Origin of the sequence: Spirillospora sp. NPDC052269, assembly GCF_040679435.1 — a bacterium.
Taxonomy (GTDB): Bacteria; Actinomycetota; Actinomycetes; order Streptosporangiales; family Streptosporangiaceae; genus Spirillospora.
In genome coordinates, this window is the sequence record NZ_JBFAUU010000021.1 from 57672 (window position 1) to 115342 (window position 57671).

The following is a 57671-nucleotide window of genomic DNA, read 5'->3' on the forward strand; positions in this document are numbered from 1 at the left end:
ACCGGGCCCGCGAGGTCGGGGGCCGGGAGGGCGGCGCGGTCGAGCTTGCCGTTCACCGTGACCGGCAGCGCGTCGAGCGCGACCACCGCCGACGGGACCATGTACTCGGGCAGCCGGTCCGCCGCGAAGCTCCGCAGTTCCTCGGGGTCCCCTTCCATCACCGCGTAGGCGACCAGGCGTTTGTCACCCGGACGGTCCTCCCGGGCGACCACCGCGACCTGCCCCACCGCGTCATGACCGGTGAGCACCGCCTCGATCTCCCCGGGCTCCACCCGGAACCCACGGATCTTCACCTGCTCGTCCGCGCGGCCCGCGAAGAGCAGGTGCCCGTCCGGGGACCAGCGCGCGAGGTCGCCCGTCCGGTACATCCGCCCGCCACCGAACGGGCACGCCACGAACCGCTCGGCGGTCATGCCGGGCCGGTTCAGGTAGCCGCGCGCCAGTCCCACTCCCGCCACGTACAGCTCGCCGACGGCGCCGGGCGGGACGGGCCGGAGGAACTCGTCCAGGACGAAGACACGGGTGTCCGCCAGGGGACGGCCGATGGGCAGGACCCCGCCGGGTTCGTCGCCCGGTGCGAGCAGGTGGCCGGTCGCGCACAACGTGATCTCGGTCGGCCCGTACAGGTGCTGGATCGTGGCGACCGGGTTCGCCTCACGCACCCGCGTCACCGCGGACGGCGGGACGACGTCGCCGCCGGTCAGCAGCCGCCGCACGCCTGTGAAGGAGCCGGGGTCCTCGTCGGCGAGCACCCGGAACGCGCCCGCCGTGATGTGCACGGCCGTCAGGTGATGCCCGGTGGCCAGGTCGCGCAGGACGGTCCCGTCCAGCTCGGTGCCCGGGGGCGCGATGACGACTCGTCCGCCGCAGGCCAGCGGCACCCACAACTCGAACACCGACGCGTCGAACGCGAACGGCGCATGCATCAGGACCCGCGACGACTCGTCCACACCCCACCACGGATCCGACACCAACGACCCCACACCCGCATGCGTGACCGCAACCCCCTTCGGGACACCGGTCGAACCCGACGTGAACATCACGTACGCCAGGTCGTCGCCCGTGACCGGAAGGCCGGGTGCGGCGGGCGCGGGCCCTTCGGACGCCGTCCAGTCGCGCGCGTCAGCCGAAGTGACGATGGCCGCGGCCCGGACCTGGTCGAGCACGGCCGCGCGCCGCGCGCCGGGCCACGACGGGTCCAGCGGGACATAGGCGGCACCGGCCCGCCAGACGCCGAGGAGAACCGCGACCAGTTCGGCCGACCGTTCCATCTCCACGGCCACGCGGTCGCCGCGCCGCACCCCGGACGCGATCAGCCGCGCGGCGATCCGGCGGGACGCCGCGTCCAGGTCGCCGCGGCTCCACCGGGACCGTCCGGCCACGACCGCCGTCGCCAGCGGGTTCCGGGCGGCCCAGCGGTCCACGAGCACGGGGACCGGGGGCGCCTCGCCGGGCCGGGCGGTGTCGTTCCACTCCTCGATGACCTGGTCGCGTTCCCGAGCGGTGAGCACCTCCACCCCGCTCGGCCGCAGTCCGGGGTCGGCGGCGAGCGCGTCCAGCACGCGGACGAACCGGTCGGCGAGAAGCCGGACGGTGCCGGGGTCGAACAGTTCGGCCGCATAGGCGACGTACCCGCGCATCCCCGCGGCGGCGCCCTCGTCGTCGCGTCCGGTGGTCAGGCTGAACGACAGGTCGAACTTCACCGCGTCCGTGCCGACCCGGAGCCGCTCGACCCGCGCGCCCGCCAGCGTCCACGCCTCGGGCGCCAGGTCCTGGACGCCGAGGGAGACCTGGAACAGCGGGTGCCGGGCCAGGGAGCGCTCGGGGGCCAGCTCGTCCACCAGGCGCTCGAACGGGACGTCCTGTCCGGTGTAGGCGGCGAGGTCGGTCTCCCGGACGCGCGCGACCAGGTCCGCGAAGGCCGGGTCGCCGCTCAGGTCCGCGCGCAGCACCAGGGTGTTGACGAAGAAGCCCGCGAGGCCGTCCAGGGCGGCGTCGCCACGTCCGGACACCGCCGTCCCGACCGGCACGTCGTCGCCCGCGCCGAGCCGCGACAGCAGCACCGCCAGCGCCGACTGGACCACCATGAACAGCGTCGCCCGGCCACGCCGCGCCACCTCCACCAGGCGCGCGTGCGTCTCGGGCCCGACCTCGAACGCGATCCGCCCGCCACGATGGCTCGCCACCGCCGGACGCGGACGGTCGTAGGGCAGCGCGAGTTCTGCCGGAAGGTCCGCCAGCGCCGTCCGCCACCGGCCGAGCTGGGCGCTGAGGACGCTGTCGGCATCGTCCTCGCTGCCGATCGTCTCGCGCTGCCAGAGGGCGTAGTCGGCGTACTGCACCGGCAGCGCCGGCCAGGCGGGGGCCCGGCCCTCGCGGCGGCACGCGTAGGCGGCCGACAGATCCCGCGCGAGCACGTCCATCGACCAGCCGTCGGCCGCGACGTGGTGCACGACGACCACCAGGACCTGGTCTCCCGGTGCGAGTCGCAGCAGTTCCGCGCGCCACGGTGTCTCGGCGGCGAGATCGAAGCCGCGCCCGGCCATCGCGGCCACGTGGGCTTCGACGCCGTCCTCGTCCAGGTCGCGGACGGCGAGGCGCGGGCGGGCCTCCGGTCCGTCCAGCACACGCTGGTGAGGGTCTCCCCCGATGTCGGGAAAGATCGTCCGCAGGGTCTCATGCCGGTCGGCGACGTCGCCCAGCGCCGCCTCCAGCGCGGTGACGTCCAGGTCGCCCCGGATGCGCAGGGCCAGCGGGACGTTGTAGGTGCCGCCCGCGTCCTCCAGCCGGTTGAGGAACCACATCCGCAGCTGGGCGAACGACAGCGGCACCTGTTCCGGACGTGGCCGGGGCGACAGGGCCGGACGCCGGGCCGCGCCCCGTCGCGCCAGCGCCGCCACGCCCGCCGGGGTCGGTTGCCCGAACAACTCGCGGATCGTGATCTCCGCGTCCAGGACGGCACGGACCCGCGCGACCAGCCGCATCGCGAGCAGTGAGTCGCCGCCCAGGTCGAAGAACCCGTCCTCGGGGCCGACCCGTTCCATCCCCAGGACCTCGGCGAACAGGCCGCACACGATCTCCTCGACCGCCGTGCGCGGCTCACGCGTGGACGCCGTCCCGGCGACGGCCGGAACCGGGAGGGCGGCCCGGTCGAGTTTGCCGTTGGCGGTGACCGGCAGGGCGTCGAGCGTGACGACCGCCGACGGGACCATGTACTCCGGCAGCCGCTCGGCGACATGGCGCCGCAGCGCCCCCTCCTCCAGCGGGGCGCCGGACACCACGAAGGCGACCAGGCGTTTGTCGCCCGGACGGTCCTCCCGGGCGATGACCGCGACCTGACCCACGGCGTCGTGTCCCGCGAGGACGGCCTCGACCTCGCCCGGCTCCACCCGGAACCCGCGGATCTTCAGCTGCTCGTCCGCTCGGCCCGCGAAGACCAGTTCGCCGTCCCTCGTCCAGCGCGCGAGGTCCCCGGTCCGGTACATCCGGCCGTCGCCGAACGGGCACGCGACGAAGCGTTCCGCCGTGAGGGCGGCCTGGCCGAGGTAGCCTCGCGCCAGCCCGGCACCGGCGACGAAGAGCTCGCCCACCACCCCCGGCGGCACCGGACGCAGGAACCGGTCCAACACGTACACCCGCGTGTCGGCCAGGGGGCCGCCGATCGGCAGGAGACCGTCGTCCCGCGGGACGGCCGTGTGGCCCGTCGCGCACAACGTGATCTCGGTCGGCCCGTACAAATGCCGGACGGCGACGTCGGGGCACGCCTTCCGCAACCCCGCCACCGCCGCCGGCGGCACGACGTCGCCGCCGGTCAACACCTCGCGCAGCGACGCGAAGGCCCGAGGATCCTCGTCCGCGAGCACCCGGAACATCCCGGCCGTCACATGCGCATGGGTCAGCCCGTGCCGCGCCGCCGCCTCACGCAGGACCGCGCCGTCCACCTCGCCGGGCGGCGCGATGACGACTCGTCCGCCGCAGGCCAGCGGCACCCACAACTCGAACACCGACGCGTCGAACGCGAACGGCGCATGCATCAGAACCCGCGACGACTCGTCCACACCCCACCACGGATCCGACACCAACGACCCCACACCCGCATGCGTGACCGCAACCCCCTTCGGGACACCGGTCGAACCCGACGTGAACATCACGTACGCCAGGTCGTCTCCGCCGACGGGCACCGGTGGACGGGGACACCCCGTGGGCGATGTGGTGATGTCGATCAGCCGGGCGGGAGCCGCGTCCGGCAGAGCCCTCAAGGTTCGTGCCGTGCCTAGCACCACGGACGGGGACGCGTCGGCGAGCAGCCGGGCGACGCGCTCGGCCGGATGGTCAGGGTCGATCGGCACGTAGGCCGCACCTGCCCGCCACACGCCCAGCAGCACCGCGACCAGCTCCGCCGAACGCCCGAGCGCCACTCCCACCCGGTCGCCACGCCGGACGCCGTGCTCGGCCAGCAGGGTCGCGATCCGCCCGGCCTCGGCCGCGAGGTCGGCGTAGGTCCAGCGGGCGGCGTCCGTCGTCACCGCCAAAGCGTCCGGGGTCCGGCCGGCCCACCGGTCGACGAGCTCGGGCACGGCGGGGGCGGGAGCGGGACGGTCGGTCGCGTTCCAGTCGCGGACGACACGCCGCCGCTCGTCGCCGATGAGCACGTCGAGCGCGCCGAGGCGGGTCGCCGGGGCGTCCGCGACCTGTTCCAGGACGTGCACCAGCCTGTCGGTCAGGAGCCGCGCGGTGGACGCGTCGAACAGGTCGGCCGCATAGGCGAGTGAGCCCCGTGTCCCGGACAGTGTGAAGGTCAGGTCGAACTTCACCGCGCCCGTCTCCACGGGGACCTCGACGGCGGTCGTCCCGGCGAGGTCCCAGTCGGCCTTCGGGAGGTCCTGGACTCCCAGCGACACCTGGAACAGCGGGTGATGCGCCAGGGAACGGGCCGGGGCGAGTTCCTCCACCAGCCGTTCGAACGGAACGTCCTGATGGGCGTAGGCGGCCAGATCGGTCTCGCGGACCCGTTCCAGCAGCTCGGCGAACGTCGGGTCGCCACTCACGTCGGTGCGCAGCACCAGGGTGTTCACGAAGAACCCGACGAGCCCGTCCAGCGCGGCCTCACCACGCCCGGCCACGGCCGTGCCCACCGGGATGTCGTCGCCCGCGCCCAGCCGCGACAGCAGCGCCGCCAGCCCGGCCTGGACGACCATGAACAGGGTGGTCCGGCTGCGTCGGGCCAGCCCGGTGAGCGCCGTGAGCGTCTCCGGAGCGAGGTCGAACCCGATCTGCCCGCCCCGGTGGGTGGCGACGGCCGGGCGGGGGCGGTCGGAGGGCAGCGCGAGCTGCTCGGGCGCTCCCGCGAGCGCGGTGCGCCAGTGGGCGAGCTGCGCGGCGACCAGGCTGCCCGGATCGTCCTCGTCGCCCACGACCTCGCGCTGCCAGAGCGCGTAGTCGGCGTACTGCACGGGCAGCGGTTCCCACTCCGGCGCCGCACCCCCGCGACGCGCCTCGTACGCCGTGGACAGGTCCCGGGCGAGGACGCCCATCGACCATCCGTCGGCCGCGATGTGGTGCACGACCGGCATCAGGACGTGCTCGGCCGGGCCGAGCCGCCACAGCTCCACCCGCCAGGGCGGCTCGGCGGCGAGGTCGAAGCCGCGCCCGGCCGCCGCCCGAAGCATCCCGGGCAGCTCCTGCTCGATGATCTCGCGCGGGACGAGGGCCGGGTACGCCTCGTCCCCGGTCAGGACCCGCTGAAAGGGCTCACCGTCGAGGTCGGGGAACACGGTGCGGAGCGCCTCGTGCCGGTCGGCCACGTCCCGGACCGCCGCCTCGAGCGCCGTGACGTCCAGCTCGCCCAGCAGCCGCAGGGCCAGGGGAACGTTGTAGAGGCCGCCCGCGTCCTCGAGCCGGTCCAGGAACCACATCCGGGCCTGGGCGAAGGACGGCGGCGTCGGCTCCGGTCGCGGGCGGGGTGCGAGGGCGGGGCCGGACGCGGCGCGCCCGCCGAGGCCCGCCAGGGCGACGAGCCCGGCGGGGGTCGGGGCCTCGAACACGTCCGTGACGCTCAGCTCGACGCCGAGGACCGCGCGGGCGCGCGCCACCAGCCGCATCGCCAGCAGGGAGTCGCCGCCGAGGTCGAAGAACCCGTCGTCCACGCCCACGCGGTCCAGCCCGAGGACCTCGGCGAGCAGCCCGCACGTGATCTCCTCCACGGCGGTGCGCGGCTCACGGCCCGCCGTCGCGGCGTGCTCGGGTGCGGGCAGTGCGGCCCGGTCGAGCTTGCCGTTCGCCGTCACGGGCAGCTCCGGCACGCCGACCACCGCCGACGGGACCATGTACTCCGGCAGCCGCCCGGCCACGAATCGGCGCAGCGCCGCCGCGTCCGCGGCTCCGGCGGCGGCCGGGACGACGTAGGCGACCAGCCTGCGGTCCCCGGGCCGGTCCTCGCGGGCGATCACGGCGACGTCGGCGACCGCCTCGTGCGCGGCGAGGACGGCCTCGACCTCGCCGGGCTCGATCCGGAACCCGCGGATCTTCACCTGGTCGTCGCCGCGCCCGGCGAACATCAGCGCGCCGTCCGCCGTCCAGCGGGCCAGGTCGCCGGTGCGGTACATGCGCCCGGCGGCGAACGGGCAGGCCACGAAGCGTTCGGCGGTCAGGGCGGCGCGGTCCAGGTAGCCGCGCGCCAGGCCGGCGCCGGCGACGTACAGCTCACCGACCACGCCGGGCGGCACCGGACGCAGCCGGGAATCGAGCACGAACACCCGCATGCCGTTCAGCGGCCGGCCGATCGGCAGCGACGCGGCGTCGGCCGACGTCACGACATGGCCGGTCGCGCACAGGGTGACCTCGGTCGGGCCGTACAGGTGCCGGACGACCGTGTCCGGGCAGGCCGCCCGGACGGCCGCGACCGAGGCCGCCGGGACGACGTCGCCGCCGGTCAGCACCTCGTCCAGCGCGGCGAAGCAGCCGGGCGCCTCGTCGGCGAGCACCCGGAACATCCCCGCCGTGACGTGCACGTGGGTGAGCCCGGCGCCGGTGACCAGGGCGCGCAGCGCGTGGGCGTCCAGGTCTCCCGGCGGCGCGAGCACGACCTGCCCGCCCGCCGCCAGCGGCACCCACAGCTCCAGCACGGACGCGTCGAACCCGTACGGCGCGTGGGCGAGGATCCGGGACGACTCGCCCAGGCCCCACCAGGGGTCCGCGACCAGCGCGGCGAGCCCCTCGTGGGTCACCGCGACGCCCTTGGGCTCGCCGGTGGAACCCGAGGTGTACATGACATAGGCCAGGTCGTCCGGTGCGAGCGGGACACGCCCGGGCCGGGCCTCCCCTGTCCAGACCCACTCCCCGAGGGCCAGGGCCCGCGGTCCCGCGGGGACGTGTTCCTCAAGGTCAGGGGCCACCAGGACGGCCGTGGCCCCGGTTCCCGCGAGCACGGTCGCCCGGCGCGGCGCGGGCCAGGCGGCGTCCACCGGGACGTAGGCGGCGCCCGCCTTCCACACGCCGAGCAGCGCCGCGACCAGCTCGGCCGAACGCTCCGCCATGACACCGACGCGGTCCCCGCGGCGGACACCGGCTTCGACGAGCCGGGCGGCGATCCGGGCGGCGGCGGCGTCCAGCTCACCGTGGCTCCAGCGGCGTTCCCCGGCCTTCAGTGCCGTCGCCGCGGGCGCGGCCGCCGCCCGCGCCTCGATCAGGTCGCGGACCGTCGCTCCCGCCGCGGGGGACGGCGGTTCCTCTCCCCCGGCGACGACGAGCCGCCGCTCGGCTGCGGTCAGCACGTCCACCTCGCCGACCGGACGCGCCGGATCGGCCGTCACCTGCCGCAGCGTCCTGACGAACCGGTCGGCGATCCGCCGCGCGGTGCCGCGGTCGAACAGGTCGGCGGCGAAGAGCAGCGTGCCGCGCAGCCCCGCCGCCGCGTCCCGGTCCACCGCCGCGAAGGCGAACGACAGGTCGAACTTGACGATCCCGGTCTCGACGGGAAGCCGCTCGACACCGAGCCCGGCCAGCTCCCAGTCCACCTCCCGGACGTCCCGCATGCCGAGCGACACCTGGAACAGCGGATGCCGGGCGAGCGAGCGGGCCGGGGCCAGCTCCTCCACCAGCCGCTCGAACGGCACGTCCTGGTGGGCGTAGGCGGCCAGGTCGCTCTCGCGGACCCGCTCCACCAGTTCGCCGAACGCCGGGTCGCCGCTCAGATCGGCCCGCAGCACGAGCGTGTTGCTGAAGAAGCCGACGAGGTCGTCCAGCCGGGCGTCGTCCCGGCCGGTGACGATGGTGCCGACGGGGATGTCCTCGCCCGCGCCGAGCCGTGACAGCAGCACCGCCAGCGCCGCCTGCACGACCATGAACGGCGTGGCGCGGTGCCGGCGCGCGACGTCCAGCAGCGCGGCGTGCGTGGCGGCGTCGATGTCGAAGGCGACCTGGCCGCCCCGCCGCCCGGGGGCGGCCGGGCGCGGCCGGTCATAGGGCAGCGCCAGCTCGTCGGGGAGTCCCGCGAGCGCCGTCCGCCAGTGCCCGATCCGGGTTCCGAGCACGCTGCCCGGATCGTTCTCGTCACCGAGGGCGGCGCGCTGCCAGAGCGCGTGGTCGGCGACCTGGACCGGCAGCTCGCCCCAGCCGGGTGCGCCGCCGCCGCGGCGCGCGGCGTAGGCGGCGGCCAGGTCGCGGGCCAGCACGCGCACCGACCATTCGTCCGCGGCGATGTGGTGGACGACGAGGACGAGCACGTGGTCGTCCGGGGCGACGCGCAGCAGGTCCGCCCTCCACGCCGGTGCGGCGGACACGTCGAACCCCCGGCCGGTCAGCTCCGCGACGTGCGCCTCGACCTGGTCGGCGGCCACCTCGCGCACCTGCAGGACGGGCCGTCCCCCGGCGGGCGGGAGAACCCTCTGCCGGGGGACGCCGTCCGACTCGGGGAAGACGGTGCGGAGCACCTCGTGGCGCTCGGCCACGTCGGCGAGTGCCGCTTCCAGCGCGGGCACGTCCAGCGCGCCCGTCAGGCGCAGCGGGAGCCGGACGTTGTAGGCCGCCTCCTGATCCGCGAGCCGGTTGAGGAACCACATGCGCCGTTGCGCGTGGGACAGCGGGACGGTCTCCGGCCGGGGCCCGGACGTGAGCGGCCGCGCGGGGCCGCCCGCGCTCCGTTCTCCCGCGAGCGCCGCGATGGCCGCCGCGGTCGGGTTCGCGAACAGCTCGCGGATCCCGATGCCCGGGCCCAGCACGTCCTTCAGGCGCGTGGTGAGGCGCATGGCCAGAAGGGAGTCGCCGCCCAGCTCGAAGAACCCGTCGTCCGGACCGACCCGGTCCAGGCCGAGGACCTCGGCGAACGCTCCGCACACGATCCCTTCCAGCGCCGTGCGCGGTGCGCGCTGCGTGGTCCGGCCGGCGAAGTCGGGGACGGGGAGCGCGGCCCGGTCGAGCTTGCCGTTCACCGTCATCGGGATTTGCGGCAGAGCCACGACCGCCGCCGGAACCATGTACGCGGGCAGGCGGTCGGCCGCGAGCCGGAGCAGTTCCCGCTCGTCCAGGCCGCCGTCCGGCACGACGTAGGCCACGAGCCGTCCGTCCTGGGCCGACACCGCGACCTGCCCGACGCCGCCGTGCTCGGCCAGCACCGCTTCGATCTCGCCGGGCTCGACGCGGAAGCCGCGGATCTTCACCTGGTCGTCGGCGCGGCCATCGAACACCAGCCGCCCGTCGCGGGTCCAGTGCGCCAGGTCGCCGCTCCGGTACATCCGCTGCCCCGGACTGCCGAAGGGGCACGCGACGAACCGCTCGGCGGTCAGGGCGACACGACCGAGATATCCCTGTGCCAGGCCGTGCCCGGCGACGTACATCTCCCCCGTGACGCCCGGCGCGACCGGCTGCAACGACTCGTCCAGGACCAGCACACGGGTGTTCGGCAGCGGCCCGCCGATCACGCTTCCCAGCCCTGAGGCCGCGGACTCCTCGTCCAGGCGGAGCTCGGTGACATGGACCGTGGTCTCGGTGATGCCGTACATGTTCACCAGCACCGGTGCGTCCTCGCCGAGGCGCGCGTACCAGGGCGCCAGGCGGCCCGGCTCCAGCGCTTCGCCGCCGAACACGACGTACCGCAGCATCGAGTCGGCCGCGGTGACCGGCATCAGTTGATAGAACGCCGACGGCGTCTGGCTCAGCACCGTCACGTGTTCGTCGACCAGCAGGGAAGCGAACCGCACCGGGGATCGGCTCGTCTCGTGGTCGACGACGATCAGGCGCCCGCCCGACAGCAGCGGTCCCCACAACTCCCACACCGAGAAGTCGAACGCGTAGGAGTGGAACAGCGTCCAGACGTCGTCCGGTCCGAACCCGAATTCTCCGGTCGCTGCGGAAATCAACGCCACGACGTTCGATTGCGGAACGACGACGCCCTTCGGGCGGCCCGTCGACCCCGACGTGTAGATCACATAGGCCGCTGCGCCGCCGGGCATGCGAACAGCGGGCGAGGTGTGGACGGCATCATCGCGCTCGTCGTCCAGGCAGACCTGGGCAACCGGAACATCCGCGGGGAGACCCGCGAGGGTCGCGCTCGTTCCGAGCACGGTGGCGGGACGGGCGTCGGCGAGCACAAAGGCGATCCGCTCCGCCGGAGAGTCGACGTCCACCGGCACATACGCCGCGCCCGCCTTCACCACCCCGACGACCGCCGCGACCGTCCACGCCGAACGCGGCAACAGCAGCGCCACCATGTCGCCCGGCCGGGTCCCGCTCTCGGCCAGCAGGTGCGCCACACGGTTGGCTTCGGCGTCCAGCTCCGCATATGTCCACCGCATCTCGCCGCTCACCACGGCGACGGCGTCCGGGGACCCGGCGACACGCGCCTCGAACAACTCCACCAGCGACACGTCCGGCACCGGCACCGCCGTGTCGTTCCACTCCTCGACGACCTGGGCGCGTTCGGCCCCGGTCAGGACGGCGAGGTCGGCGACACGAACGGAGGGATCGGCTGCCACCTGCTCCAGGACGCGCACCAGCCGCGCCACCAGGGCTTCGGCGGTGGACGGGTCGAAGCGGTCGGTGGCGTATTCGAGGAAGGCGTCGATGCCGTCCGGAGTGTCGGTGACGTTGAACAGCAGGTCGAACTTCGCCCCCTGGACCGCGCCCTGGGGGATCGGTTCCGCGCGCAGGCCGGGAAGGTTCCAGGTGCCTTCAGGGGTGTTCTGGTAGGCGAACATCACCTGGAACAAAGGGTGCCGGTCGAGGGAGCGGGCCGGGGCCAGCTCGTCCACGAGGCGTTCGAACGGCAGGTCCTGGTGGGCGTAGGCGGCGAGGTCGGTGTGCCGGACACGGCCGAGCAGGTCGAGGAAGGTCGGGTCGCCGGTCACGTCGGTGCGCAGCACGAGGGTGTTGACGAACGAGCCCGCCAGGTCGTCGAGTGCCGGGTCGTCCCGCCCGGCGACGACCGTTCCGAGCGGCACGTCGGTGCCCGCGCCCAGCCGCGACAGGAGTGCCGCCAGCCCTGCCTGCACCACCATGAAGAGCGTCGCCCGGCCTCGCCGCGCCACGTCGGTCAGGCGTGCGCGAGTCCCGGCGGGAAGGGCGAAGGCGACGCGCCCGGCCGGGGATCCGGCGCCGGACGGGCGGGGCCGGTCGGCGGGCAGCGCGATCTCCTCGGGCAGCCCGGCGAGCGCGGCCCGCCAATGGTCGAGACGGCCGCGCAGGACGCTGCCCGGATCGTCCTCGTCGCCCAGCAGGTCCCGCTGCCACAGCGTGTGGTCGGCGTACTGGACCGGCAGCGGCCTCCAGTCCGGTGCCATCCCGTCCAGGCGTGCGGTGTAGGCCGCCGACAGGTCGCGGACGAGCACGCCCGTCGACCAGGCGTCCGCGGCGATGTGGTGCACGACGATCACCAGGAGGTGCTCGTCCGGCCCGGTGCGCAGCAGTTCCGCGCGCCAGGGGGGACGGGTGGCGAGGTCGAATCCCCGGCCGCAGATCTCGGCGACCTTCCCGGCGGCGTCGTCGGCGTCCGTCTCGTGCCGGACGAGTTCCGGGTGCGCGTCGTCGAGCACGTGCTGCCAGGGAACGCCCTCTTCCTCGGGGAAGACGGTGCGGAGGCTCTCGTGCCGGTCCGCGACGTCCGCCAGGGCGGCCTGCAGCGCCGCCGCGTCCAGTCGGCCGGTCAGGCGCACCACCAGCGGCACGTTGTAGACGGCCCCCGTGTCCTCCAGCCGGTTGAGGAACCACATGCGTGCCTGCGCGAACGACAGTGGAACCCGTTCAGGACGGCCCGTGGCGCGCAGCGGTGCGCGGCGGCCGTCACCGTCACCGGCGGAGACGAGGGCCGCCAGGCCGGCGGGGGTGGGGGCGGCGAAGACGTCGGCGACCGTGAGGCCGGTCGACAGGGCGGCGGCGAGCCGGGCCGCCAGTCGCATCGCCGACAGCGAGTCGCCGCCGAGCTCGAAGAACGCGTCGTCCGGACCGACCCGGTCCAGGCCGAGGACCTCGGCGAACACCCCGCACACGATCTCCTCGGCCGCCGTGCGCGGCGCCCGCTCCGCGGCCCGCCTCGCGAGGCCGGGAGCGGGCAGCGCGGCAGTGTCGAGTTTGCCGTTGACGGTGCGCGGCAGGTCGCCTACGACGATCACGGCGGACGGGACCATGTGCTCCGGGAGCCGCTCGGCGGCGAACCCCCGCAGCTCGGCCTCCGTCGGCGCGGTCCCGGGCGCGTCGGCGGAGGGGACGACGTAGGCGACCAGCCTCCGGCCTCCGGAGTGGTCGTCGCGGACGGCGACGGCCGCGCGGCGGACACCGGGATGCGCGGTCAGCGCCGTGGCGATCTCGCCCGGCTCGATCCGGAAGCCGCGGATCTTCACCTGGTCGTCCGCCCGGCCCGCGAACACCAGCTCGCCCTCGGCCGTCCACCTGGCCAGATCGCCCGTCCGGTACATGCGGCCCGCGCCGAACGGGCACGCGACGAACCGCTCGGCGGTCAGGCCGGGCCGGCGCAGGTAGCCACGGGCCAGCCCGGTGCCCGCGACGTACAGCTCACCGACCGCGCCGGGCGGCACGGGCCGCAGGTGGCGGTCCAGGACGTAGACCTGGGTGTCGTCCATCGGACGCCCGATCGGAACCGGTCCGGGAGCGACCTCGTCGCCGGGTTCGATGACGTGCTGGACGCAGTTGACGGTCAGCTCGGTCGGCCCGTACGCGTTGGTCAGGCGCGCCTCCGGGTGCCTCGCGCGCCATTCCCGGACGGCCTCGCCGAACAGCGCCTCGCCGCCGACCACCAGGTCGCGCGCCGGGGACAGCTCACCCGGCAGGTCGGTGAGCACCGACAGATGGCTCGGGGTGACCTTCATGAAGGTGGCCGGCTCGGCGCGCAGCCGCTGCAGGCTCGCCTCGGCGGGGGTGTCGAGGCCGGTCAGCTCGATCCGTCCGCCGGTCGTCAGCGGCGTGTAGAGGCCCGTCACGGTGAGGTCGAACACGAGCGGGCTCGGCACGATCGCGACGCCGCCCGCCCCCGGGTAGGCGCGGGCGCTGAACCGCAGGTAGTCCGCCACCGCGCGGTGGGAGACGACCACACCCTTGGGCGTCCCGGTCGAGCCGGACGTGTAGAGGACGTAGGCGGGGTGATCGGGCAGCAGCGGGACGGTCCGGTCGGCGTCCTCCGGCGACGTGCTCGGGAACGCCGCGAGTCCGGTCGCCGGGTCGTCCAGGGCGAGCCAGGGCAGGTCGCGGCCGGTGGGGGCGATGCCGGTGAGATCGATGCCGGTGAGATCAACGCCGGATCCCGTGACGCCGAGCACGAGGACGGGCGCGGCGTCCTCCAGGGTGCGGGCGATGCGCCGGGCGGGATGCGCCGGATCGACCGGCAGGTAGGCGGCCCCGGCCTTCAGCACACCGAGGGCGGCGGCGACCATCCATACCGACCGGGGCATGGCCAGCGCCACCAGGTCTTCGGGGCCCGCACCCCGGGCGATCAGCAGGCGGGCGACGCGGTTGGCGGCGACGTCCAGTTCCGCGTACGTCCACTCGCCGTCGGCCGCCGCGACCGCGATCGCTTCCGGGGTGTGGGCGGCCTGCCGTTCGAACAACTGCGGGAGGAGTTCGACCGGGGCCGTGTGGGGGCGCTCGGTGGCGTTCCAGTCGGTGACGACGCGCCGGTGCTCGGCATCGTCAAGCAGGTCAGGTCCGCCGAGCGGCAAGGAGGGATCGGTGGCGAAGCGTTCCAGCAGGCGGGCGAACCGGTGCGCGAGCGACCGGGCGGTGCCGGGGTCGAACAGGTCGGTGGCGTAGAGCAGTTCGCTGTCGTCGCCCGCGAGATGGAACCACAGGTCGAGGTCCGTCCAGTCGGGTCCGGCGGCGATCTCGGAGACCTCGAGCCCGGCGAGTTCCCACAGCGGCCGGCCGGACCGGCCGACGTCCAGACCGACCTGGAACAGCGGATGCCGGGCACGCGACCGGGTCGGGTCGAGCCCGTCGACCAACCGGGCGAACGGCAGATTCCGGTGCGGCCGGGCGGCCTCCTCGGCGGCGCAAACGTCTTCGACGAATTCCCCGAAGGTCCCGCCGCCGCCGGGGACTGCGACGCGGGTGAGCGTCCAGTCGGTGAACGGCCCGGCGAGTTCGGCGTCCCCTGCGGCGCGGCCGTCCGCCGTCATCCCGATGGGGATGTCGTCGCCCGCGCCGAGCCGCGACAGCAGGACGGCGAGCGCGGCCCGTGCCGTCGCCGCCGGGATTCCCGAGGGCGCCGTGAATCCGATCCGTCCGGCCGATCGGGTCGCGACCGCGGGACGCGACCGGTCGGTCGGAAGCGCGAGCACGTCGGGCAGCCCGGCGAGCGCCGACGTCCAGTAGGCGAGGTCGGCGTCCACCGTCGCGTCCAGCCCGGCCTGCCGGCGCGCCGCGCTCTCGGCGAACCGCAGCGGCGACCATCCGGGGTCGCGGCCCTCGAGCCGGGCGGCGTACGCCGTGGCCAGGTCGCGGGCCAGGACGGACGCGGAGGCGGCGTCGGCGGCGATCCGGTGGACGACCAGGACCAGCACGTGCTCCCGCGCGCCCGTCCGCAGCAGTTCGGCGCGCAGCGGCGGCTCGGCGGTCAGGTCGAACCCGCGTCCGGCCGCGTCGGCCCCCTGGCCGGCCGGGTCCTCCGGCACGACGTCACAGATGGCGAGCGGCTGCTCGAGCTCCGGCAGCACTCGCGCGCCCGGGACGCCGTCGTCCTCGGGGAACAGCGTTCGCAGGATCTCGTGGCGGCCGGCCAGGTCCCCGAGCGCCGCGGAGAGCGCCGCCGTGTCCAGGTCGCCGCGCAGCCGCAGCGCCACCCGGACGCCATGGTGCCCGCGCCCCGCGTCCAGCCGGTCGAGGAACCAGAACCGCGTCTGCGTGAACGACAACGGATCAGACATGTGTCACTCCTGTCCATGAACCGTCTTGGGGGGGCGGGTACGAGCGCAGGCGTGACCCGCGGCAGGGCCGACCGGCCACGGACCGGACCATGGAACGAGCCATGGATCGGGCCGGTCACGGATCGGACCTGCCGCGAGGCGGACCTGGCCTAAGTCAGACCTGGCGCCGGACGAAGAACTTCTCTCCCGGCGGGTCCGCGGGGCGCGGCTCGCGGTCCTCCGGCGTCATCCGCTGCTCGGGCGGCGCGGTGAACCTGCCGTTCTCCTGCCCCGCGTACTGCGTGCGGTACAGCTCGGAGTAGAGGCCGCCACGCGCGATCAGCTCCTCGTGCGTGCCGTGCTCGGCGATGCGCCCGCCGTCCACGACGAGGATCTGGTCGGCCTCCCGGATCGTCGACAGCCGGTGCGCGATGACCAGGGACGTGCGGCCCCGCAACGCGGCGGCCAGCGCCCGCTGCACGGCGGCCTCGGACTCGGAGTCCAGGTGCGCGGTGGCCTCGTCGAGGACGACGATCGGGGGCGCCTTCAGCAGCAGCCGGGCCAGCGACACCCGCTGCTTCTCCCCGCCCGACAGCCGGTAGCCGCGGTCGCCGACCACGGTGTCCAGCCCGTGCGGGAGGGACTCGATCAGGTCCCAGATCTGCGCGGCCCGGCACGCCTCGACGAGGTCGTCCTCGGACGCCTCGGGCCTGGCGTAGAGCAGGTTGGCGCGGATCGTGTCGTGGAACATGTGCGCGTCCTGCGTCACGACCCCGATGGACTCCCGCAGCGAGTCGAGGGTCGCCTCGCGGATGTCCCGGCCGCCGATCCGCACCGTTCCCGAGGTCGGGTCGTAGAGCCGGGACACCAGGTGGGTGATCGTCGTCTTGCCCGCGCCGGTGGGGCCGACCAGGGCGGTGAGCCGTCCGGCCGGGGCGCGGAACCCGACGCCGTCCAGCACCTGCGCGGACGGTCCGACGCGTTCGCCCGCGGGCAGCGCGATCGACTCCAGGGACGCCAGTGACACCTCGTTCGGCGCCGGGTAGCGGAACGACACCCCGGAGAACTCGATCTCCGGGGCCGGATCGCGGGACACCTCCAGCGCGACGGCGTCCGGACGCTCGGCCACCACCGGCTCGAGGTCGAGGACCTCGAAGACCCGGTCGAAGCTGACCAGCGCGGTCATCACACTGACCTGCACGTTCGCCAGGTTCGTGATCGGCCCGTAGAGCCGGGTCAGCAGGGTGGCGAGGGCGACCAGCGAGCCGATCTCGATCGTCCGGTGCACGGCCAGCATGCCGCCCACGCCGTAGGTCATCGCGGTGCCGAGCGCGGCGAGCAGGGTGAGCGCGACGAACAGCACCCGCCCGTAGACGGCGGCGACGACGTTGATGTCGCGGACCCGTCCCGAGCGCGAGGCGAACAGCCGCGACTCCTCCGCCGGGCGGCCGTACAGCTTGACCAGCATCGCGCCCGCCACGTTGAAGCGCTCGTTCATCATCGAGCCCATCTCGGCGTTCAGCTGCATCGACTCGCGGGTGAGGCGCTGCAGCCTTCGTCCCACCACCCGGGTGAGCACGACGAACAGCGGCAGCAGCACCAGCGAGACCAGGGTGACCTGCCAGGAGAGGTAGAACATCGCGCCCAGCACCAGCACCACCGACAGCACGCTCGACAGCACCTGCGACAGGATCGAGGTGACCGCCTGCTGGGCCTCGATGACGTCGCTGTTGAGGCGGCTGACCAGGGAGCCGGTCTGCGCCCGGGTGAAGAACGCCAGGGGCTGCCGCTGGACGTGCGCGAACACCTTCACCCGCAGGTCGTAGATCAGCCCCTCCCCGATCCGGGCCGAGTACCAGCGCTGGACGAGGATGAGCAGCGCCTCCAGCAGCGCCAGGCCCGCCACCCCGCACGCCACCCCGACGACGATCCCGGTGTCGCGGGGCAGCACGCCCCGATCGATGATCACCTTGAGCAGGAACGGGCTCGCCGCGGTCACGGCGGCGTCGAACACGGTCAGCACCAGCAGGGCGGCGATGCTCCAGCGGTAGGGGCGGGCGTAGGGCAGGATCCGGCGGACGGTCCCGGGCCGGACGGTCTCCCGGGTGAGCTCCTCGTCGCCGAATCCACGGAACATCACCGTGCCTGGGGGTCCGAGCTGGGCCACTGCGGCCTCCCGTTCGAGTTCGGTTGACTGGGCGGCAGCACGCCGGCGGAAATGCCTCCGCCAATGGTTTCCGCCGGTTGGAGAGTAGGTCGCGCCGCGGGCTGACCAACAGCGGCGGAATGGTCATCTCCGGACGGCGGACGGCCGTCCGGAAATGGCCAGCGGAAGGCTGCTCATGCCGGCGAGGAAGTTGGAATGGATGCACTGCTCCGGACCGGTCTGCTCCAAGGATCCGACGTGTTCCCGCAGTCCCTCCAGCATGGCGATGATCTCGACCCGGCCGAGGTACGCGCCGAGGCAGAAGTGCCGTCCGTAGCCGAGCGACAGGTGCCGGTTGGGGGTGCGTGCGAGGACGAACCGGTCCGGGTCGGGGAACACCGCCTCGTCCCGGTTCGCCGACGCCAGCCAGACGGTGACCAGGTCCCCGGCGGAGACCGTCCGGCCGCGCAGCGCCACGTCGGCCACCGCCACCCGGCCGAAGTGCATGGTCGGCGTCGTCCAGCGCAGCACCTCCTCGGCGGCCGTCTGCGCCGGCACCGCGCCGCCGCTGAGCGCCGCCCACTGGTCGGGACGGTGCGCCAGCTCCCTCGCCGCGCCGATCATCGCCAGCCGGCTGGTCTCGTCCCCGCCCATGATCAGGCTGTAGCAGTTGAGGACGATGTCGACGTCGTCCAACCGCCGGCCGTTCACCTCGCCGGCGGCCATCAGGCTGATCGGGTCGTCGCCGGGACGGCGGCGGCGCTCGTCCACCAGGTCGCTGAAATAGACCATGATCTCGTTGCGCGCGGCCCAGTCCTCGCCCTGCTCGGGCGCGGCGTAGTCCGAGGCCAGCGCCTTCTTGGTGAGCCGGAGCACCGCGGGACGGTCGGCGGGCGGCACGGCCAGCAGGTCGCAGATCGTCTCCAGCGGGATCACCGAGGCGACGTCCCGCGCGAAGTCGCACTCGCCGCGTTCCACCGCCGCCAGCAGCAGCCGCCGGGTGGTGGCGTGGACCCGGTCCGCGACCCCGGCCAGGGCGCGCGGCGAGAACGCCTGGAGCAGCAGCCTGCGCAGGGCGGTGTGGTGCGCGCCGTCGGTGACCGCCATCATCCGGCCCGCGCCGGTGTCGCCGCCCGCGAGCATGGTCGCGAGGACGTTGCCCTTCTCCGAGGTGAACCGTTCATCGTCCTTCAGCACCGCGGCGACGTCCTCGTACCGCGACAGCACCCAGAAGCCCGGCCCGGAGGCGGTCTCGGGGTGGCGGTGCACCGGGTCGTCGGCGCGGAGCCGGCGCCACAGCGCCGGCATGTCGTGGGCGGCGTAGGTCGCCGGGTCGGTCAGATTCGGAACCGCGATCCCGGTCGGCGGCATGGCCCTTCAACTCCTCGCGGTGGTCGTCCGCCCACGTTTCCGGGCGGCTTGCGGCGATGGTGCCGCCGTTCTCCGGACGAAGTCCATCCGCCGTCCTTGACGCCATTTCTCCCGTCCACGGGACGCCATTGATTTCCGCTCCGACGACGCTGGGACGGTCCAACCGCGGGAACTGAACATTTGGACGCGGGCACACTCACCGCCCGTGCCCCGGCGTCGGTGCGCCGGAGGACGGGCGGTGAGCGCCACGGGGTCCAGGTTTTTCGGGCTGAGGTCGGTGGCCTCCGGTGGGGTTCGGGCGGTGGTGTTGAGGCGGTGGGCTGTTGAGGCGGTGGGGTTCAGGCGGTGGTGAGGGCGACCGTGGGTGAGACGCGTGCCGCGCGGGCGGCCGGGTAGATGCCCGCGATCGTGCCGATGACCAGGGTCGCGCCGAGTCCGCCGAACAGGGCCCAGGACGGGACGACGGGCGGCCAGCCCCGGTAGGAGGCGAACGCGACGGTCGCCGCCGCGCCCAGCACCGCGCCCGCCGCGCCGCCGAGCGCCGACAGCAGCAGCGACTCGGCCAGGAACTGGGTGCGGACCTGGCCGCGGGTCGCGCCGAGCGAGCGGCGCAGGCCGATCTCGCGGCGGCGCTCCAGCACCGAGATCACCATCGTGTTGGCCACGCCGACACCGCCGACCAGCAGCGCGACCGCGCCGAGGCCGAGGAGCAGGTTGGTGAACGCCCCGGCCGCCGCGGCCTTGGCCGCCAGCGCGTCGGACGGACGGCTGACCTGCACCTGTTCGGGGTTGCGCGGGTTGATGGTGCGCGGCAGCACGGCCCGGACGTCCTGCACCGAGGTGTCGCTGGACCGCTCGTAGATCGTGGTCGGGTGACCGTCGAAGCCCAGGTAGCGAGCCGCGGCGTCCCAGCCGACCAGCGCCGAGCGGTCCACCTCGGGCGCAAGCGGGAGCGGGTTGAGCACGCCCACGACGGTGAACCAGCGGTCGCCGATCCACACCTGCCGCCCGACCTTCAGCACGCCCAGCCGCCGGGCGCTCTCCGCGCCCAGGACCACGGCCGGGTACCGCTGGGTGGCCGTGTCGAGCCACGCCCCGGTCCGCATCGTTCCGTCGAGGGTGTGGAGCAGCTCGGCGCCGGTGGCCTGCACGGCGATGCCGCTGGTGTTGGCCTTGTCGATGAAGTTGGTGCGCCGCACCGACGCGGAGGTGCGGCCGGTCGCGGACGCCTCGGTGACCGGCCCGATCCGCCGGACCATGTCGACCGAGCTCTGCGGGAGCTTGGCGTCCTGGCCGAACAGCGTCCGGCCGGGCTGCGCGGTCAGCATGTTGGTGCCGAGCGTGTCGAGCTGGCGCAGCAGCTGTTCCTTGCTGGACGCCGAGATCCCGATGACCGCGACCATCGTCGCGATGCCGATGGCGATGCCCAGCGCCGACAGGACGACCCTGGTCGGGCGGGCGCGCAGCCCCGCCATCCCGACCCGGACCACGTCCCCGCCGCCCATCCGCGCCGGGATCAGCCTCGGCCGCCCGCCGGCCCGGCCCGTCCGCCCGTTCACCGCGCGGCTCCGCGCAGTTCGGCGAGGGCCTGCCGGCCGGTGCCCGGCCCGTCGTCCGACACGATCAGGCCGTCCCGGACCCGCACCCGCCGCGCGGCCCACTCGGCGATCTCCATGTCGTGGGTGATCACCACGATCGTGGTGCCCGCCTGGTGCAGGTCGCGCAGCAGCTCCAGCACCTCGGTCCCGGAGCGGGTGTCGAGGTTTCCGGTGGGCTCGTCGGCGAGGAGCAGCTCCGGCTCGCCGACCACGGCCCGCGCGACCGCGACGCGCTGCTGCTCACCCCCCGACATCTGGTGCGGGCGGTGTCCGGCGCGGTGGCCGAGTCCGACCCGTTCCAGTGCCGCGCGCGCCAGCTCGCGCCGAGTGCGCAGCGGGACGCCCCGGTACAGCAGTCCGTCGGCGACGTTGTCCAGGGCGCTCACCCCGACCGCGAGGTGGAACCCCTGGAACACGAAGCCGATGTGGCGGGCCCGCAGCGCCGACAGCTCCCGGTCCGACAGTTCGGCGACGTCGTATCCGGCGATCCGGACCCGTCCGCCGGACGGCCGGTCCAGGGTGCCGACGACGTGCAGCATCGTGCTCTTGCCCGAGCCGGACGGCCCGACGATGGCGGCCAGCTCACCGCGCTCGACGAGCAGGTCCACGCCGCGCAGCGCTTGGACGCCGCCGGGGTAGTCCTTGGTGACGCCGCCGAGTTCGACGATCGCCGAGCCCGGCGCGTCCACCGCGTCCACCGCGTCCGGCGCGTCCGGCGCGTTCGCGCGCAGGCCGTTCTCCGGTGTCATGACGCGGGCACCCCGACCTTCATGCCCTCACGCAGCCCGGCGCCCGTGACCTGCACCCGGCCGGAACCGAACTGGCCGAGCTGCACCGGCACCACCCGGCTGGTGGCGCCCTCGACCACCTCGACGCCGAAGCCGCCCTCACGCAGGCCGAGCAGCGCCTCGACCGGCACCGACAGGGCGTTCTTCACGCGTGCCGACTCCATGTCGACGGTGACGGGCGCCTGGTCGAGGTTCCCGGTGCCGCCGCCGTTCAGGGTGATGTCGACATCGATGGTCGAGGTCTTGTCGTTGCTCTGGTCCTTGCTCGCCTTGGCCACCGTCCCGACTCGGCTGATGCGGCCCTTGACCGTCCGCTGGTTCGGCAGCTCCACGGTGACCGCGGCGCCCTTGCGGGCGAGGTTCTGCTTGGAGGCGTCCAGGTCCACGTGCACGATCGACCTGGTGTCGCTGACGGTGAGGACGGCTCCCCCCTTGCCGACGGGTTGCCCGACGGCGCTCTTGACCTCGGCGATCCGGACGGGCCCGGGCTCGAACACGACCTGGCCCGCGTCCACGCTGCCGGTCTCGGGCAGTCCCATGTCGTGCTGCCAGTCCTCCACCGCCGCGGCCGTCGCGGAGGTGAAGTCCTTGTCGACGGTCATGTCGTCGCCGTAGCCGAGATCCTTGAGGTTCTGCTCGAGCTCCCGGACGTCGGGACCGTTGTCCACGCCGACGCTGAGGGTCCGGTAGAGCGGCAGCGACCCGTACATGAGCACGACGGGGTCGTTGTCGACCTTGTACAGCGTCTTCCCCTGCGTGATCGTGGCGCCCGCGGAAGGCGTCTTGGTGACGGTTCCGGACCCGCCGGACACGATCGCGCGGCTGTCGGAGTAGGTGAGCTTGCCGTCCACCGACTCGCTGTCCACGACGTCGCCCCGCGTGATCGCCGCGGTCGCGGTCGGAAGCGCGGACTTCGGCGCGGGTGATCCGCCGTCGTCCCGGGTGAGGGCGTAGGCCGCCGACGCGCCCGCGACCGCGACGACCGCCAGGCCCGCCGCGACCACGTACCGGCGTCGCCGTCGGCGGGAGGCCGCGATGGCCCCCGATCCGGGCGGTGCGGGAGGCGGCGACGCCGAGAGCGAGGTGTCCCCCACCGCCCGGCCTTCCCCCACCGCCCGGCCTTCCTCCGCCGTCCGACCTTCCTCCGTCGGCTGACCGTTCGCCGTCGCTTGGCCGTCCGCCGCGCTCTGACCGTTCCCGTCCCCCTGGCCGTTCGGTGGGCTCTGGCCGTCCGCCGCGAACAGGCCGCCGCCGAGGACGGGCTGCCCGTCGGACGGCCCGGCCGGACCGCCGGGCGGCCCGGCGTGCCCTGGGGGTCCGGTCACCGGATTCACTGTCCGCCTCCGGGCAGGAAGTGGTTGCACTGCTGCTGCGCCGCCTGCAGTTTGTCCTGGGACGAGCCGGACGGGATCTGCATCTGGCCGTTCGCGCCCGGGTCGGGCATGTTCACGCCGTGCTCGCGCATGCACTTGGTGAACTTCAGCATCGCGTCCTGGAACTTCGGGTCGTTCGGATTGATCTGCCCACCGCCCTGCTGCATGAGCGGCTGGCACTTCTGCGTCGCCGCCTGGAGTTTGGTCTTGTCCACCCCGGTGTCGGTGATCCGGGCGGGTTGGCCGGGCTGCGGATCGGGCATGTTGACGCCGTTCTCCCGCATGCACTGCGCGAATTTCACCTGGGCGTCCTGCGGGTTCGCCGGTGCCGCCGACGAGGCCGTGCCCGCGCTGCTCGGCTGGCCACCGCCACTGGCCACACCGTCGTCCTTCTTCTTCGAGCCGCCGCACGCCGACATTCCCAGCACGAGCGGAATGAGAACGGACACGACCATCACACGGTTTCTCATCATCGCCTTCCCGCCGGGGCGCCCTGCCCGCGGCGTCCCCCATTAGAGCGACGACCTGTTTAAGCTGGGTTTAAGAAGCACTGACCTGCGATAATCCGCCGCAGTGCGCTTTATCCCCGGTTAACATTCCGCACGCGATCATGTCCTGGCGAACGACCAGCGGAAGGACGACATGCGCATACTGATCGTCGAGGACGAGGAGATGCTCGCCGACGCCACCGCCGAGGGGCTGCGTGACCAGGCCATCGCCGTGGACGTGGCCTACGACGGAGAGGACGCGCTGTACCGCACGAGCTACAACGACTACGACGTCATCGTCCTCGACCGGGACCTGCCCGGGGTGCACGGCGACGACGTGTGCCGCGAGCTGGTGCGGGGGCCGAGCCCCGCGCGCATCCTGATGCTCACCGCGGCCGACGAGGTCGGCGACGTGATCGACGGGTTGTCGCTGGGGGCCGACGACTACCTCACCAAGCCGTTCGTGTTCGGGGAGCTGGTGGCCCGGGTCCGCGCGCTCGGCCGCCGCTCCGCGCCGCCGCTGCCGCCGGTCCTGGAGCGCGGCGGCGTCCGGCTGGATCCCAAGGACCGGACCGTGACCCGCGACGGACGGCCCGTCGCGCTCACGAACAAGGAGTTCCTCGTGCTGGAGGAGCTGCTGCGCGCCGAGGGCGGGGTGGTCAGCGTGGAGGACCTGCTCGCCCGCGCCTGGGACGACCGGATCGACCCGTTCAGCAACGTCGTGCGGGTCATCGTCGCCACGCTGCGCAAGAAGCTGGGCGATCCGCCCGTCATCCACACCGTCACGGGCGCGGGTTACCGGCTGTGAAGCGGATGCGGCTCAGCCTGCGGACGCGGCTCAGTCTCGTCTACGGGTCGCTGTTCTTCGGCACCGCGTGCCTGCTGGTCGCGGTCACCTACCTGTTCACGGTGTGGGCCGTCAACGCCAAGTTCCACGCGACCCTGCCCGCGTCGCAGCGGTCCGGGAACCAGCCGCACTTCTACGGCGGTCCCGACATCGAGAACCAGCTGGCCGAGCGCCGCCACGAGATCCTGGACGGGCTGCTCCAGGTGTCGATCGTGGCCACCGTCCTGCTCGGCGCGCTGGCCTTCGTCCTGGGCTACTACCTGGCCGGACGGATGCTCCGCCCCCTGCACACCGTGACCACGACGGCCCGGCGGCTGTCGGAGACCACGCTGCACGAGCGGATCGGGCTGGACGGCCCGCACGACGAGATCAAGGAGCTCGCCGACACCTTCGACCAGATGCTGGACCGCCTGCACCGGGCCTTCGACTCGCAGCGCCGGTTCATCGCCAACGCCTCCCACGAGCTGCGCACCCCGCTCGCCCTCGGCCGCACCGCGATCGAGGTCGTGCTCGCGCGTCCGGGCACCACGTCCGAGACCCGCGTGCTGTGCGACCGGCTGCTGGCCGCCAACACCCGGCACGAACGGCTCATCGACGGCCTGCTCACCCTCGCGAGGTCCGAACGCGAACTGCGCAGCCCGGTCCCCCTGGACGTCCAGGACCTCGCGGCCGACGCGATCGGCCAGCTGCACCCGGTCGCCACGCGCGAGAACGTGACCCTGCACGCCGAGCTCGCGTCCGGCCCGGTCCTGGGCGATCCGGTGCTGCTGGAGCGATCGATCGTGAACCTCGTGGAGAACGCGATCCGCTACAACGTGCCGGACGGTCACGTCTGGATCCGCTGCGGCACCCACGACGAGCAGACGTACGTCGCGGTGGACAACACCGGCCCCGTGGTCTCGCCCGAGAACGCCGAGGCCATCTTCAAACCCTTCGAACGCCTCCGGGGGCCCCGGCGCGGCACCGACCGCGGCGCGGGGCTCGGCCTGTCCATCGTCCGCGCCGTCCTGGAGGCGCACGACGGAACGGCGCAGGCCCGACCCCGCGAACAGGGCGGCCTGACCCTCACCCTGAAGTTGCCGACGACCCCGCTCCCGACGTCACCGCGCCCCGTGCCCGAGCGGTCTCGGCCACGATGAAGGCCGCCAGGCGTCCGATCCCCTCCGCCACCCGCTCCGGCTCGAGGTAGCTGGACGAGACGCGCAACTGATGCCTGCCGTCCCCGCCCACGAAGAAGGCGTCCATGGGCGTCCACAGCACGCCGAACTCCCGCGCCGACCGTTCCAGCGCCGCCTCGTCCGCGACGAACGGGACGGTCAGCACGGTGAAGAAGCCGCCTTCGGGGCTGTTCCACGTCACGTCGCCACCGCCCGGGAAATGCCGCTCCAGCTCCTCCAGCACGGTGCGCAGGTTCCGCCGGTAGAACGCGATCGAGGCGTCGTTGGCGTCCCGGAGGCGGCAGCCGTGCCGGACGAGCATCCCCCCGATCACGGCCTGGCTCAGCGAGGGCGTGTTCACCGTGATCATGCTTTTGACCTTGGCGAGCTCGTCGGCGAGCAGCCCGCGCCGTCCGTCGCCCCGGAGCACCGTCTGGTCGGCCAGCACATAGCCGAGCCGCGCGCCCGGGAAGGCCGTCTTGGCGAAGGACCCCAGGTAGACGACCGTGCCGTCCCGGTCGAGGGACTTCAGCGTGGGACGCGGCGCGACGTCGCGGGTGAAGAACCCGTACGGGTTGTCCTCGATGACGAGCAGGTCCTCCTCCGCCGCGACCTCCAGCAGCCGCTCCCGCGCCGCCACCGGCATGCTCGCCCCGGACGGGTTGGCGAAGTCGGGCACCACGTAGAAGGCGCGCGGGCGCCGTCCGCGCGCGGCCTCCCGCCGCGCCACCGCGCGCAGCGTCTCCGGATCCACCCCGTCCCGCCCCTCCGGGACCGGCACGACCGGGACGTCCAGCAGGCGGGCGGCGCCGGTGATCCCGATGTAGCAGGGCGAGCTGACCAGCAGCACGTCGTCGGGGCCGGCGAACAGGGCGCGCAGCACCAGGACCATGGCCTCCTGCGCGCCGACCGTGACCACGACGCCCTCCGGGGCGACGTCGATCCCCTCGTCGTTGGCCAGGGTCTCGGCGAGCAGCCGGTGGATCTGCCCCTTGGTCCGCCCGTACTGGAACAGCGCGGTCCTGATCTCCCGATCGGCAAGGCCGCCGTCGCGCAGGTGTCCGGTGAAGGCGTCCAGGTACTCGTGGACGGCCTCGGTCTCGAACAGCCCCTCGTAGGGCCGTCCGGGCGCGAGCGAGATCGCGGCCGGATACCGGGACGTGATCTCGTTCAGGAAGTTCATCGTGTCCAGCAGTGGATCCGAGAGCGACCCGTGCAGGGTCTCCAGCGGCACCACCCGCCGCGTCCGGTCCCCGGCTCCCGCCGATGATCCGCCCATCATGCGACCTCCTCGTCCCAGCACCGACCGGACGACGCTAGGCGCGCCGCCCCGTCCAAGTCACTCCTCCACCAGAAGCCGCAAGCCACCCCGCTCCCTGATCGCCCTTCCCGTGGAACGAGCGGCCAGAGGAACAATCGGTCATCCATGAAGAAAGAACTTCACGATCGGCGCGAAGAGAATCGGGTCGTCGGCCAACAACTGGGTGACCGTGACCCGAAAGGAAGCCGATGACAGCTCCACCAGAGGTGGGCAGAGTGGGGGGCGACGCCGATCTCGTGGCGTCGTCCCTGACCGACCCCGAGACGTTCGCGCAGCTGTACGACCGGTACTTCGACGACATCCACCGCTACCTCGCGGCGAGACTGGGCCGGGAGACCGCCGACGACCTCGCCGCCGAGACGTTCCTCATCGCCTTCCGCCGCCGCGCCGACTTCGACCCGTCGCGCGGGACGGCCGTCCGGCCCTGGCTGTACGGGATCGCCACGAACCTGGCGTCCCAGCACCGGCGGACGGAGCAGCGCCGCCTGAAGGCGCTCAGCCGGATCGGCGCCGAGACCTCCGTGGACGGCCACGAGGAACGGGCGACCGCGCGGGTCGCCGCCGAGATGCTCCGTCCGGACCTGGTCCGGGCCATGCGCGCCCTGTCACCGGGCGAGCGGGACGTGGTGTTCCTCTCCGCGCTGGGCGGGCTCGGCTACGAGGACATCGCGCAGGCTCTGGGGATTCCCGCCGGAACCGTGGGGTCCCGTCTCAACCGCGCCAAGGCGCGACTTCGCCGCGCGCTCGGCGACCAGATCACGAAGGACGAGGAGGCTTGATGGACGAGATGAAGCTGGTCGAGCGGGTGTTCGCCGAGGCCAAGGCCGACCCGGGCGTCGCTGCCGCCGGACGCGCGCGACTACTGCAGATGGCCGGAGGCGAAGAGTCCGTCGCGGAGACGCGGCGGCCGGCGAGGACGCGGCTGCTGGCGAGCCCGCGTTCACGCTGGATGCTCGGGGCGGGACTGCTGCCCGTGGCCGCGGCGGGCGTGGCGGCGGTGACGCTGGCCGGTCACGGCTCGGCTCCCGTGTCGCCCTCGTCCGACGGGCAGGCACGGCGCGTCCTCCTCGTCGCCGCCACCCGGACCGAGTCCGCACCCGCCACGGGCCGTTACTTCCGCTTCAGGACCGAGCGGGGCGGGCTGAGCCTCGTCGGCTCGAAGGACCACCCGTACAAGGTCGTGGGCAAGACCGTCCAGGACGTGTGGTACCCGGTGGCGTCCGGCACCACCGGCCTGTTCTCCTTCCAGCAGCTGGGCGCCCGGCCCGCGACGCCCGCGGACGCCGCGGCGTGGCGCGCCGCGGGCAGCCCGGACCCGGTCCGGGTGCCTTGTGACGAGCATGTGGTGTACGGGGGGAACAAGGAGAGCCAGACCACGGATAGGTGCGCCCGGATCCCCATGCGTCCCCGGCCCGCGTCGAGCGCTCCCTTGGAGCCCGGCCCCGGAATGTTCGGACAGCCCCCTGTCGGACTGGACCTCGCAAAGTTGTCGGACAACCCCGCCACCCTGCGCCGGCAGCTGCTGGCCTGGACCCGTTCGGGCGGGCTCAACGGCCCGGTGGAGGGCGACTCCGCCCAGCTCTGGACGGCGGCGCTCTACATCATCGCCTCACCCATCGGACCGGTGCGGCCGACGCTCCGCGCGGCCACCTACCGCGTCCTCGCCGCCCTCCCCGACGTCCGCTCGCTCGGCGAGGTCACCGACCAGAAGGGACGCCGCGGCCAGGCCCTCGCCCGAACCGCCAAGAGCTCGGAGGGCGTCGCCCCGGGCACCGACCGGCTGGTGATCGACCCGCGGACCGGTGCCCCGCTGGAATCCAGCAACACCGGCAACGCGTCCCAGGGGTACATGTCAGTGCTCGACTTCGGTTACACCGACGCGACCCCGCCCACCGCCGGGAACTGAGAACGCGCCCCCCGGCCTCGACGTGACGAGGCCGGGGGGTTCACGCGCGTTCGGCCCGCCCCGGCCGACGCCGCCCGCGTTCCCCTCTCGCAGGTCAAAATGACGGTCCAGAGTGCGCTTTCGGCTGCGCGCGGAGTCGAGGACGCGCGTGATGGCCCTGGCAGGCTGGAGTCCGCACAGCTCAGGGGGCTTCGCTTGATCACTCGCAGTGACATCACCGGCGCGCTCGACGCGGCGGGGATCCCGTTCTCGCTCGTCGAACATCCGGAGGCGCGGACGACGGAGGAGGCCGACGCGTTCATCGAGGGGCTGGAGGGCGTCCGGACCAAGAGCCTGTTCCTGGTGAACCGCAGGCGCACCGCCGCCTACCTGCTGATCATGGACAACGAGAAGGAGCTCGATCTGGGCGCGCTGGCGGCGCTGCTCGAGGAGACCCGGCTGTCGTTCGGGTCCCCCGGCCAGCTGGCCGGCGCGCTCGGCCTGGAGCCGGGCGTCGTCTCCCCGTTCGGGCTCATCGACCCGGACCACCGCGCCGTCACCCTGCTGCTGGACGGCGAGATGCTCGCCGAGAAGACCCTCACCTTCCATCCCGGCGACAACAGGGCCACGCTCTTCATCGGCACCGAAGACCTGCTGGCCTTCCTCCGCGATCTCGGCATCCCCTATCGCACGATCGACCTCTGAGCAGGCCGGGCGGTGTTGCTGTCAGCCCTGGCTGACGCCGCCGCCGAGGTTCATGACGATCACGCCGAGGACGATGATGGCCGCGCCCGCGACGGTCAGCGGACGGATCGGCTCGTTGAAGAGCATCACCCCGCCCGCGAACGCTCCGATGGTGCCGAGCGCCGACCAGATCGCGTAGACCGGGCCGACGTTCAGCGAGGTCAGGGCCTTGGCCATGAGCGTGAACGACACGATGTACCCGACCACGACGATGGCGCCGGGGCCGAGTTTGGACATGCCCTCGGACGCGCGCAGCGACAGCGTCGCGATGACTTCCGACACGATGGCCAGGGCGAGGAGGACATAGGGCATTTCAGGCAACTTTCGGGGGGACGGAACAAGGGATCGGCCCGCACCGGAGGACGGGCCGGTCCGGTGCCGGTCAGGGGGTGTGGTCGGCGGCGACGGCCTCGAAGACCTTCATGTCGGCGGCCCAGTCCGAGTCGGGGCGGGGCCAGTGCAGGGCGATGTCGGTGATGCCCAGCTCCGCGTAGCGTCCGGCCAGGTCCGCGTAGGATCCGGCCGACTCCAGCCACGGCTCGTCGGTGAAGCCGGTGAGCAGGAGGCGGCGCTGGGTGGACGGGTCGCGTCCCTCAGCTTCGCAGGCTTCGGCGAGCATACCGAGGTGAATGCGCACCACTTCGTACGGGTCGTCCGATTGGGGGCCGTTCGCGGTGGTGATCCAGCCCTCGCCGAGGCGGGCGGCGAGGCGCATGCCGCGCGGGCCGCCGCCCGCGACGAAGAACGGGACGCGCGGGCGCTGGACGCAGCCGGGCCCGACGCGGAACTCCTGGGCGCTGTAGTACGTGCCCTCGTGGGTGGTCTCGGGGCCGCGGAGCGCCCGGTCGAGCAGGTCGACCCACTCGGCGAAGCGGTCGGCGCGTTCGCGGGGCGTCCAGTCCGGGCCCCCGAGCAGGCCGCCGTCGGACCTCCGGGACGAGCCGCCCGCGCCGATCCCGGCGGTGTACCGGCCGCCGCTGATGTCGTCGATGGTCTTGATCGCGTGCGCCGTCGGGACCGGGTGCCGGAAGTTCGGCGAGGTCACCAGCGTGCCGAGCCGGATCCGGGAGGTCACGGCCGCGGCGGCGGCGAGCGTGGTGTACCCGTCGTACCAGGGGGTGTGGCCGCGCCAGGCCGTGTGGTCGTAGGTCCAGGCGGTGTCGAAGCCGAGCTCCTCCGCGCGCCGGAACAGCTCGCCGGTCTCCTTCCAGGTCTGGATCGGCCACATCACCGTGCTGAGCCGCGGTGCGTTCACTCGTTGTCCCCCCTTGTCAACGTCGCGTCACCGTCCGCTGATCGGGACGCGCCGTCCCATCTCATCATCCGCGCCGAACGGATTCGTCGCCGCCGTCCCGCCAGCCAGGTGGCGTGCTGCCGGGATCCGTTCGTGGGGACGTCGCGGGCAGTTCCACGGTGACGCGGACCCCGCCGCCGGAGCGGGGGGTGAGGGTGAGCGTCCCGTCGTGCGCGCGGGTGATGGACTTGACGATCGCCAGGCCGAGGCCGACGCCCGCGTGGTCCCGGTGGACGCGTTCGGTGCCGCGCCGGAAGGGTTCGGTGAGCGTCGAGGCCAGCTGCGGGGAGATCGTCTCGCCGGTGTTCTCGACCGTGAGCACCACGCCGCCGGGGCGGACGCCGGTGGTCACTGACACGGCACCCCCCTCGAGCAGATTGTGAACGATCGCGTTCTGCACGAGGTTGGTGGTCAGCTGCAGGAGGAGCGCGCGCGATCCGCTCGCAAGGCAGGCGTCGCCGCGGGTCTCCAGGGTGACGCCGCGCCTTTCCGCGAGCGGCAGGAGTGTTTCGGTGACCTCTTCCGCCAGCAGGGACAGATCGACGTCCTCGGGGGTGAAGGATCGCTGCTCGGCGCGGCTGAGCAGGAGCAATGCCTCGGTGAGATCGATGGCTCGCGTGTTGACGGCCTGAAGGCGGTCGACGAGTTCACCGGAGTCGTGGTCCGGATCGGTGCGGGCCACGTCGAGCAGCGTCTTCGAGATCGCCAGCGGGGTGCGCAGCTCGTGCGAGGCGTTGGCCGCGAACCGCTGCTGTTCGCCGACGTGCGCTTCGAGCCGGGCGAGCATGGTGTCGAAGGCGTCGGCGAGCTCCCGGAACTCGTCCTTGCGGCCCGCGAGGCGGATGCGATGGGAGAGCGATCCGGTCGAGGCCAGGCGGGTCGCGCCGGTGATGCGGGTCAGGGGGGCGAGCATCCGGCCCGCCAGGATCCACCCTCCCCCGAGGCCGAACAGCAGCAGGAGCGCCATCATCGCGGCCGCCCTCGGAGCGAAGACGCGCAGGAGGTTGGCCCGGACGGGAAAGACACCGTGGGTGATGTCGCTCGAGCCGGGGATGATGAGCGCGCGGTTGGGCACGTACTTCAGCAGGAAGACCCATACCGCGACGAGCAGCAGGGCGCCCGCGAGCATGAGGAATCCGGCGTAGCTGAGGGTGAGCTTGAGGCGAACGCTCAGTCCAGGGGCTCGGTCCACGGTCTCCTCCCGCGAGTCCGGCCTCCGCCTGGCAGGAGCAGGCCGGCCTGGACGGCCTCTGCCGGAGAAGGTTCGGCCTCGGCGATCAACACACGCACCTGGCCAATCCTAAAAGCCGGGGCATATCGCCGGCATATTGAAAACCCCATACGCTCCCGCGACGCCGCGCGGTCTTAGCTGGCGGCAAGTCCGGAATCCCGTCGTCGGCGAGCAGCGCGCCCCGCCTTCGTTCCGGCCGTCCGCCCATGTTCGACGCCCCCAGGACCCGAGGCTGAAGTGACCGACAGTACGCGTGAACCATCGACGTCCGTGGTGGGCACGGCGGAGACCATGCAGGACGGCGCCGCCCCCCGGAACGACACCGCTTCCGACATCGGTTCCGGCACCCGGCTCGCGCGCCTCCGCCGGACGATCCGCATCGACTTCCGGGCGTGGTCCTGGAAGCGCGGCCCGGTGTTCGCGGCATCGGCGGTGCTGCTCGGCCTGATCATGCTGCTGCACGCTGAGATCCCGAACCAGATCTGGCACCTCGGCAGCCTGACGGAGACCTTCCTGCCATGGTTCGGCGTGTTCGTCCCGCTGCTGCTGGCCGGGGCGCTCTGGCGCCGCTCCTTCTCCGCACTGACCGCGCTGCTGGTGCCGGTCGTGGTGTGGCTGAGCCTCTTCGGCGGCACGCTCGGTGACAGATCCCATCCGGGCGGCGACCTCATGGTGGTCAGCCACAACGTCGACGCCGGAAACCATGATCCGGTCGGCACCGCCCGCGATCTGGCCGCCTCCGGCGCGGACGTGCTGGCGCTGGAGGAGCTGACCCCTCAGGTCACAGGTGCCTACGAGAACGAGCTGGCGAAAACCTACCCCCACCACACGGTGCTGGGCACGGTCGGGCTGTGGAGCAAACTCCCACTGTCGGACACTCACCCCGTCGACATCGCGTTGGACTTCGGACCGCTGGCGGCCGCCAAGCCGGCCGCACTCAAGTCGGCCTCCAACCGGGCGCTGCGCGCCACGGTCGCCACCGACCACGGACCGCTGGCGGTGTATGTGGCCCATCTGGGGTCCGCACGCGTGAACCCCAGAGGGGGCTTCTACACGACCACTCGAAACAGGAACGCCCAGGAGATGGGCAAGGCCATCGCCGCCGAGCGGAACACGCGAGTGGTGCTGCTCGGAGACCTGAACGGCACCACGGCCGACCGCGCGTTCGCAAGCCTCACCTCACGGCTGCGTTCCGTCCAGGACGCGGCCGGGGACGGCTTCGGCTTCACCTGGCCGGCGGCGTTCCCGATGGTGCGGATCGACCAGATCCTGGTCCGCGGCGTCAAGCCGATGAGCGCGCGGGTGCTGTCGGCGACCGGCAGCGACCACCTGCCGGTCGCCGCCCGACTCAGCTGGTGACGCCACCCGCAAGCCGGTCGACGCGCAAGCCGCGGGTGCCTCGGCACAGTTTTCCCTAGCGGGCCGGGCCTGCGGCGTCCAGCCAGGTGCGGAGGGCCCACCACCAGTGGGCGGTGTCGGCGACGGACGCGGCGGCCAGGGGCCGTCCGGTGAGGTCGCGCAGGCGGCGGAGGCGGTACTTGACCGTGTTGCCGTGGACGTGGAGGGCGGCGGCGGCCGGCTCGATGCGGGCGCCGTGGTCGAGGTAGGCGAGGGCGGTCTCGGCGAGTTCACGGTGGAAGGAGTCACCGGGGGCGAGCGCGCCGAGGAGGCTGTCGGCGAGGAGGCGGCCGAGGTCGGGTTCGCCGTCGGTGGCGGTCAGCAGGGCGAGGTCGCCGAGCCGCCACAAGCCGGTGAGCCCGGCATGCGTGCCGGCGGCGAGGGCCCGGCGGGCAAGCGCGTACAGGGGCGCGAGGTCGGCCGGACGGCGCGGCGGCGCTGCCACCATCAGCGGGACGTCCGCGGGCAGGTCGGGGAGGCGGGCGACGAGGGCGACCATCCGGCCGTCCACCAGCGCGGACAGGCCGGGCCCCGCCCCGGTGAGCGCGCCCTCCAGCCGGGACGCGACGGACGGGTCGCTCACGTCGGACACGACGCAGTGGTAGGCGGTCGCGGCGTCCAGGGGCGCCGGATGCGGGGTGGGCTCGCCGTGCAGCAGGCGCCGCAGCAGCTGGGCCTGGCCCTCGCGGGTGGTCTGCGCCATCTCCAGCTCGGCGGTGCGGTGCGCGTGCACCATCCGGTGGACGAGCGCGGTCGTCACGCCGTCGATCGCGGTCAGGCCGTCCAGCAGGACGCCGTCGGGGACGCCCTGGCGGCGTCCCTCCGTGGTGAGACGGCGGACGAGGTACTCACGTCCGGCCTGGAAGCCGTCCAGGAGGGCCGCGACCGGGACGCCCTGCCGGGCCCGGTCGGAGCCGAGCCGCCCGGCGGCCTCCAGCGCGGCCGGATCGGCCTCCCCTCCCCCGGCGAGGCTGGTCAGCACGCCCTCGATCAGCGCCCGGACGTGCCGCCGGACCTCCGCCTCGGGCAGCTCGCCGACCTGCGCGGAACGGGCCCGCGCGGCGAGCACCGTCGCGTCCAGCAGACCGGGGTCGGCCGTGCCGTCCAGCAGGAGCCGCAGGTAGCGGTCGGAGTCGTCCACGCTCCCATTGTCCGTGATGGACAACGTCCCCGGTCCGGATTGGGCCGTGCCGGGCTAGGCGAACCCCGTAAGGGTGCGCTTTCGTAGAGGTATTCCGACCCCGAGGAGACGCCGATGGCCGCCGACGAAGAGTTCCTGGAGAAGATGCTCCCGGCGAAGGACCTGATCTTCCGCCTGCCGGAGACCTTCGCGACCGTCGAGGAGGAGCGGCGGCACCGCAAGGAGCGGCTGACCGCGGCGCTGCGGATCTTCGGCAAGTTCGGCTTCGAGGAGGGCGTGGCCGGGCACATCACCGCCCGCGACCCCGAGCTGACCGACCACTTCTGGGTCAACCCGTTCGGGATGTCCTTCAAGCACATCAAGGTCAGCGACCTGATCCTGGTGAACCACCAGGGCCAGGTGGTGGAGGGCCGCTACCCGGTGAACGAGGCGGCGTTCGCGATCCACTCGCAGGTCCACCAGGCTCGTCCGGACGTGGTGGCCGCCGCGCACAGCCACTCCACGCACGGCCGCGCGGTCTCGGCGCTCGGCCAGAAACTCGAGCCGATCACGCAGGACGTCTGCGCGTTCTACGAGGACCACGGCCTGTTCGACGACTACACCGGCGTCGTCACCGACACCGAGGAGGGCAAGCGGATCGCCGCCGCCCTCGGCTCCCACAAGGCCGTCATCCTCCGCAACCACGGCCTGCTGACCGTCGGCGACTCGGTGGACGCCGCCGCCTGGTGGTTCATCACCATGGAGCGGTCGTGCCAGGTGCAGCTGCTCGCGAAGGCCGCCGGGCAGGTCGTCCACATCAGCGAGGAGAACGCGAGGCTGACCCACGACCAGATCGGTAACGACCTGGTCGCCTGGATCAACTACCAGCCGCTGCACGACCAGATCGTCCGCGAGCAGCCGGACCTGTTCGACTGACGGCTTCCCCGTGGGCCCGGTTCCGGTGGACGTCCGCCGAACCGGGCCCTTCCGCATGCCTCAGCCCTCTCCGCGCGCCGCGAGGTTCTCCTGGTGGTCGAGGACGCGGCGGAGCATGCCGGCGAACGCGGCTCGTTCGGACGGATCGAGCGGCGCGAGCAGTTCGGCGTCCAGTTCGACGGCGCGTTCGGCGACGGCGTCCAGTTCCGTCCGGCCCTCGGCGGTGAGGGCGACGACGTAGCGGCGGCGGTCGGACGGGTCGCGGTCGCGGCGCAGCAGGCCGCGCTCCTCCAGCGCGCCGACGACGTCCACCAGGTCGCTGGGATCGATGCCGAGGCGCGCGCCGAGGTCCCGCTGGGACGGCGGGTCGACGACGTCGTCCAATGCGGACAACACGGCGAAATGCCAGAGCCCGAGCGCGTGCTCGCCCATCATGCGGGCCATCCGCGCGCGCCCGAGGCGTCCGGCGCGGGCAAGGGCGTAGGTGGTGACGCCCAGCATCCGGGGCGGGGTGCGACGCGCGACTCGATCCATGTCCATATAGTAGGTGCCGTCCAATCATTGGTGACCACCAACGGATAGGAGACACCATGGACGCCCTCTACCCCCGACTCTTGGTGGACGACTTCGACGCATGCGCGCGCTTCTACACCGCCGCACTCCGCGAACTGCTCGGCATCGAGCCGGTGAAGATCCTGCCCGCGGCCTCGTACGCGAACTGGGACCTGAACGGCGAGGCCGTCCTGTCCCTCTTCGGACGCGCCGCCATCGCCGCCGTCACCGGAACGTCCGACCACCCCGCGACGTCCGGCCAGGACCACTCCATGCTGGTCTTCAAGGTGGACAACGTGGACGCCGCGACCAGAACCCTCGAAACCTTCGGCGCCACGATCGCCGCCGCCCCCGCCGACCGCCCCGAATGGGGCCCGAACCTGCGCTCAGCCCACCTCCGCGACCCCGACGGCAACCTCCTCGAACTCCAGAGCTACTGACCGGAAGTCCTCCCCCCATCCCGCACAGGTCGGGGCGAGGAGCCCGGACGGCCCAGCCTTGAGTTGGTCGCGTGCCGCTCGGTTCACCGTCATGCTGGTGGAGCAGGCCCACCACCGGCGGCCGTCGCGCCCTGCCTCGTTCCGATCGGGCGATTGCTACTGTCAAGGTCCATGGAGAAATGGGGTGCGACCCTGTACGGAGACCCCTGCCGTACTTGTGGTTTTGATTGGGGCTTGACGCCTGAACAGGCGGTAGCGCTGGTGCGGGACGTCCCAGCACAGTTCGCGGAACGGCTTCAGGATGCGACGGGCCGTGAACGGCATCCTCAGCTCGACTGGAGCTCCTCGGCCTACGTCAGTCACGTGGCCGACAACCTGCGGACCTGGGCGGAGCGCCTGAGAGGCGCCTCCGAGGGCGGCGCCACGGGGGTACCTGGTTACGATCCGGATCTACTGGCCGCGGCACGCGGTTACGACGACATCGCGCTGCCGGCTGCGCTCTGGTCTCTGACCTGGGCATCGCGGGCATGGACCGAAACCGTGGATGAAGCCTTGACGGTCAAGGTCGTGCTGCAGCACGCCACTCGCGGCCCGCAGCGAGCTGAGGACGTCGCGCGGAACAACGCTCACGACGCCCACCATCATCTCCACGACGTGGACCGCATCCTCGGCGCTCCAACGTCGAAACCGGGGTAGGAACACACGGCAGACCCCGCAATCGCCTGACCCGAGGAGCTCCGGTCACAGCGCACCGGACACAGCGCCTTCCGCCGGATCGTCCCGTCCGCCGCCGTCCCACGCGGCGAGGAGCAGGCCACGCCTCAAAAGACCTGGCCTGCTCCGTCTCGGCGGTCGCCTGGCTAGGGGACGTTGATATGGAAGACGAAGCGGTTGTCGCCTTCGTTCAGGCCCCACAGCGCAGGGGTGGAGCCGTTGTAGGAAGGCTGGTACGACAGGTTCTCCAGGCCGCCGGTCACCTGCGTCGACTGCTTGGGAGCCTGGTCTGGGACCGCCTTGTGGACGCAGGTTCCCGAGCCGGACGCGCACGTTCCTGACAGGTACCAGTCGGTGCCGTCGCTGGCCGCGCCCTGCATGTGCCAGATCGGGGAGGTGAACGCTTCGTCGGCGTGCACCTTGCTGTCCGCGCCGAGCAGAGGAAGGGCCGTGGTGTAGTCCATGGGCCAGCGGATGGCCCGCCCGCCGGCGGAGTCGTCGCTGACGTACTCGGCCGACACCATGGAGTCGCGGGCGGCGCCGCGACGGTCGAGGCTGAGGGAGTTCAGGCACGGACGAGCGCCGGTCTTGACGGTGCAGGCGATGTAGGCGCCGTCGGACGGCGCGTAGCCCGGGTAGTACTCGCCGACTTCGGGCAACGCGTACCGGTGCCACCTCGCGCTGGGCGCCTGGCTGCCGTCCGCGCCCAGGCCGATCTCCTCTTGCGAGCGGGTCATCGTCCACAGGTGGTTGAGGCTGAACGCATGCAGCCTGCCGCCGTTGGCGACCAGCAGTGTGTTGCCGTACCACACCACCCCGTCGGCGTGGTTCCAGTCGAAGGCGGTGAAGTCGTCCGTCCCGTTGACGGCCTTGGGGACGACCAGGAGCACGTCCCGGTACTTCAGATGGGTCGTGTCGGTGTAGTCGACGAAGGTCAGGCGGGCGAAGTCGTCGCGGCTCTGGATGCCGTGCCAGCTGACCACGGCGATTCTGCGACCGCTCCAGGTCAGGTTCGGCTGGGCGTCCCAGGAGCCGCTGATCCCTTGGGGACGCCAGTTGGCGGTGTCCCAGCCGTCGTCGGCGGGATCCCAGCAGAATCCCGATGGACTGAGCGTAGAAGTGATGCCGGTGGAGTGGCACAGCCCCCAGGTCGGATGGAAGTCCTGTGGTCCGTCAATCGCCGCTCCCAGTGACGATGCCTTGGAAACCTTCCCGGCGGACTCGATGCGGGACACGATCGCCCCGTACCGCTGGAAGCTGTCCGAGGGGTCCAGGACGAACGGTGACGCGTCGATATGCCCGAACGCCATGGCGGCGTCCGCGCGCGACATCACCGCACACAGACTCGCCGTGGTCAGCAGGAACGCGGTGAAGAACACCGTCATCGACCGGAGTTGGAGCATGGCAGGACTCCCCGCATCGCGTGGCCTCGCTCGCTGTGCCGTTGAGCAAGGCTCGCACGGCCTCGGCCGGACGGACCCACATTCCTACGGATCCCGGACGAGACCTATCAACGCAGGGCAAGTTTCCGTCCGAGGCGCAGTTGATGGAGGAGCTCGTTCAGTCGGCGGCGGGGCGGTCGACGTCGGCCCAGAGGCTGGGGAGGTTGACGACGATGCCCTCCTGGGTGCTGCGGGCGATCACCACTACGGCCTCTTCGTCGGTGGACGGGTTCTCCTCGCGGTGCGGGACGTACGGCGGGACGAACACGTAGTCGCCCGGCGCGGTCTCGACGCGCACCTCGTGGTCGCCCTCGGCGAAGACGAACACCGGATGTCCGGACACCACGTAGATGGCGGTCTCGGCCTCGCCGTGGTGATGGTCGCCGGAGTTCGTCGCCGGCCCGACGTGCGTGCGGCCCATCCACAGCCGCTCGGCGCCGACCGTCCGGCCGGAGATCGCCTCCAGCCGCCGCATGCCCGACGTCTGCCCGGTGTCGCCGGTCAGCGCGTCGCCGCGCACATGCTCGATCCGGGTGTGCCATGCCGCCGTGCCGGACGCCTCGCCTGTCTGCCTCGTGTCGCTCACGGCCCGATTGTGCCACCGGCCGTCCGGACGCCTTCGGGCCCGGGCGCGACAGCGTCCTGACCCCAGTGGTCACTCTCGTCACGCTTTGCCTCTGTCGGACCTTCCGTTGCCCGCACCGAGACCCTAAACTCCGCATTGTTGATGGCTGATTACTCTTAGTATCCGGATTGCGGGATTTCGGGGAGTGTGAGGACGCGTGGACGGACCGGCCCGGGAGGCGGCGGACCAGCTGGTGCGGCTCACCAGGCTCATCCTGCGGGCCGAGGAGCCGGACGTCCTCGAGCCGGACGACGACGCGGAGGGAGCGTCCCGCATCCTGCGGCACAACCAGGCCACGCTGACCGCGCGGGAGACGGAGGTCTTCGGGCTGATCGTGGCGGGCCACTGCAACGCCGTGCTCGCCGAACTGCTCGACATCTCCGAGCGCGCGATGGAGCAGCACCTCGCGACACTGCTGGCCGAGTTCGCCCTGCCCGAGCCACGCGGCGAGCGGGACGAGGCCCCGACCGGCAGGCGGCCCGTACGACACGGCCGGGTCGCGGCTCTGGTGATCGTCCCGATCACCGGGACGTTCCTGATCGGTGGGGCCGCCGCCGCGTTCGCCCTGCAATCACCCAAGTCGTCCGGCCCGCCGTCCGCCGAGAGAGTGCCGTCACGCACAAGGCATGCTCGGACCGCCGCGTTACCGGCCGCGTCGGCGGGCGCAACGCGAGCGCCGCGTCGGGCGCCGCGTCCGTCCCGGTCGGCACGCCCGCCCGCATCACCGTCGGCGTCGCCGTCTCGGCGGCGGCCGCGCTTACCGTCCGGGACTGCGACCGCCACGTCCTTCTGGGACCCGGCCACCGCAGGCGGCGCGCGCATGTCCTACCGGACGGTCGCCAGCCCCTACTGGCCGCTCGGCACCCGTGTCCGGATCGCCTATCGCGGGCACCGCGTCACCGGTGTCGTGGAGGACTTCGGCCCCGCCGACTGGGCGATCGAGCAGCACGACATCCCGGCCATCGTCGACCTGTCGGAGGAGATGATGGCCGAGCTCACCGGGGTGCGCGCGGAGTCCGTCCACGTCCGGTTCGAGGTGCTGAGCTGGGGACACGGCGACGTGTACCGCGACTCCGGCCCCGGCTACCGTCTCGCCTTCGGCCACGACGACTGACGGCGGCGTCCCGTTCGCCGGGACTCGCTTCTCACTCCTCCTCTTCGGAGTCGTCCACCGGGGCGGCCGACTTCAGGGGCAGGCGGACCTGGAAGCGGGTGTCGCCCGGGACCGAGGTGACCTGGATGTCGCCGCCGTGGCGGTCGACCACGATGCGCCAGGAGATGTCCAGGCCGAGGCCGGTGCCGCGGCCGACGGGCTTGGTCGTGAAGAACGGCGTGAAGATCCGGTCGATGTTCTCCTCGGAGATGCCGGCGCCGGTGTCGGCGAACTCGACCACGGCCTGGCAGTTCTCACGGAACGTCCGGATGGTGAGGGTGCCCGAGCCGCCCAAGGCGTCCAGCGCGTTGACGATCAGGTTCGTCCAGACCTGGTTCAGCTCGGCCGCGTGCACCGGGACGGGCGGCAGGTCGGACGCGTAGTCGGTGCTCACCCGCACGTCCGGCGCCACCTTGCGCTTCAGCATCGTCAGGGTGCTGTCGATCAGGGTGCGCAGGTCGACGCTCTGGTAGTCGGCCCGGTCGAGCTGGGAGTACTGGCGGGCCGAGTCGAGCAGGTCGGTGATCCGGGTGGTCGCCTCGGAGATCTCCGCCTGCAGCTGCGCGACCTCGAGCGTCTCGGTGAGCCAGGCCATCGCGACGCCCAGCCGGTCCCCCGCGATCTCGGCGACCCGCTCCGCGTCGTCCACACCGATCCCGGCGGCGACCAGGGCGGGCGCGAGGTCCCAGGCGTCGTCGACGCCGTGCTCGTCGAGCCAGTCGCCGAGCGCCTCCTCGGCGTCGCTGACCGCGATCGGATCACGGGGCGGCTGGGAGAGTCCGACGCCGATGAGCCGGTCGTGCAGCGCGACCAGCCGGGCGATGTGCTCGCAGTCGACGCCGCCCGCGGCCAGCTCGACGAGGCGCTTCTGCGCCCCGACGAGCCGGTCGCCCAGCTCGGCCGCGGCGCGCGCGGCGGCCGCGGCCGGGTTGTTCAGCTCGTGGGTGAGCCCGGCGGTGATGGTGCCGAGCGCGGTCAGCCGCTCCCGGTTGTCCACCAGGCGGCGGGCGCTGCTCATCCCGAAGAACAGGCCCTCCAGCAGGTGCATGGCCATCGGAAACCAGGAGCGGACGGCCTTGCTGAACTTGCGGGCGGGCAACTCGAAGACGCGCGTCGTGCGGAGCGCGCGGAACGTGTGCGCGTACCGCTGCTCGATCCGGTCGCCGATGTAGGCCTGCACCGCGCCGCCGTACACGCCGGGCTTCGCGGTGCGGCTGATCTCCACGATGTGGTCCTGGACCTGCTGCGTCATCACGATCTGCCCGTCCAGCAGGACGAACAGGAACTCGGCCGGCTCGCCCTGTGCGCAGATGGTCTCGCCCGCGGCGTACGTCCGTTCGTGGCCGGACCTCGCCAGCCACTCCACCTTCTCGTCGTCCAGGTCCTCGAACAGGAACAGGCGACGCAGCTCGGCGGGATCGACGGCCGTCATGGGTCCTCCTTGACCATCCAAATTTCACTACTCCTTGTATCGAAACCAGAGCAGCGTATTCGAAGATTCCCCAGGAAGGCCGCGGGAACCCCAGGAGCCGAGGAACGAGAGGAGAGCGGCGGTGAGTTCGGCGGGGCGTCCTCCTGGACGAGGCGACCCGCCCCTTCGACCAGGTGAAGCCATGCGCCGGGGATCAGGCCTGCCAGCTCGTGGGCCTTGGCGACCGGAATCCAGGCGTCGGCGGTGCCCCAGCACCAGCACCGGCAGGTCGAGCTCGGGGTAGCGGCCCTGGATCTCGTCGGTGTGCCGTGCAGCAGGACGACGGGATCCGCGTCCGCCGCGCCCAGAACGTTCGCAGCCACATCGCGTACTGGCGGGGGCTCGGCAGTTCTGTCAAAGGTGCGGCCGAGGGCACAGCGGATACGTTTGCGCTTTCGTGATCATTTCCGGGGCAACCCCGTCCCGACCGGCGGCGTCCTGTCATTGCGCGCCACGCACCTCATTCCCCCCGATGATCCCCGAGGAAAGCGAAGTCCATGCGCAAGTCCCTGCTCCTCGCGAGCACGGCCGCCGTCGCGGCCACCACCCTGGCGACCGCCGTCCCCGCGACCGCGAACGCCGCCGCCAAGACCACCACGAAGATCACGTTCAAGGCGTCCACCACCTCCTCGGCGGTGCTGACCGTCACGGGCAAGCTCACCGCCGCCGGGGCCACCGTGCCCGCCGGCCTGCCACTGGCCCTGCAGTGCCTGTCGACGGTCAAGGGCAAGCCCTGGTTCACGCTGGCCCCGCGCAAGGGCGTCAACGCCCCCGTCACCCGGGCGGGCGGCGCCTTCACCTTCAAGGGGAACACCGGCTGCGCCCACGGCATGTTCCGCGTCCGCTTCGCGGGCGACGCCAAGCTCGCGGGCGCGACCAGCGCGTCCGTCCGGGACACCCGGGTCAACGCGATGGTGGTCGGCTGGAAGGTCAGCCCGCTCAAGGTCCGCAAGGGCGGCTACGTCTCCTTCAGCGGCACGCTCAAGCACGACCCGAAGCCCGCCAAGTACGTGGCCTTCAAGGGCCAGCGCGTGTACCTGCTGATCAAGTTCAAGGGCGACCAGGACTGGAAGTGGTTCGCCCGTCCCAAGACCGACTCCAAGGGCCGTTTCAGCGGACGGTTGCGCCTCTACAAGAACGCATCTTTCGCCTATATCTACTACGGCGACAAGAACCACTACTACGACTCGCCGCAGAAGGCGACGAACGTCTCCGTCCGATAGGGCGCGAACAGTAGCGGTGCGGCGGCGGTCCGGAGTTTCCGGACCGCCCTTGTCTTCTCGTGACCCCAGTCCATGGAGTTGGGGCACTTCGGTCAGTCGTCCTCTTGGAGACGGAGACGTGTTTCGAGCAGGCGGGCCTCGTAGTCCGGCCCGAGGCAGCGTCCCACTTCTCCGCTCATCCACCAGCAGAGGTCACTTCCGGCGACTGCCACGAGCACACGGGCGGCGTCGAACGCCACCCGCTGCGGGTTCGCACTCGCCATGAACCGAGGCTATGTGCGGCGTTCGGCGCCGTCGACCGCCAGGCCCGATCTGGACAGCCGGCGACCGGCGCCAACGCTGCGCGCCCCCGGCGGTCAGGCGTGGGGGCAGCGCAGCAGCCTTCCGGCTCAGCGGACGGATCGTGGGGGCGGAAGGCGCTCGCCTACATCATCTCTGTCAGTCGTGGTTTCCGGCGCGGGCTGCGGCGACGACGTCCTTGTTGCCCTCGGCCCACGTGGGGGTCATCTCGACCTCGTCGATCTTCCACTCGCCGTCGATCCGGACCAGGCCGAACCGGTAGGTGCCGCCCAGGGTCCACAGCGGGCCGCCGAAGGGGTCCTCGCCGCGGTGCGTGGCCTGGAAGACGGCGGTGAGGACGGCCCGGTCGCCGTCGACCTCGACCAGGTGGTTGGCCAGCAGGTGCTGGGTGGCCGAGAAGCCACGGAACAGCGCCGACCAGGCAGCGGTGACGTCCTGCGGGGTGGCGCGGTCGGGCTCGCCGCCCCACAAGCGGGTGTAGTCCAGCGTCACCTCGGGCGCGAAGACGCTCGGGAAGGTCTCCCAGTCGTGGACGTCGATGCTCCACATCATCCGGGTGCAGGCGTCGATGACGTCGGCGCGGTCCTGTGCGGAAACAGTCATGTCATTCTCCTTGGTCGGTGTGGACGGAGGCGGGGCGGACCGGCAGGAGCCCTCGGGCCTCGAAGAGGCGACGGGCGACGAACATCGCGGCCAAGGTTCGGGGGAACCCGGCATAGGGCACGGTCTGGATGACGGCCTCGACCAGTTCCCCCGGCGTCAGGCCGGCGGCCAGGGCCGATCCGAGGTGGGCTTCGATCTGCGGTTCGGTCGCGCCGAGGGCGATCAGCACGCCGAGGATCACCAGTTCGCGGCGGGCGGCGTCGAGTCCCGGGCGGGAGTGGACGTCTCCGTAGGCGAACTCGACCGCCATCCGGGACAGGTCGGGGGCGATGTCGGCGAGCAGGTCGTACGCCCGCTCCCGGACACCGTCCTCGCCCAGCTCCGCCTGCCGGGCTCGTCCCTGTTCATAGCGTTCGCTCGGCTTTCGCACGGTCCGCTCCGTTCTAGGTGTTTCCTTCGAACAGAAGCCTGCCGGGCGGAAGCATGGCTACCCAGGTCCCCGGTGTTACGGGTACTGGCAGGGCCACCCTGCGACCTCGGGGAGAATGGCCGTCATGGGCGAGTTGGGGGATTTCCTACTGTCGCGGCGGGCCAAGGTCAGTCCGGAGCAGGTGGGGCTGCGAGCCGGTGGACGGCGTCGAGTACCCGGTCTGCGGCGGGAGGAACTGGCCCAGCTCGCCGGGATCAGCGTCGAGTACTACCAGCGCCTGGAACAGGGCAGGGCGAACCGGCCCTCCCAGGAGGTCCTCGACGCCATCGCGCGGGTCCTGTCGCTCGACGACGTGGAACGCGCCCACCTCGTCGCGCTCGTCGGCCCGCCACGGGACGACGCCCGTTCCGCGACGCCGGCGGTGCGTCCCGAGCTCCGGAGCATGCTCGACCTGATGGACCGGGTCGCCGCCCTGGTCATCACCGACGGCTTCGACGTCCTGGCCGCCAACCCGCCGGCCGTGCGGCTCCTCGGCGACGCGGTGTCCGGGCCCGCCGCGAACCTGGCCCGTCACCTCTTCCTCGTCCCGTCAGCGCGGGACCTCTACGTCGATTGGGCCGACGTGGCGGCCGCAACCGCCGCGCAGCTTCGGCTGGCCGTCGGCCGTCACCCCGCCGACGCGGGCCTCGCCGCGCTCATCGCCGATCTGACCCGTGACAGCGCCGACTTCCGCGTCCTGTGGGCCACTCAGGACGTCGAACTGCGCACCGCCGGGGCCAAGCGGCTGCGCCATCCCGAGCTGGGCGTCCTGGCCCTCAACTACGAGAACTTCGAAGCGCCCGGCAACCCCCGTCAGCGCCTTGTCACCCTCACCCCCGACACCAACGGCTCCTCCTCCGCCGCCGCCTTCCACCTCCTCGACTAATCCCGTAGGAGCTCCCAAGTGCCTCGGTCGCGGTCAGCCGGTGACCGGGACGATGGGCCGGCGAGGCTGGTGCGCGCGTTGGATGACGACGGTGGTGCTGCCGCTGGACGGCGGGCAGTCGGCGTTTCCGTTGTAGTGCGCGGTGATGGTGTGGCGGCCGACGGCCAGCGTCCGGACGGTGAGGGCCGCCACCCCGTCGCGGACGGTGGCGGTGCCGAGCCCCCGCCGTCCATCGGAGAAGGTGACGGCGCCGTTCGGAGTGCGGCCGGTGCAGGTCACGTGAGCGGTCAGGGTGACCGTCCGGCCTTCGGCGGCCTTGGCGGGTTCGGCCTTCAGCGTCGTGGCGCTTTCGCGGGTCTCGGCCACCACCAGGCTGTAGCTGACGCCCGTGCCGATCGCGGTCACCTTCACGACGTCGCCGGGGAGCGCGACCTCGGCCGGGGTGAGGCGGTTGGTCCTGGTGCCGTCCCCCAACTGGCCGCTGTGGTTGCCTCCCCAGGAATAGACGCGTCCGTCGGAGGCCAGTCCGAGGCCGTGGTCGGCGCCGGCGGCGACCCTGATGATGGTCACTCCGGCGGGGATATCCGTCTGAACCGGGGTGTAGCGGTCGGTGGTTCCGCCGTCACCCACCTGCCCGAAGACGTTGCTTCCCCAGCCGAAAACACGGCCGTCGGAAGCCACGCCGAGGCTGAAGCGCAGTCCGGCCGCGACGTTGGTGATGCTCACCCCCTGGGGCAGCGCGACCGTGACCGGGGTGAGGTGGAACTGGGTGGGGTCGCCGCCGTCCCCGATCTCCCCCTTGTAATTGGCCCCCCAGGCGTAGACGCGACCGTCGGAGGCCCGGCCGAGACCATGGCTCTCCCCGGCGGCGATCTGGGTGATGGTCACGCCCTCGGGAATCAGCGTCCGGACCGGAGTGTGGCGGTCGGTGGTCGTGCCGTCGCCCAGCATCCCGGCGGCGTTCCAGCCCCAGGCGTACACGTGGCCGTCCGTGCTCAGGGCAAAGCTGAAGTAGCTGTTGCAGGCGACCTGCTCGATGGTCACTCCCGCGGGCAGGTGGACCTCGACGGGGGTGTCCCGGTTGAAGGTGGTGCCGTCGCCCAACTGGCCGTAGAAGTTGTTCCCCCAGGCGAAGACCCGCCCGTCGGTGGCCACGGCGAGACTGTAGTAGTTGGCCGCGGCGACCTGCTTGATCGTCACTCCCGCGGGCAGGCGGGTCTCGACGGGGGTGGGCGAGGCGGTGGTGGTGCCGTCGCCCAGCTGACCGTAGGTGTTGTCGCCCCAGGCGAAGACCCGCCCGTCGGACGCCCGGCCGAGAGTGTGGAGCGCACCGCCGGCGACCTGGGTGAAGGTGACCCCTTCGGGAAGCGCCGTCCGGACGGGGGTGGTGCTGATGGTCCCGGTGGCACCGTCGCCCAGCTGCCCGAAGCCGTTGGCTCCCCAACCGAGGGTGACGCGCGGCGGTGACTGCCGGGCCGCGGCCCTGCTCGGGTGGCGATGCGGGTGCGGCCGGGCCGCGGCGCGACCCGCGGTGCTCGCGCTCGCCGGTGAGGCCATGACCGGCAGGCCCATCAGGCCGGCGAGCCCGGCGATCATCACGATCACGGCCAGCAGCCGTCCGCGCGGCCCCCGCCCCGGCATCGGCGTCAGACGCATCTTCGATTCCCCCGGCAGCATCCTTCTGGGGCCCGTGAGGCCGTGACCTGGAGTGGCGACACGAACAGTCAGGCGAGACGACCGTCCGTAAGCGACGATTTCCAGGCTGAAGGATCTTGAAACCGGAGCACGGGCAGGATGCCGTCCCCGATGCGCCACGGCCGCGCGACAGGATGCGTTCGAGTCGCGCGGCGCGTGGTCACACCGGGGCGGGAGTGACGGTCAGGCCTGCTCGAGGTAGCGGTGGACGAGCGCGACGGCCATCGCACCGTCGCCGACCGCCGAGGCGACGCGCTTGATCGAGCCGGAGCGGACGTCGCCGGCCGCGAACACGCCGGGCAGGCTGGTCTCCAGGTGGTACGGCTGCCGATTCGGTTCCCAGTCGGCCGGACGGCGGCCGTCGACGACCAGGTCAGGGCCGGTGAGGATGAAGCCGTCCTCGTCGCGTTCGACGACGCCGTTCAGCCACTCCGTCCCCGGTTCGGCGCCGATGAACACGAACAGCCAGTGGGTGTGGACGGTCCGCTCGCCGTCCGGGCCGGTCAGGACGAGCCGCTCGAGCCGGTCCACGCCGCGCCCCTCGGTGACGACCGTGTTCGGGTGGACGACGATGTTGTCGATCTCGGCGATCTGCTCGATGAGGTAGTGCGACATCGACTTCTCCAGGCTGTCGCCGCGGATCACGATGTGCACCTTCTTGGCGTCCTTGGCGAGGTTCACCGCCGACTGGCCGGCCGAGTTCGCGCCACCGACGACGTACACCTCCTCGCCCTTGCAGCTCGGCGTCTCGGCCATCGCCGCGCCGTAGTAGACGCCGCGTCCGACCAGGTCCTCCAGGCCCGGCGCGTCCAGGCGGCGGTAGGAGACGCCGGTCGCGAGGATGACCGCGTGCGCGGCGACCTTCGTGCCGTCCGCCTGCGTCACGACGCGGGCCCGGCCGTGCGCGGCGATCCCGGTGACCTCGCCGGTGGTGATCAGCTCGGCGCCGAACCGGACGGCCTGGCGGCGGGCCCGGTCGGCGAGCTGCGCCCCGGACACGCCGTCCGGGAAGCCGAGGTAGTTCTCGATCCTGGAGCTCTGCCCGGCCTGCCCCCCGGACGCGTGCCGCTCGATCAGGACGGTGTTCAGCCCCTCGGACGCCCCGTACACCGCGGCGCCGAGCCCGGCCGGGCCGCCCCCGACGACGACCAGGTCGTAGAAGTCCGCGCCGGGCGCGGTGGTCAGCCCGACCACGGCGGCCAGCTCGGTGTCGGTGGGCGCGCTGAGCTTGGTGCCGTCGGCGGTCACGACCAGCGGCAGTTCCGGGTCGCCCGCCGCCTTGAGCAGCTCGGCGGCCTCGGGCGAGGTGTCCAGCAGCCACGTGTAGGGCACCTGGTTGCGCGCGAGGAAGTCGCGCACCTCGTAGGACCGCGCCGACCAGCGGTGTCCCACGACCCGCAGCTCGCTCGGACGCCGCCGGTCGGTGCGCCGCCACGCCTCCAGCTGCGCGTCCATCACCGGGTAGAACTTCTCCTCCGGCGGGTCCCACGGCTTGAGCATGTAGTGGTCGAGGTCGACGACGTTGATCGCGCGGATCGCGGCGTCGGTGTCGGCGTACGCGGTCAGCAGGACACGGCGCGCGAACGGGTAGAGGTCCATCGCCTCCTCGAGGAACTCCACCCCCGTCATCTCCGGCATCCGATGGTCGGCGACGAGCACCGCCGTGTCGTCGCCGCGCAGCTTCAGCTCGCGCAGCGCGTCCAGCGCCTGCGGCCCCGACTCGGCCCGCAGCACCCGGTAGGACTCCGCGTACCGGCGGCGCAGGTCCCGGGCCACCGCCCGGGACACGCCCGGATCGTCGTCCACCGTCACGATCACTGGTTTGGCCACGCTTGAATTCCCCTTCGATCCACCCGTATCGCTCATAAGCGTACGGCGTCGCGTGATCTCCGTTTCGCCCAGCGTCCGCTTGCATGGGCGTTTCGGGGCGGATCGAGCCGCACAGGGCCGGACGCGGAGCGTCACCCCGGCTTTGACCTGCGAGAAGACATCCGGGATGATCGGAATATGTCCCTACGCGTGGCCCTGATCGGATACGGCACCGGCGGCGCGGTGTTCCACGCGCCGCTGATCTCCTCCGTGCCCGGCCTGGAGTTGTCGGCCGTCGTCACCGGCAACCCCGAGCGACAGGCCGCCGTCCGCGACCGCTACCCGGCCGCCCGTGTCCTGAACAGCCCGGACCGGGTGTGGGAGACCAACGGCGAGTTCGACCTGGTCGTGGTGACCGCCCCGAACCGGCAGCACGTCCCGCTCGCCCGGACGGCCCTCACCACCGGCCTGCCGGTGGTGCTGGACAAACCGGTCGCGGCGACCGCCGCCGACGCGCGCTCGCTGGCCGCCCTCGCCGCCGTCCGCGGACTTCCGGTGATCCCCTTCCACAACCGGCGCTGGGACGGCGACTTCCAGACCGTCCGGCGGCTGGTGGGCTCCGGCGCGCTCGGCGGCGTCCAGCGCTTCGAGTCGCGGTTCGAGCGGTGGCGTCCGGAGGTGAAGCCGGGCTGGAAGGAGACCTCGGACCCGCGGGACGCCGGCGGCATCCTGTACGACCTGGGCTCGCACCTGATCGACCAGGCCATCGCGCTGTTCGGACGTCCGGAGCGCGTGTACGCGGAGCTGGACGTCCGGCGTCCGGGCGCGGAGAGCGTCGACGACGCGTTCGTGTCGCTCGCGCACCCCGGCGGCGTCCGCTCCCACCTGTGGATGAGCGCGACCGCCGCCCAACTCGGCCCGCGGTTCCGCGTCCTCGGCGGCCGCGCCGCCTACACCGTCCACGGCATGGACGGCCAAGAGGACGCCCTGCGCGACGGCCACACCCCGCTGGAGGACGGCTGGGGCCAGGCCCCGCCGGAGTCGTACGGCCTGCTCGGCACCCCCGGCAACGCGCGCCGCGAGCCCACCGACCCGGGCGCCTACCAGGACTTCTATGCCGGCGTCGTCCGCACGCTGCGCGGCGAGACCCCGCCTCCGGTCGCCCTGAAGGACGCCATCGCGGGCCTGGAGGTCATCGAAGCCGCCCTCCGCTCCTCCGCCGACAACGAGATCGTCGAACCCCACGTCCCCGGCCGCTGAAGCCCGGCACCGCTTCATCCGCATATCTGGCTGTACGGTCATGATCATGAGCGGTGTTCACGTCAGTCGTGTCAAGCTCGGCCCCAATCCTGGACCGAGCAAGAACTATGCCTCCGGAATGGCCGGTGCGGCCATCAGCATGGTCCCTCTGATATTCGGCGTGATATCGCTGACTAAGGGATCATCCAAGGGGTTACTGCTTCTAGCCATCGGGGCGGCGGTGGGTGGTGTCAGCCTGGCGGTCGGCGTCCGGGGCTCGAAGAGCCGCGCAGCCGCCGCGTCCCCGGCGACTCTGGACGCTGAAGGATTCACCCTCCAGCTCGACGGCCAGAGCCTGCACGTCCCCTGGCAACAGGTGTACAAGGTCCTCATCATTCGCCACGAGGCCGGCCGCGCCAAAATTCAGACCACCGTCGTGGTCACGTCCCTGGTAGCGGTGCTCTACTCCGACGCGCCCGTCCGCTCCGAGCCGCTGATCGAACGCTACGCCCAGGTCTTCGAATCGAGCGACGCCATTGGGCTCGGCGACATCACCACAGCGACCCGCCCCATGGACGTGGTGCTCGCCGCCGTCCGCGAATGGATCGGAGAACGACTCGACGGCAACGTCCGAGACCACGGCATCTGGTGACCAAGTCCACCCGGCCCGCACCAGTCCGCGCCCATCGCCCTGGGACAGCGGCAGCCGAGCCGGTCGACACGGATGCTGCCCGAATACACGACACAGGATGTCGCGATTCGTTGGGAGGCTGATCAGCATGACAGACAAAAGAGTGGCCACTGAGCCGAACGACCTGGGCAAGTACTTCGTCGAGCGTGCCAATGCGGGCGACGTCGACGGGATGGTGGCGTTGTACGAGCCGAACGCCGTGCTGGCGTTTCCCCCGGGCAACCACGCGACCGGACACGCGGAGATCCGCAAGGTCTTCGAGCAGATGGTCGCGGCCGCGACGGTCATCTCGCCGGGCAGGCAGCAGCCGGCGCTGGTGAACGGCGACCTGGCACTGACGGCGACCACGCTGACCAACGGCCAGGTGACCTCCGAGATCGCCCGCCGTCAGCCGGACGGGTCGTGGCTGCGGGTCGCAGACCGGCCGCCACTCGTACTGCCGTAACAAGGCGGCGGTGGGCCCGACCTGGTCACGCCCACCGCCGCACAGCAGCGCGCACCGACCTCGCGGTCGGGCACACCCCGGCCATCACCTATCCGACGCGACCACACCGTCGCTGAACCTCGCCGACATCACCGTCCCCGCGACCGCAACCATCGCCAACTCCAGCAAGCTCGTGAGGCCCAGGGTGACCAGGCCGACGGCGCGAAAGCGGGCCATCAGATCGCTGTCGTGCCGAGCGACGACGCGCTGGAGCCCCCTGCTCGCGGTGAACGGGATCTCCCGCTCCACCGGCCCGTGGCCCCTGATGAGAGCGAAACCCCGGAGACGGGCCGCGCTCAGCGTGATCGAGCGCTGAAGTGAACAGAGGCAGCGCCAGGCCGTTCACCTCGGCGTTCGACGTGTCCAACGCCTCGCGCGCCACGGCCTCGACCTCGTCAGCGGTGCCCCCCCTCCGTCCGCGATCAGCGTCCGCAGCCCGACCCCGTCAAACCGCGCGTCCTCGCGAAGTTCCTTGCTTGGCCGCTCTCACGCCCTCGACGCCCACACCGATCACAGCGGAACCCGCAAACGCCGCCCCGATGTCCCGTGCTCAGACGTCGGCTTCGATGGCGAAGGTATTGCCGTCCGGGTCCTGGAACCACGCGATACGCCCACCGCCCGCCCGTGCCGTGATCCCCTTGCCGTCGTGTTCGAACTGGTCGTAGCGCACGATCTCGACGCCGGACGACACGAGCTCGTCCACGATCTGATCGATGTCGTCGACGTACCACGTCGCAAGCGTCGCCGAAGTCTTCCCGGCAGTGACCGACTGGTACACGTTCAGCGCCGGCCCGCCACCAGAACCGTAGACCCGGCTCCCGCCAGGGATGCGGGCGCTGGGCCCGGACTTCAGCGGCCGCAGGCCCAGTTTGCCTTCATAAAAAGCGACCGCCTCCTGAATGTCGGAAACAGCGATCGAAGTCCTGAGTTCATACGCGTCCAAGGGCATGATCCACTCTCTCACACACCCACCACGAGCCGATTCCGCCGCCAATAGGTCTCACCCGGCAGCAACACGCCTGCTGGATCACCCGACGGCCCCGGCGATGACACGTTTCCTCTGGACCGATGCCATCCACAGCATCGTTCGGCACCGCGGCCCCCTTCGAGCCTGCAGGAGTTCGCTCCTCACAAGACCTCGACGACGCCCACGACACCCGTCTAAGCCATCCTGAGTAGAGCCAGGCACCGCTCACCAGCCAACTGAGGGCAAGCCACGCAGGATAAGGACGGCCAGCTCAACATGGCCGACAACGCACACGACTACGGCATATTCGGGCGAACAGGCCAGATGGCATCCGGGCGAGGAAGATGAAGCGAGGAACAAAGATCAGTCTGGGCTGCGGGGGCACGCTCCTCCTTGTCGCATTGCTGATCGGCTTGTTCTATTGGCTCGCGACCTCACTGGACCTGGAACACCCAACACCCGGATGGCAGGACTGGCCCCCAATCTCCACGAACAGCCCATCCCCGTCTCCGACGCCGCCCCATCACTTTTCCGCACCACACGTTGGGCACCCTCACCACATAGCACCCCGGGTAGAGGCGATGAGGACCACCGCCGCGACGCTGCACGGGGTGGACAGAAGGTAGTTGCGAACCCTTGTAGGGGCAATGAGGACCCTCCAGGAGATGAGCGTCATGCGCCAGCACCTCAACAAGTTGCAAACCCTCGTAGGGGCGATGAGGTCGCCAGACGGCCGAACTCCTACCTCGGCGGCATCGCGTTGCGAACCCTCGTAGGGGCGATGAGGTCCCCTCGCTGGAGAAGATCGCGGGCGCGATCCCGCACGTGTTGCGAACCCTCGTAGGGGCGATGAGGACTAGCTGGCGATTCGCCCAGCGGCGGGCCGACACTCGTTGCGAACCCTCGTAGGGGCGATGAGGACGCGCGTGGTGCGCGATGCGGTGGCGGCGGGCCGCCTGTTGCGAACCCTCGTAGGGGCGATGAGGACCTGGCTGACCGGGACCGTCCCGCGCGCCGAGGCGATCCGTTGCGAACCCTCGTAGGGGCGATGAGGACCGGTTGGTGAGCTCAATACCGCTGTCCTCCAGTTGTTGCGAACCCTCGTAGGGGCGATGAGGACTCCCGCTCGGGGCCGTGCGAGCCGCTGGGGGCCGGGGCGTTGCGAACCCTCGTAGGGGCGATGAGGACCCCAGGGTAAAGCCGCAGGTGCCTGGGAGGTAAGAGGGGCCGCCGGAGGTGGGTTCTTCAGCGGACCGTCGGTTGTGTTGTTGGGCCCGGCGTGTCGCTGAAACTCGGCATGATCAACTTGGGGTTGATGTGGGGCCGGGGCTACAGGATGTCGGTGGGGGCTGGTTCGGCGGCGCCCCAGGTGAGGCGGGTCGGGGTTGTTCCGGGTGGATAGGTGTAGACGAGGACGTTGTCGTAGCTGAGGTCCAGGAGGTTCTCGACCTCGGATTGGAAGCGGCGGAGTTGGGCCTGGCTGAGCTGGCCCTGGAAGACGCTTCGCTGGACGTGGTGAAGGTACTTTCGGCATGTTCGCAGGATGCGGGGGTTTCGTTCGGCTGCGGTGTCGTAGACGACGATGACGTGCACGGAGCTTGTCTCACCACCAGATCCTGAAGGGCTTGTACGGGGTGCCTTCGAGGCATCGCCGGGTCAGTCCGAGTGCGTCGAGGTAGAGGAGCTCGTCGTAGGCGACGGGGCGGCCGAGGGAGCGATGGGCCACGGTGACGGCGAGTTCGTCGCGGACGGACTGGACGACCAGCTTTCGGCCGCTCTCGCTGAGCATGGCCTGGTTGGTTTGGCTGTCGAAGTGTTGCTCCTTGAGCTGGTTGCGGGCGGACATCCTGAGGAGCAGGCGTTCGGCGAACAGCGGTTTGAACATCTCCGAGACGTCGAGGACCAGGGAGTGGCGCTGGCGTTCCATGCTGCTGTGCAGGAAGGCGATGCCGGTGTGGAGGGGTGTCAGGCGCAGGGCCGTGAGTGTTCGGGCGTAGATGATGCCGTTCACATAGCTGATGAACGCGTTGCCGGCGTTCTTCGGGGGGCGACGGCTGCGACCTCCGAGTTGGAGCCATTCGGGGAGTTTGGTGTCCAGGACCTCCCATGCCGACCGGCGGAAGGTTCCTTCAACACCCATGAGGTGGGCGGGCGTTTCAGCGGCTTCGATGTTCTTCTGCAGGACGGTGTACGGGCGCGCGAGAAGCTTCCGGTCGATGACGCGGCGGACGTTGAACGCGGCGGAGTCGACGATGCTGCGGGCGACCGCGAGCGCGGTGTCGGGGTCTTCGGCGAGCCGGGCTTGCGCGAGGACGGTCTCACCGGACGTGCTGGTGTCGGAGGTGAGGAGCGATCCGGCGTAGTCACCGTAGTGGCTGAGGAAATGGACGTTGATCCGGTGCCGGTTGAGGAGTGCGACGACGGCGGTGTTGATGTCGGTTTCGGCGCAGGCGACGATGTCCCGGACGTCGGAGACCGGGATGTGGACCTTCCCGGCGGACTCGCGTTCGATGACGAGTGATTCGTCCTTGCGCCTGATCCGGCAGGGGCCGGTGAGCCAGTAGGTGCGTGCGGCGGCGGGCATGTCATTCCGTCCAGCAGTAGTCGGTGAAGCTGCATCCGCGGCAGGCAGAACGCGCCAGGCGGGCAGGCGAGGTGGGGGCGCCACCGACGTCGATGACTTCGGCGATGTCGGTTCGTGCCTGGTCCGCGGCCTCTGGCGTGTAGGGGTGGCGATGGGTGCGGCGAATCTTGGGGTAGTGCAGGATCGCGCCTTTGGCGTCGATGCCGACCTGTTCGAGCCGGTAGCAGTAGTGCCTGCCCTGAGCTTGGTCGGCGGGTGTGGGACGGCTGGACGATTTGACTTCGTGGACCCAGTGCCGACCGTCGATGAAGTCGAGTTTGGCGGCGCCGAGGTCCACCGGGCTGTTGCGGGCGTATGAGGTCTCGTGGACGGCCTCACCGAGTTGAACCGTCCCGCTCAGATGTTCGGGCCGGATTCCGCGCAGGTAGAGCCAGAGTTGGCGACGGCAGTGATACAGGTACTTGATGTGGACGCCGCCGACGTCGTCGGTATCGATCAAAGGATTTCACCGGGTTCGTATTTCTGCTGCACGTCGCGATGTACGGCGCGCAGGCCCAGGCGGGGGTCGTACTGGGCGTCGATGATGCAGATCTTGAGGCGCTTGTCGTAGGCGCCGAGGCCCCTGCACCAGGCGGGCAGCGGGATGAGGTACTGGTCGGCATGCAGGCGGCCGGCGCCATGGTCGGGCACCAGTTTCAGGGCGGATTTGTAGTTGTCGTAGTCCTCTTCGAGCACTGCCTCGATGCCGTCGAATTGCTCGTCGAACGCCTCGTTGAGCTGAGAGCGGTCATCGAAGGGTTGGGAGAATTCCAGGAAGGAGTCGGCGAAGTCGGACCGGTGCTCTTCGACTCTCTGGGACCACTTCCGCCCCCACGGGCTGGTGTAGATCTGGTCGAGCCACGTGGTGATGACCTGCTCGTCGATGGTCCGCCCGTCATGGCGGGTGAGGATGTCCCAGCCGAGCAGGGTGGGTTCGGCTTCGTAGACGCCGTCCGCCCAGAGGTCGTCTCCTCCGCCACGCCGGGTCCGATAGTCGGGTTGGTGGACGACCACAGGCGCCGGGGCGAGCGTTCCCAGCCGGTTGGCTCTGCCGAAGCGCTGGACGAGGGCTTCGAGGTCCGCGGCCGAGGTGTGGCAGGCGTCGAGGTCCAGGTCGAGGGACACCTCGAGGGCCTGGGTTCCGACCAGCAGGCCGGGTCGGCGGGGTTTCCCGCTCGCGAAGCGCTCCCGGATCGCCGTCTCGATGGCGGTCCGGTCCATCCGGCGGTACCGCGAGTGCAGCAGGTGGGCGGAGTCCTCGCCGTGGAGTTCGGTGCAGTAGGGCCCGAGGGTCTCGTAGAGGGTGATCGCGTCGCGGACGTTGTTGGCGACGACGAGGACGGACCCGCCGTCGGCGAGCCGTTCGCGTATCTCGTCAAGAGAAGGTTCGTCGGCGAGGTGGTCCTGGCGGACGCGGAGGCGATGGCGGATCGGCACGGGGCTCGCCGGCGAGGGCTCGACCAGGGTCGTCTGCCCGTCGAGGGCCTGGGTCACCAAGTCGGCGAGTGCCGTGGGCATGGTCGCGGAGAGCACGGCGACGCGTCCACCGAGTCGGTGCCAGAAGCCCATGATGGCGAGGATCATGCCGAGGCGGCGGGCGTCGTAGGCGTGCAACTCGTCCAGGATGAAGATCGAGTTCGCGCTGTCGACGAGGATGCCGGAGTGCGCGGGCCCCGCCAGCGCGCCCCGCAGAACCTGGTACGGGGTGCCGACGCGCAGGAGCTCCCGGAAGTTCTTCGTCGCCTCCGCGCGGGAATGGGCCTTGATCGCCGCATCGGCCGCATCGGCCGCATCGGCCGGGTCGGCCGGGTCAGTCGGGTCGGCATCGTCACCGGCACAGCCGTCGGCGAGGGACCGCGCGAGATGGTACGAGGCCGCTTTGGAGTGGGCGACGCCGATTCCGTCGGGTGCGTGCAGGTCGTCGCCGAGGCGTCGGGTCATGGCGTTGATGCTGGCCAGGTAGGGCAGCAGGTAGAAGACGCGAGGGTTGCCGTTCGTACGGGCAGCCAGGTCACCGATCTGGGTGCTCGCCCACAGAAGGACGGCCTCGGTCTTGCCGCTCCCGGTCCAGGAGCGCAGCAGCAGGTTGCCTATGGTCCTGGAGGCCTCCAACTGTTGCGGGCGCAGCGCGTGGCCTCGAGCGGAGAGCCGTTCTGCCAGCCGGGCCGAATAGGTCTCGTCCAGTGGATGCTCGGTGTCCAGAGGCGCGTGCGCTGAGGACAGGTGATCGGCCATGGTGACGGCGCCCAGCAACAGGACGGCGGTCGTGCCGCGGCCATCATGAGGTGAAAGCGCCCATTCCCATCGGTCCATGACGTCTTGGAAGAGGCGATGGGCAGCGTCTGTCAGTTGCCGGACGTCCGCCCGAGGTGCGATTTCGGGAAAGGGCAGCCCGTGCCGGTGGCCTGTGGCATGCAACCACTCCACAAGACCGGCAAGGCGGTCCGGGTCGGCGGGCATGAACTTGTCGGCGAAGTCCTGCGGCTGGTCGTCGCCGTACTGCGTGAGCAGCGGCAGCTTGGACGAGCCGTTGAGACCGGACGTGAACGGGCGGTGATGCCCCGCCACCACCGCCGCGACCCATTCGCGCTCTGTGGACGGCAGGTCGGCGAGCAGGAGGTCCACGAAGCCGAGAGACAGCACCTCGTGTCGTTCACCCCAGGGAGTCGGCGCCTGCCGGGAAACATTGCCGATCATCCGCTGGAATCCGTCCGGCAGCTTGCCGGTGTCGTGGAGCAGCGCGGCGACCGCCGCCCATGTCCAGAACTCGGCCGGCATCCCCGGAATGTCGCCGATCCGGGCTCGGACCGCCAGTACGGCTTTCAGGGTGTTGAGCGAGTGGTCGGTCAGCAGCTCACCAGGCACACCAGGTGTGCTGGAGCTCTTCGCACGCAGGTCCTTCACGACGATGACGCTCCGCGGGTTCAGGTGGCGAGGGCCAGTTGGTCCGGATGGACGGGCGGGAGCATCACGACGGCCTGCCCGTCCCGAGTGGCGAGCCCGGACTCGATTTCGGCCCGCGTCCCCGCCGCCGCGTGCCGGTAGGAATCCCAGGTGAAACGGGTGCGGTCGTCGGAGATGACGGTCGTCAGCCGCATCGCCGTACCGGCGGATCCCGGCAGATCGAGGGGGACGAGGGCGTGCCCCTGCCGTCCGCCGGACGTGGTCAGCTCGACGCGGCGGGTGGTGGTGGCCACCAGGTCCTGACTCCTGCCGAGTCGCAGTGGCCAGATCGGACGGCGAA

Annotated in this window: 43 protein-coding genes and 1 CRISPR repeat array (2 of these 44 cut by a window edge); of the genes, 15 read left to right on the forward strand and 28 right to left on the reverse strand. The window is 71.8% G+C overall.

What is annotated here, in order from left to right; all coding sequences use genetic code 11:
• The 7 genes from AB0L06_RS35740 to AB0L06_RS35770 all read right to left on the reverse strand — a co-directional run.
• On the reverse strand, window positions 1-15365 hold the 5' portion of the coding sequence (locus AB0L06_RS35740) for a non-ribosomal peptide synthetase (RefSeq protein ID WP_500235607.1). The gene continues 1747 nt to the left of window position 1, outside the view; 15365 of the gene's 17112 nt are visible here — the first part of the coding sequence; its start codon is at window positions 15363-15365; the stop codon falls past the left edge of the window.
• A gap of 154 nt (window positions 15366-15519) precedes the next feature.
• Window positions 15520-17481 carry an ABC transporter ATP-binding protein gene (locus tag AB0L06_RS35745; protein WP_500235717.1) on the reverse strand — a complete coding sequence of 654 codons (1962 nt, stop codon included), beginning with the start codon at window positions 17479-17481 and terminating at the stop codon, window positions 15520-15522.
• Between the two features lie 153 nt (window positions 17482-17634).
• Window positions 17635-18861, reverse strand: coding sequence for a cytochrome P450 (locus AB0L06_RS35750; RefSeq protein ID WP_500235608.1), 1227 nt, complete (start codon window positions 18859-18861; stop codon window positions 17635-17637).
• Window positions 18862-19199: 338 nt separating this feature from the next.
• Window positions 19200-20366 (reverse strand): ABC transporter permease, encoded by a 1167-nt coding sequence (locus tag AB0L06_RS35755; protein WP_500235718.1) that lies wholly within the window; start codon window positions 20364-20366, stop codon window positions 19200-19202.
• Window positions 20367-20416: 50 nt separating this feature from the next.
• The gene (locus tag AB0L06_RS35760) at window positions 20417-21208 is read right to left on the reverse strand and encodes an ABC transporter ATP-binding protein (protein WP_500235609.1); all 792 of its coding nucleotides are present in this window, start codon (window positions 21206-21208) and stop codon (window positions 20417-20419) included.
• The gene (locus AB0L06_RS35765) at window positions 21205-22572 is read right to left on the reverse strand and encodes a peptidoglycan-binding protein (protein ID WP_500235610.1); all 1368 of its coding nucleotides are present in this window, start codon (window positions 22570-22572) and stop codon (window positions 21205-21207) included. Before AB0L06_RS35765 ends, AB0L06_RS35760 begins: the two co-directional genes overlap by 4 nt.
• A 5-nt stretch (window positions 22573-22577) precedes the next feature.
• The gene (locus AB0L06_RS35770; protein ID WP_500235611.1) at window positions 22578-23069 is read right to left on the reverse strand and encodes a hypothetical protein; all 492 of its coding nucleotides are present in this window, start codon (window positions 23067-23069) and stop codon (window positions 22578-22580) included.
• 193 nt (window positions 23070-23262) lie between these two features.
• On the opposite strand from AB0L06_RS35770, the gene AB0L06_RS35775 reads away from it, so the two are divergent.
• Entirely contained in the window at window positions 23263-23916 is a 654-nt protein-coding gene (locus tag AB0L06_RS35775; RefSeq protein WP_500235612.1) for a response regulator transcription factor, read from the forward strand.
• Between the two features lie 5 nt (window positions 23917-23921).
• Window positions 23922-25094 carry a sensor histidine kinase gene (locus tag AB0L06_RS35780; protein ID WP_500235720.1) on the forward strand — a complete coding sequence of 391 codons (1173 nt, stop codon included), beginning with the start codon at window positions 23922-23924 and terminating at the stop codon, window positions 25092-25094.
• Here the strand turns inward: AB0L06_RS35780 and AB0L06_RS35785 are convergent.
• On the reverse strand, window positions 25021-26394 hold the full coding sequence (locus AB0L06_RS35785) for an aminotransferase-like domain-containing protein (protein WP_500235613.1): 1374 nt from the start codon (window positions 26392-26394) through the stop codon (window positions 25021-25023). The two genes, AB0L06_RS35780 and AB0L06_RS35785, sit on opposite strands and share 74 nt — an antisense overlap.
• Before the next feature lie 254 nt (window positions 26395-26648).
• Here AB0L06_RS35785 and AB0L06_RS35790 point away from each other — a divergent pair, with 254 nt between their 5' ends.
• The 3 genes from AB0L06_RS35790 (at window position 26649) to AB0L06_RS35800 (ending at window position 29023) form a co-directional block, all read left to right on the forward strand.
• Window positions 26649-27212, forward strand: a complete 564-nt coding sequence (locus AB0L06_RS35790; RefSeq protein WP_500235614.1) for an RNA polymerase sigma factor — start codon at window positions 26649-26651, stop codon at window positions 27210-27212.
• Window positions 27212-28339: a CU044_5270 family protein gene (locus AB0L06_RS35795; protein WP_500235615.1), complete on the forward strand. Its 1128-nt coding sequence runs from the start codon at window positions 27212-27214 to the stop codon at window positions 28337-28339. The genes AB0L06_RS35790 and AB0L06_RS35795 overlap by 1 nt, the downstream gene beginning before the upstream one ends.
• Before the next feature lie 195 nt (window positions 28340-28534).
• Window positions 28535-29023, forward strand: a complete 489-nt coding sequence (locus tag AB0L06_RS35800) for a YbaK/EbsC family protein (RefSeq protein WP_500235616.1) — start codon at window positions 28535-28537, stop codon at window positions 29021-29023.
• 21 nt (window positions 29024-29044) lie between these two features.
• Here AB0L06_RS35800 and AB0L06_RS35805 read toward each other — a convergent pair whose 3' ends face one another.
• From AB0L06_RS35805 to AB0L06_RS35815, 3 genes are all read right to left on the reverse strand, one after another.
• A complete protein-coding gene (locus tag AB0L06_RS35805; RefSeq protein WP_500235617.1) occupies window positions 29045-29374 on the reverse strand; it encodes a DMT family transporter in 330 nt (109 codons plus the stop codon).
• A 70-nt stretch (window positions 29375-29444) separates the two neighbouring features.
• The gene (locus AB0L06_RS35810) at window positions 29445-30317 is read right to left on the reverse strand and encodes an LLM class flavin-dependent oxidoreductase (protein ID WP_500235618.1); all 873 of its coding nucleotides are present in this window, start codon (window positions 30315-30317) and stop codon (window positions 29445-29447) included.
• A 64-nt stretch (window positions 30318-30381) separates the two neighbouring features.
• Window positions 30382-31548, reverse strand: coding sequence for a sensor histidine kinase (locus AB0L06_RS35815; RefSeq protein ID WP_500235619.1), 1167 nt, complete (start codon window positions 31546-31548; stop codon window positions 30382-30384).
• A gap of 309 nt (window positions 31549-31857) precedes the next feature.
• Here AB0L06_RS35815 and AB0L06_RS35820 point away from each other — a divergent pair, with 309 nt between their 5' ends.
• Window positions 31858-32946 (forward strand): endonuclease/exonuclease/phosphatase family protein, encoded by a 1089-nt coding sequence (locus tag AB0L06_RS35820; RefSeq protein ID WP_500235620.1) that lies wholly within the window; start codon window positions 31858-31860, stop codon window positions 32944-32946.
• Between the two features lie 55 nt (window positions 32947-33001).
• On the opposite strand, the gene AB0L06_RS35825 is transcribed toward AB0L06_RS35820, so the two are convergent.
• Complete coding sequence (locus tag AB0L06_RS35825; protein ID WP_500235621.1) at window positions 33002-34126, reverse strand: RsbRD N-terminal domain-containing protein; 1125 nt, start codon at window positions 34124-34126, stop codon at window positions 33002-33004.
• Between the two features lie 114 nt (window positions 34127-34240).
• Here AB0L06_RS35825 and AB0L06_RS35830 point away from each other — a divergent pair, with 114 nt between their 5' ends.
• Window positions 34241-35041 carry a class II aldolase/adducin family protein gene (locus AB0L06_RS35830; RefSeq protein WP_500235622.1) on the forward strand — a complete coding sequence of 267 codons (801 nt, stop codon included), beginning with the start codon at window positions 34241-34243 and terminating at the stop codon, window positions 35039-35041.
• A 60-nt stretch (window positions 35042-35101) separates the two neighbouring features.
• On the opposite strand, the gene AB0L06_RS35835 is transcribed toward AB0L06_RS35830, so the two are convergent.
• On the reverse strand, window positions 35102-35575 hold the full coding sequence (locus tag AB0L06_RS35835) for a MarR family winged helix-turn-helix transcriptional regulator (RefSeq protein WP_500235623.1): 474 nt from the start codon (window positions 35573-35575) through the stop codon (window positions 35102-35104).
• 56 nt (window positions 35576-35631) lie between these two features.
• On the opposite strand from AB0L06_RS35835, the gene AB0L06_RS35840 reads away from it, so the two are divergent.
• Together AB0L06_RS35840 and AB0L06_RS35845 are read left to right on the forward strand one after the other, a co-directional pair.
• The gene (locus tag AB0L06_RS35840) at window positions 35632-36033 is read left to right on the forward strand and encodes a VOC family protein (RefSeq protein WP_500235624.1); all 402 of its coding nucleotides are present in this window, start codon (window positions 35632-35634) and stop codon (window positions 36031-36033) included.
• A gap of 234 nt (window positions 36034-36267) precedes the next feature.
• Window positions 36268-36729, forward strand: a complete 462-nt coding sequence (locus AB0L06_RS35845; RefSeq protein ID WP_500235625.1) for a hypothetical protein — start codon at window positions 36268-36270, stop codon at window positions 36727-36729.
• Between the two features lie 164 nt (window positions 36730-36893).
• Here the strand turns inward: AB0L06_RS35845 and AB0L06_RS35850 are convergent, their stop codons facing one another.
• Both AB0L06_RS35850 and AB0L06_RS35855 read right to left on the reverse strand, forming a co-directional pair.
• Window positions 36894-38150 carry a hypothetical protein gene (locus tag AB0L06_RS35850; protein ID WP_500235626.1) on the reverse strand — a complete coding sequence of 419 codons (1257 nt, stop codon included), beginning with the start codon at window positions 38148-38150 and terminating at the stop codon, window positions 36894-36896.
• Window positions 38151-38307: 157 nt separating this feature from the next.
• Window positions 38308-38775: a cupin domain-containing protein gene (locus AB0L06_RS35855; protein ID WP_500235627.1), complete on the reverse strand. Its 468-nt coding sequence runs from the start codon at window positions 38773-38775 to the stop codon at window positions 38308-38310.
• 196 nt (window positions 38776-38971) lie between these two features.
• On the opposite strand from AB0L06_RS35855, the gene AB0L06_RS35860 reads away from it, so the two are divergent.
• On the forward strand, window positions 38972-39928 hold the full coding sequence (locus tag AB0L06_RS35860; protein ID WP_500235628.1) for a LuxR C-terminal-related transcriptional regulator: 957 nt from the start codon (window positions 38972-38974) through the stop codon (window positions 39926-39928).
• A 31-nt stretch (window positions 39929-39959) separates the two neighbouring features.
• Here the strand turns inward: AB0L06_RS35860 and AB0L06_RS35865 are convergent, their stop codons facing one another.
• A complete protein-coding gene (locus AB0L06_RS35865; RefSeq protein WP_500235629.1) occupies window positions 39960-41399 on the reverse strand; it encodes an ATP-binding protein in 1440 nt (479 codons plus the stop codon).
• Window positions 41400-41935: 536 nt separating this feature from the next.
• Between AB0L06_RS35865 and AB0L06_RS35870 the strand changes: the two genes are divergently transcribed.
• Window positions 41936-42661, forward strand: coding sequence for a hypothetical protein (locus AB0L06_RS35870; protein WP_500235630.1), 726 nt, complete (start codon window positions 41936-41938; stop codon window positions 42659-42661).
• Between the two features lie 92 nt (window positions 42662-42753).
• Here the strand turns inward: AB0L06_RS35870 and AB0L06_RS35875 are convergent, their stop codons facing one another.
• From AB0L06_RS35875 to AB0L06_RS35885, 3 genes are all read right to left on the reverse strand, one after another.
• The gene (locus AB0L06_RS35875) at window positions 42754-42924 is read right to left on the reverse strand and encodes a hypothetical protein (protein ID WP_500235631.1); all 171 of its coding nucleotides are present in this window, start codon (window positions 42922-42924) and stop codon (window positions 42754-42756) included.
• 175 nt (window positions 42925-43099) lie between these two features.
• The gene (locus AB0L06_RS35880) at window positions 43100-43564 is read right to left on the reverse strand and encodes a nuclear transport factor 2 family protein (protein ID WP_500235632.1); all 465 of its coding nucleotides are present in this window, start codon (window positions 43562-43564) and stop codon (window positions 43100-43102) included.
• 1 nt (window position 43565) lies between these two features.
• Window positions 43566-43994 carry a carboxymuconolactone decarboxylase family protein gene (locus tag AB0L06_RS35885; RefSeq protein WP_500235633.1) on the reverse strand — a complete coding sequence of 143 codons (429 nt, stop codon included), beginning with the start codon at window positions 43992-43994 and terminating at the stop codon, window positions 43566-43568.
• Between the two features lie 124 nt (window positions 43995-44118).
• Here AB0L06_RS35885 and AB0L06_RS35890 point away from each other — a divergent pair, with 124 nt between their 5' ends.
• Window positions 44119-44919 carry a helix-turn-helix domain-containing protein gene (locus tag AB0L06_RS35890; RefSeq protein WP_500235634.1) on the forward strand — a complete coding sequence of 267 codons (801 nt, stop codon included), beginning with the start codon at window positions 44119-44121 and terminating at the stop codon, window positions 44917-44919.
• A gap of 33 nt (window positions 44920-44952) precedes the next feature.
• On the opposite strand, the gene AB0L06_RS35895 is transcribed toward AB0L06_RS35890, so the two are convergent.
• Together AB0L06_RS35895 and AB0L06_RS35900 are read right to left on the reverse strand one after the other, a co-directional pair.
• Window positions 44953-46575 (reverse strand): RCC1 domain-containing protein, encoded by a 1623-nt coding sequence (locus tag AB0L06_RS35895; protein ID WP_500235635.1) that lies wholly within the window; start codon window positions 46573-46575, stop codon window positions 44953-44955.
• Window positions 46576-46797: 222 nt separating this feature from the next.
• Window positions 46798-48444: an NAD(P)/FAD-dependent oxidoreductase gene (locus tag AB0L06_RS35900; protein WP_500235636.1), complete on the reverse strand. Its 1647-nt coding sequence runs from the start codon at window positions 48442-48444 to the stop codon at window positions 46798-46800.
• A gap of 177 nt (window positions 48445-48621) precedes the next feature.
• Between AB0L06_RS35900 and AB0L06_RS35905 the strand changes: the two genes are divergently transcribed.
• The 3 genes from AB0L06_RS35905 to AB0L06_RS35915 all read left to right on the forward strand — a co-directional run bounded on the left by AB0L06_RS35905 (window position 48622) and on the right by AB0L06_RS35915 (window position 50798).
• Window positions 48622-49683, forward strand: a complete 1062-nt coding sequence (locus tag AB0L06_RS35905; RefSeq protein WP_500235637.1) for a Gfo/Idh/MocA family protein — start codon at window positions 48622-48624, stop codon at window positions 49681-49683.
• A 46-nt stretch (window positions 49684-49729) separates the two neighbouring features.
• Complete coding sequence (locus tag AB0L06_RS35910) at window positions 49730-50314, forward strand: hypothetical protein (protein WP_500235638.1); 585 nt, start codon at window positions 49730-49732, stop codon at window positions 50312-50314.
• A 127-nt stretch (window positions 50315-50441) separates the two neighbouring features.
• On the forward strand, window positions 50442-50798 hold the full coding sequence (locus AB0L06_RS35915) for a YybH family protein (protein ID WP_500235639.1): 357 nt from the start codon (window positions 50442-50444) through the stop codon (window positions 50796-50798).
• Between the two features lie 84 nt (window positions 50799-50882).
• On the opposite strand, the gene AB0L06_RS35920 is transcribed toward AB0L06_RS35915, so the two are convergent.
• The 7 genes from AB0L06_RS35920 to cas5 form a co-directional block, all read right to left on the reverse strand.
• Window positions 50883-51086, reverse strand: a complete 204-nt coding sequence (locus AB0L06_RS35920) for a hypothetical protein (protein WP_500235640.1) — start codon at window positions 51084-51086, stop codon at window positions 50883-50885.
• 301 nt (window positions 51087-51387) lie between these two features.
• On the reverse strand, window positions 51388-51780 hold the full coding sequence (locus AB0L06_RS35925) for a VOC family protein (protein WP_500235641.1): 393 nt from the start codon (window positions 51778-51780) through the stop codon (window positions 51388-51390).
• A 649-nt stretch (window positions 51781-52429) separates the two neighbouring features.
• Window positions 52430-52992: direct repeats of the CRISPR family, unit length 30 nt; unit sequence GTTGCGAACCCTCGTAGGGGCGATGAGGAC.
• 141 nt (window positions 52993-53133) lie between these two features.
• Complete coding sequence (cas2, locus tag AB0L06_RS35930; RefSeq protein WP_500235642.1) at window positions 53134-53397, reverse strand: CRISPR-associated endonuclease Cas2; 264 nt, start codon at window positions 53395-53397, stop codon at window positions 53134-53136.
• A gap of 10 nt (window positions 53398-53407) precedes the next feature.
• On the reverse strand, window positions 53408-54388 hold the full coding sequence (gene cas1 / locus AB0L06_RS35935; RefSeq protein ID WP_500235643.1) for a CRISPR-associated endonuclease Cas1: 981 nt from the start codon (window positions 54386-54388) through the stop codon (window positions 53408-53410).
• Between the two features lies 1 nt (window position 54389).
• Window positions 54390-54887: a CRISPR-associated protein Cas4 gene (locus AB0L06_RS35940; RefSeq protein WP_500235644.1), complete on the reverse strand. Its 498-nt coding sequence runs from the start codon at window positions 54885-54887 to the stop codon at window positions 54390-54392.
• Window positions 54884-57331, reverse strand: a complete 2448-nt coding sequence (cas3, locus tag AB0L06_RS35945) for a CRISPR-associated helicase Cas3' (protein WP_500235645.1) — start codon at window positions 57329-57331, stop codon at window positions 54884-54886. Before cas3 ends, AB0L06_RS35940 begins: the two co-directional genes overlap by 4 nt.
• Window positions 57332-57351: 20 nt before the next feature.
• Window positions 57352-57671, reverse strand: partial view of a CRISPR-associated protein Cas5 gene (gene cas5, locus AB0L06_RS35950; RefSeq protein WP_500235646.1) — the 3' end only. 334 nt of this gene lie beyond the right edge of the window; 320 of the gene's 654 nt are visible here — the last part of the coding sequence; its start codon lies off the right edge, out of view; the stop codon is at window positions 57352-57354.

Bases quoted from the DNA above. Each gene is read 5' to 3' on its own strand.
- AB0L06_RS35745 (WP_500235717.1), bottom strand. From the start codon at position 17,481: ATGTTCCGTGGATTCGGCGACGAGGAGCTCACCCGGGAGACCGTCCGG.
- AB0L06_RS35750 (WP_500235608.1), bottom strand. From the start codon at position 18,861: ATGCCGCCGACCGGGATCGCGGTTCCGAATCTGACCGACCCGGCGACC.
- AB0L06_RS35755 (WP_500235718.1), bottom strand. From the start codon at position 20,366: ATGGGCGGCGGGGACGTGGTCCGGGTCGGGATGGCGGGGCTGCGCGCC.
- AB0L06_RS35760 (WP_500235609.1), bottom strand. From the start codon at position 21,208: ATGACACCGGAGAACGGCCTGCGCGCGAACGCGCCGGACGCGCCGGAC.
- AB0L06_RS35775 (WP_500235612.1), top strand. From the start codon at position 23,263: ATGCGCATACTGATCGTCGAGGACGAGGAGATGCTCGCCGACGCCACC.
- AB0L06_RS35780 (WP_500235720.1), top strand. From the start codon at position 23,922: ATGCGGCTCAGCCTGCGGACGCGGCTCAGTCTCGTCTACGGGTCGCTG.
- AB0L06_RS35785 (WP_500235613.1), bottom strand. From the start codon at position 26,394: ATGATGGGCGGATCATCGGCGGGAGCCGGGGACCGGACGCGGCGGGTG.
- AB0L06_RS35795 (WP_500235615.1), top strand. From the start codon at position 27,212: ATGGACGAGATGAAGCTGGTCGAGCGGGTGTTCGCCGAGGCCAAGGCC.
- AB0L06_RS35805 (WP_500235617.1), bottom strand. From the start codon at position 29,374: ATGCCCTATGTCCTCCTCGCCCTGGCCATCGTGTCGGAAGTCATCGCG.
- AB0L06_RS35830 (WP_500235622.1), top strand. From the start codon at position 34,241: ATGGCCGCCGACGAAGAGTTCCTGGAGAAGATGCTCCCGGCGAAGGAC.
- AB0L06_RS35835 (WP_500235623.1), bottom strand. From the start codon at position 35,575: ATGGATCGAGTCGCGCGTCGCACCCCGCCCCGGATGCTGGGCGTCACC.
- AB0L06_RS35840 (WP_500235624.1), top strand. From the start codon at position 35,632: ATGGACGCCCTCTACCCCCGACTCTTGGTGGACGACTTCGACGCATGC.
- AB0L06_RS35850 (WP_500235626.1), bottom strand. From the start codon at position 38,150: ATGCTCCAACTCCGGTCGATGACGGTGTTCTTCACCGCGTTCCTGCTG.
- AB0L06_RS35865 (WP_500235629.1), bottom strand. From the start codon at position 41,399: ATGACGGCCGTCGATCCCGCCGAGCTGCGTCGCCTGTTCCTGTTCGAG.
- AB0L06_RS35870 (WP_500235630.1), top strand. From the start codon at position 41,936: ATGCGCAAGTCCCTGCTCCTCGCGAGCACGGCCGCCGTCGCGGCCACC.
- AB0L06_RS35875 (WP_500235631.1), bottom strand. From the start codon at position 42,924: ATGGCGAGTGCGAACCCGCAGCGGGTGGCGTTCGACGCCGCCCGTGTG.
- AB0L06_RS35880 (WP_500235632.1), bottom strand. From the start codon at position 43,564: ATGACTGTTTCCGCACAGGACCGCGCCGACGTCATCGACGCCTGCACC.
- AB0L06_RS35890 (WP_500235634.1), top strand. From the start codon at position 44,119: ATGGGCGAGTTGGGGGATTTCCTACTGTCGCGGCGGGCCAAGGTCAGT.
- AB0L06_RS35895 (WP_500235635.1), bottom strand. From the start codon at position 46,575: ATGCGTCTGACGCCGATGCCGGGGCGGGGGCCGCGCGGACGGCTGCTG.
- AB0L06_RS35905 (WP_500235637.1), top strand. From the start codon at position 48,622: ATGTCCCTACGCGTGGCCCTGATCGGATACGGCACCGGCGGCGCGGTG.
- AB0L06_RS35910 (WP_500235638.1), top strand. From the start codon at position 49,730: ATGAGCGGTGTTCACGTCAGTCGTGTCAAGCTCGGCCCCAATCCTGGA.
- AB0L06_RS35915 (WP_500235639.1), top strand. From the start codon at position 50,442: ATGACAGACAAAAGAGTGGCCACTGAGCCGAACGACCTGGGCAAGTAC.
- cas1 (WP_500235643.1), bottom strand. From the start codon at position 54,388: ATGCCCGCCGCCGCACGCACCTACTGGCTCACCGGCCCCTGCCGGATC.